46 protein-coding genes and 1 tRNA gene (2 of these 47 only partly in view) are annotated in these 57,671 nt (G+C 57.3%); 24 read left to right on the top strand and 23 right to left on the bottom strand.

Going from position 1 to position 57,671, the window contains the following annotated elements; translation table 11 throughout:
* The 6 genes from EUU25_RS13430 to EUU25_RS13405 form a co-directional block, all read left to right on the top strand.
* Positions 1-1,193: the 3' portion of an O-antigen ligase family protein gene (locus EUU25_RS13430; protein WP_158901768.1), read on the top strand. 166 nt of this gene lie to the left of the window's left edge; the window shows 1,193 of its 1,359 coding nt (coding positions 167-1,359); its start codon lies beyond the left edge, outside the window; the stop codon is at positions 1,191-1,193.
* Positions 1,190-2,557, top strand: a complete 1,368-nt coding sequence (locus EUU25_RS13425; protein ID WP_158901766.1) for a lipopolysaccharide biosynthesis protein — start codon at positions 1,190-1,192, stop codon at positions 2,555-2,557. Before EUU25_RS13430 ends, EUU25_RS13425 begins: the two co-directional genes overlap by 4 nt.
* Positions 2,554-3,681 carry a glycosyltransferase family 4 protein gene (locus EUU25_RS13420; RefSeq protein WP_158901764.1) on the top strand — a complete coding sequence of 376 codons (1,128 nt, stop codon included), beginning with the start codon at positions 2,554-2,556 and terminating at the stop codon, positions 3,679-3,681. Before EUU25_RS13425 ends, EUU25_RS13420 begins: the two co-directional genes overlap by 4 nt.
* Before the next feature lie 20 nt (positions 3,682-3,701).
* Positions 3,702-4,559, top strand: coding sequence for a sulfotransferase domain-containing protein (locus EUU25_RS13415; protein WP_246162736.1), 858 nt, complete (start codon positions 3,702-3,704; stop codon positions 4,557-4,559).
* 17 nt (positions 4,560-4,576) lie between these two features.
* Positions 4,577-5,668, top strand: a complete 1,092-nt coding sequence (locus tag EUU25_RS13410; RefSeq protein WP_158901761.1) for a glycosyltransferase — start codon at positions 4,577-4,579, stop codon at positions 5,666-5,668.
* Between the two features lie 240 nt (positions 5,669-5,908).
* Positions 5,909-7,384 carry a pectate lyase gene (locus EUU25_RS13405; RefSeq protein ID WP_158901759.1) on the top strand — a complete coding sequence of 492 codons (1,476 nt, stop codon included), beginning with the start codon at positions 5,909-5,911 and terminating at the stop codon, positions 7,382-7,384.
* A 116-nt stretch (positions 7,385-7,500) separates the two neighbouring features.
* On the opposite strand, the gene EUU25_RS13400 is transcribed toward EUU25_RS13405, so the two are convergent.
* A complete protein-coding gene (locus EUU25_RS13400) occupies positions 7,501-15,846 on the bottom strand; it encodes a beta strand repeat-containing protein (RefSeq protein WP_158901757.1) in 8,346 nt (2,781 codons plus the stop codon).
* Positions 15,847-16,439: 593 nt separating this feature from the next.
* Between EUU25_RS13400 and EUU25_RS13395 the strand changes: the two genes are divergently transcribed.
* Positions 16,440-16,673: a hypothetical protein gene (locus EUU25_RS13395; protein ID WP_158901755.1), complete on the top strand. Its 234-nt coding sequence runs from the start codon at positions 16,440-16,442 to the stop codon at positions 16,671-16,673.
* Complete coding sequence (locus tag EUU25_RS13390; protein WP_158901753.1) at positions 16,670-16,906, top strand: hypothetical protein; 237 nt, start codon at positions 16,670-16,672, stop codon at positions 16,904-16,906. Before EUU25_RS13395 ends, EUU25_RS13390 begins: the two co-directional genes overlap by 4 nt.
* 193 nt (positions 16,907-17,099) lie before the next feature.
* On the opposite strand, the gene EUU25_RS13385 is transcribed toward EUU25_RS13390, so the two are convergent.
* From EUU25_RS13385 to EUU25_RS13350, 8 genes are all read right to left on the bottom strand, one after another.
* Positions 17,100-17,966, bottom strand: a complete 867-nt coding sequence (locus EUU25_RS13385; RefSeq protein ID WP_158901751.1) for a CPBP family intramembrane glutamic endopeptidase — start codon at positions 17,964-17,966, stop codon at positions 17,100-17,102.
* A gap of 81 nt (positions 17,967-18,047) precedes the next feature.
* The gene (locus EUU25_RS13380; protein ID WP_222848794.1) at positions 18,048-20,051 is read right to left on the bottom strand and encodes a M1 family metallopeptidase; all 2,004 of its coding nucleotides are present in this window, start codon (positions 20,049-20,051) and stop codon (positions 18,048-18,050) included.
* A 48-nt stretch (positions 20,052-20,099) separates the two neighbouring features.
* The gene (locus EUU25_RS13375) at positions 20,100-22,154 is read right to left on the bottom strand and encodes a M13 family metallopeptidase (RefSeq protein WP_158901747.1); all 2,055 of its coding nucleotides are present in this window, start codon (positions 22,152-22,154) and stop codon (positions 20,100-20,102) included.
* 175 nt (positions 22,155-22,329) lie between these two features.
* Positions 22,330-23,130, bottom strand: coding sequence for a hypothetical protein (locus EUU25_RS13370; RefSeq protein WP_158901745.1), 801 nt, complete (start codon positions 23,128-23,130; stop codon positions 22,330-22,332).
* A 120-nt stretch (positions 23,131-23,250) separates the two neighbouring features.
* Positions 23,251-23,673: a hypothetical protein gene (locus EUU25_RS13365; protein WP_222848793.1), complete on the bottom strand. Its 423-nt coding sequence runs from the start codon at positions 23,671-23,673 to the stop codon at positions 23,251-23,253.
* Positions 23,670-24,482: a CPBP family intramembrane glutamic endopeptidase gene (locus tag EUU25_RS13360; RefSeq protein WP_158901743.1), complete on the bottom strand. Its 813-nt coding sequence runs from the start codon at positions 24,480-24,482 to the stop codon at positions 23,670-23,672. Before EUU25_RS13360 ends, EUU25_RS13365 begins: the two co-directional genes overlap by 4 nt.
* Before the next feature lie 18 nt (positions 24,483-24,500).
* The gene (locus EUU25_RS13355) at positions 24,501-25,172 is read right to left on the bottom strand and encodes a hypothetical protein (RefSeq protein WP_158901741.1); all 672 of its coding nucleotides are present in this window, start codon (positions 25,170-25,172) and stop codon (positions 24,501-24,503) included.
* A gap of 44 nt (positions 25,173-25,216) precedes the next feature.
* Positions 25,217-25,897, bottom strand: a complete 681-nt coding sequence (locus EUU25_RS13350; protein WP_158901739.1) for a hypothetical protein — start codon at positions 25,895-25,897, stop codon at positions 25,217-25,219.
* A gap of 254 nt (positions 25,898-26,151) precedes the next feature.
* Between EUU25_RS13350 and EUU25_RS13345 the strand changes: the two genes are divergently transcribed.
* Complete coding sequence (locus tag EUU25_RS13345; protein WP_158901737.1) at positions 26,152-27,285, top strand: helix-turn-helix transcriptional regulator; 1,134 nt, start codon at positions 26,152-26,154, stop codon at positions 27,283-27,285.
* On the top strand, positions 27,282-28,631 hold the full coding sequence (locus EUU25_RS13340; protein WP_158901735.1) for a POT-type proton-dependent oligopeptide transporter: 1,350 nt from the start codon (positions 27,282-27,284) through the stop codon (positions 28,629-28,631). The genes EUU25_RS13345 and EUU25_RS13340 overlap by 4 nt, the downstream gene beginning before the upstream one ends.
* A gap of 25 nt (positions 28,632-28,656) precedes the next feature.
* Here EUU25_RS13340 and EUU25_RS13335 read toward each other — a convergent pair whose 3' ends face one another.
* The 3 genes from EUU25_RS13335 to EUU25_RS13325 form a co-directional block, all read right to left on the bottom strand.
* Positions 28,657-29,250, bottom strand: coding sequence for a lysozyme inhibitor LprI family protein (locus EUU25_RS13335; RefSeq protein WP_158901733.1), 594 nt, complete (start codon positions 29,248-29,250; stop codon positions 28,657-28,659).
* A gap of 92 nt (positions 29,251-29,342) precedes the next feature.
* The gene (locus EUU25_RS13330; protein WP_158901731.1) at positions 29,343-29,639 is read right to left on the bottom strand and encodes a hypothetical protein; all 297 of its coding nucleotides are present in this window, start codon (positions 29,637-29,639) and stop codon (positions 29,343-29,345) included.
* A 221-nt stretch (positions 29,640-29,860) separates the two neighbouring features.
* The gene (locus EUU25_RS13325) at positions 29,861-31,843 is read right to left on the bottom strand and encodes an alpha/beta hydrolase family protein (RefSeq protein ID WP_158901729.1); all 1,983 of its coding nucleotides are present in this window, start codon (positions 31,841-31,843) and stop codon (positions 29,861-29,863) included.
* Positions 31,844-32,078: 235 nt separating this feature from the next.
* Between EUU25_RS13325 and EUU25_RS13320 the strand changes: the two genes are divergently transcribed.
* Positions 32,079-33,329, top strand: coding sequence for an MFS transporter (locus EUU25_RS13320; RefSeq protein ID WP_158903421.1), 1,251 nt, complete (start codon positions 32,079-32,081; stop codon positions 33,327-33,329).
* A 48-nt stretch (positions 33,330-33,377) separates the two neighbouring features.
* Here EUU25_RS13320 and EUU25_RS13315 read toward each other — a convergent pair.
* A tRNA-Cys gene (locus EUU25_RS13315) sits at positions 33,378-33,451 on the bottom strand.
* A 273-nt stretch (positions 33,452-33,724) separates the two neighbouring features.
* Between EUU25_RS13315 and EUU25_RS13310 the strand changes: the two genes are divergently transcribed.
* The 9 genes from EUU25_RS13310 to EUU25_RS13270 all read left to right on the top strand — a co-directional run bounded on the left by EUU25_RS13310 (position 33,725) and on the right by EUU25_RS13270 (position 47,316).
* Complete coding sequence (locus EUU25_RS13310; RefSeq protein WP_158901727.1) at positions 33,725-34,309, top strand: protein-L-isoaspartate O-methyltransferase family protein; 585 nt, start codon at positions 33,725-33,727, stop codon at positions 34,307-34,309.
* Positions 34,306-35,769, top strand: coding sequence for a TolC family outer membrane protein (locus tag EUU25_RS13305; protein WP_158901725.1), 1,464 nt, complete (start codon positions 34,306-34,308; stop codon positions 35,767-35,769). The genes EUU25_RS13310 and EUU25_RS13305 overlap by 4 nt, the downstream gene beginning before the upstream one ends.
* Positions 35,770-35,796: 27 nt before the next feature.
* A complete protein-coding gene (locus tag EUU25_RS13300) occupies positions 35,797-36,225 on the top strand; it encodes a DUF2497 domain-containing protein (protein ID WP_158901723.1) in 429 nt (142 codons plus the stop codon).
* Positions 36,225-37,562: a metal-dependent hydrolase family protein gene (locus tag EUU25_RS13295; protein ID WP_158901721.1), complete on the top strand. Its 1,338-nt coding sequence runs from the start codon at positions 36,225-36,227 to the stop codon at positions 37,560-37,562. Before EUU25_RS13300 ends, EUU25_RS13295 begins: the two co-directional genes overlap by 1 nt.
* 376 nt (positions 37,563-37,938) lie before the next feature.
* Positions 37,939-39,990 (top strand): alpha/beta hydrolase family protein, encoded by a 2,052-nt coding sequence (locus EUU25_RS13290; protein ID WP_158901719.1) that lies wholly within the window; start codon positions 37,939-37,941, stop codon positions 39,988-39,990.
* Positions 39,991-40,192: 202 nt separating this feature from the next.
* Entirely contained in the window at positions 40,193-42,850 is a 2,658-nt protein-coding gene (locus EUU25_RS13285) for a valine--tRNA ligase (RefSeq protein ID WP_158901717.1), read from the top strand.
* Positions 42,847-43,704, top strand: coding sequence for a DUF2262 domain-containing protein (locus EUU25_RS13280; protein WP_158901715.1), 858 nt, complete (start codon positions 42,847-42,849; stop codon positions 43,702-43,704). The genes EUU25_RS13285 and EUU25_RS13280 overlap by 4 nt, the downstream gene beginning before the upstream one ends.
* Positions 43,705-43,762: 58 nt before the next feature.
* Positions 43,763-45,169, top strand: coding sequence for an MATE family efflux transporter (locus EUU25_RS13275; protein ID WP_158901713.1), 1,407 nt, complete (start codon positions 43,763-43,765; stop codon positions 45,167-45,169).
* Between the two features lie 41 nt (positions 45,170-45,210).
* Positions 45,211-47,316 carry a protein-disulfide reductase DsbD family protein gene (locus EUU25_RS13270; RefSeq protein WP_158901711.1) on the top strand — a complete coding sequence of 702 codons (2,106 nt, stop codon included), beginning with the start codon at positions 45,211-45,213 and terminating at the stop codon, positions 47,314-47,316.
* Between the two features lie 72 nt (positions 47,317-47,388).
* Here the strand turns inward: EUU25_RS13270 and EUU25_RS13265 are convergent, their stop codons facing one another.
* On the bottom strand, positions 47,389-47,748 hold the full coding sequence (locus EUU25_RS13265; protein WP_158901709.1) for a hypothetical protein: 360 nt from the start codon (positions 47,746-47,748) through the stop codon (positions 47,389-47,391).
* A 421-nt stretch (positions 47,749-48,169) separates the two neighbouring features.
* Here EUU25_RS13265 and infC point away from each other — a divergent pair, with 421 nt between their 5' ends.
* Positions 48,170-48,688 carry a translation initiation factor IF-3 gene (infC, locus tag EUU25_RS13260; protein WP_158901707.1) on the top strand — a complete coding sequence of 173 codons (519 nt, stop codon included), beginning with the start codon at positions 48,170-48,172 and terminating at the stop codon, positions 48,686-48,688.
* 12 nt (positions 48,689-48,700) lie between these two features.
* On the opposite strand, the gene EUU25_RS13255 is transcribed toward infC, so the two are convergent.
* From EUU25_RS13255 to coxB, 9 genes are all read right to left on the bottom strand, one after another.
* Complete coding sequence (locus EUU25_RS13255; RefSeq protein ID WP_158901705.1) at positions 48,701-49,456, bottom strand: sulfite exporter TauE/SafE family protein; 756 nt, start codon at positions 49,454-49,456, stop codon at positions 48,701-48,703.
* Entirely contained in the window at positions 49,453-50,031 is a 579-nt protein-coding gene (locus tag EUU25_RS13250; protein WP_158901703.1) for an SURF1 family cytochrome oxidase biogenesis protein, read from the bottom strand. The genes EUU25_RS13255 and EUU25_RS13250 overlap by 4 nt, the downstream gene beginning before the upstream one ends.
* Complete coding sequence (locus EUU25_RS13245) at positions 50,028-50,414, bottom strand: DUF983 domain-containing protein (RefSeq protein ID WP_158901701.1); 387 nt, start codon at positions 50,412-50,414, stop codon at positions 50,028-50,030. Before EUU25_RS13245 ends, EUU25_RS13250 begins: the two co-directional genes overlap by 4 nt.
* Before the next feature lie 9 nt (positions 50,415-50,423).
* The gene (locus tag EUU25_RS13240; protein ID WP_158901699.1) at positions 50,424-51,311 is read right to left on the bottom strand and encodes a cytochrome c oxidase subunit 3; all 888 of its coding nucleotides are present in this window, start codon (positions 51,309-51,311) and stop codon (positions 50,424-50,426) included.
* A gap of 37 nt (positions 51,312-51,348) precedes the next feature.
* Complete coding sequence (locus tag EUU25_RS13235; protein WP_246162734.1) at positions 51,349-51,915, bottom strand: cytochrome c oxidase assembly protein; 567 nt, start codon at positions 51,913-51,915, stop codon at positions 51,349-51,351.
* Positions 51,915-52,070 (bottom strand): hypothetical protein, encoded by a 156-nt coding sequence (locus EUU25_RS16500; protein WP_187351274.1) that lies wholly within the window; start codon positions 52,068-52,070, stop codon positions 51,915-51,917. Before EUU25_RS16500 ends, EUU25_RS13235 begins: the two co-directional genes overlap by 1 nt.
* Entirely contained in the window at positions 52,067-52,972 is a 906-nt protein-coding gene (locus EUU25_RS13230) for a heme o synthase (RefSeq protein WP_158901695.1), read from the bottom strand. The genes EUU25_RS16500 and EUU25_RS13230 overlap by 4 nt, the downstream gene beginning before the upstream one ends.
* A gap of 62 nt (positions 52,973-53,034) precedes the next feature.
* Entirely contained in the window at positions 53,035-54,702 is a 1,668-nt protein-coding gene (ctaD, locus tag EUU25_RS13225; RefSeq protein ID WP_158901693.1) for a cytochrome c oxidase subunit I, read from the bottom strand.
* Between the two features lie 12 nt (positions 54,703-54,714).
* Positions 54,715-55,812, bottom strand: a complete 1,098-nt coding sequence (gene coxB, locus EUU25_RS13220; RefSeq protein ID WP_158901691.1) for a cytochrome c oxidase subunit II — start codon at positions 55,810-55,812, stop codon at positions 54,715-54,717.
* A 229-nt stretch (positions 55,813-56,041) separates the two neighbouring features.
* Between coxB and pyrE the strand changes: the two genes are divergently transcribed.
* The 3 genes in view from pyrE to acpS are tightly spaced (each overlapping or abutting the next) and all read left to right on the top strand, a layout consistent with a single transcriptional unit that may run on beyond the window.
* The gene (gene pyrE, locus EUU25_RS13215) at positions 56,042-56,626 is read left to right on the top strand and encodes an orotate phosphoribosyltransferase (RefSeq protein WP_158901689.1); all 585 of its coding nucleotides are present in this window, start codon (positions 56,042-56,044) and stop codon (positions 56,624-56,626) included.
* Positions 56,623-57,363 carry a pyridoxine 5'-phosphate synthase gene (locus EUU25_RS13210; protein WP_158901687.1) on the top strand — a complete coding sequence of 247 codons (741 nt, stop codon included), beginning with the start codon at positions 56,623-56,625 and terminating at the stop codon, positions 57,361-57,363. The genes pyrE and EUU25_RS13210 overlap by 4 nt, the downstream gene beginning before the upstream one ends.
* Positions 57,360-57,671: the 5' portion of a holo-ACP synthase gene (gene acpS / locus EUU25_RS13205; RefSeq protein ID WP_158901685.1), read on the top strand. Its footprint extends 99 nt past the window's final position; 312 of the gene's 411 nt are visible here — the first part of the coding sequence; its start codon is at positions 57,360-57,362; the stop codon falls past the right edge of the window. Before EUU25_RS13210 ends, acpS begins: the two co-directional genes overlap by 4 nt.

Genomic DNA, 57,671 nt, shown 5'->3' with positions numbered 1-57,671 from the left:
CCGATTTTCTGTTCCTGATATGCTTCCTGATTTTCCTGGCGCGCCAGAATCTGAACATGATGGCGTTGAACTCGATGACGGCCCATTGGTGTACGGCGTTGGCTATGATGCTCGGCGGTCTTTTGATCGGGTCGGTTTTCAATGGCGATCCATTGCGATGGGCCAATATTGCCAGCCAATATCTGTTCGGATTTTTGCTCCTCCCGATGGTACTGATGAGCGAGGATCGGATGTGGATCCGAAAATGCTTGCTCTACTTTGTATTGGGCGTGGCGGCTTCGCAGATCGTCGCCTTGTCGATGGCAAATTTTTTCAGCTTTGAACAATCCAAGGAATTGCTTGGACCCAGCGTGGTTGCGGGCAACGGTCGTATTGGTGGCTTGGTCTCCGACGCCAACCTTAACGGTGCGGTTATTGCCTTTTCGATTATTGCTCTGTTCAACGCGCATCACCACGGCTTGATCCGCCACTTCTTTGCACTTTGCGTCGGTGCGGTCCTGTTCTGGGCGTTGCTGTCCACAGCAAGCTTTACCGCCTTTGCATCCACCGCAATTGCTACCTGCATCTATTTCACTTTGTCCAACCTTGGACGTTTTTTGAAAGTCGGTTTGCCCCTCATGGCATTTGTGGTCGCCTATATAGTATTGGGCGGGCCACTTCCCGAGGCTTTCAGCGAACGGGTTCTGGGTGCTGTAACAACGGGAGATATGTCGCAAGCGGGTACCTTCACACACCGGTCGGCGCTGATCGCCGAAGCTTGGGAGATGAGCAAAGATACCCTCTTCGTCGGCCTCGGCGTTGATCGCTTCCGGGTCGAGAGTATCCACGGGATGCCGGTGCACCAATTCTGGATGCTCTTGCTGACCGAGGGCGGCCTGATTTCCTTCACCGGATTAGTTCTGATGTTCGGCGTCTTGGGGATGATGGGTCTACGCGCGATCCAGTCACACCGCGAAGACGGCGCGATGGTGCTCGCCATCCTTGCCATCCTGTTTATCTTTTCAACGTCGATCCCGCATATGTACAACCGCTTGTGGATCACGCCGTTGATGCTTGCACTCGCCGCTACTTTTGGGCGGACGACCCAGGTCTATTTCATTCCGGAAGAAGAACCGGAAGCCGACGAATTCGATAATGTTTTCGAAGTTGATGGCACCCCCACCGTGTTGGCTCTGAAAGGTCAAAACCCATGACGCAGGCCACACCTCAAGTGGAAACGCCTCAAGACGATACAACGGCGTCCTGGCATAAAAAGGGCTTTGAAAAAGGCTGGCTGAAAAGCATTTTGCACCTCGTTTCGGGAAGTTCCGGAAATGCCGTGTTGATGCTTGTGAGCACAACCATTGCCGCGCGGTCACTCGGCCCCGCAGCTTATGGTGTTCTCGCGCTGGTGCTCACGGTCGGCCGGTTGAGCGAGCGCCTGTTGCGCTTTGAATCCTGGCAACCATTGATCCGTTTTGCAGCCTCTGAAGAAGTCGCCAACGACAAGAAGAGGATGTCGGAGCTGTATCTTTATGGCCTGTTTCTCGACATCGGCACGGCGTTACTCGCGGCAGTTCTCACAATCATTGTCGGCTACGCGTTAATGAGTGTGATTGGCCTGAAGCCTGAGCACATGCCTTTGATTGCCATTTATGCGATCGCGATTGCGGTAAACATTCGCGGTGTTCCTACCGCTGCATTGCGCTTCGATGGCAAGTTCCGGACGCTGGCCTATATTCAGATGCTGTCTTCGATCTTGCGTTTGATCCTCGCGGCCATTGGTCTGTATCTTGGCTTCTCCCTTCTTGAATTCGTCATCATCTGGACGGTCTGCCAAGCACTTGATGCCTTGCTGTTCCTGTGGTTGGGAATGCGCGTGATACGTAAGAAGGGAATTCCAAATCCCCTGCGCGCCAATCCTTTCGGTTTGAAGGACCGCTTTCCCGGCTTCATGTCGTTTGCCTGGTCGACCAATGTGTCCGGTACGTTGCGTACATTAACCCAGGAAGCCGACACATTATTGGTCAGCGCATTCGCGGGTACTGCCTGGGCAGGTTTTTACCACATCGCAAAGCGCATCGCGAAAGTTGCCCAGCAGGTGGGCTCAATGATGCAAGCTGTTGTCTATCCAGACATGGCACGCATGTGGGCGCAAAAAGACTTCAGGATCTTTGGCAAGATGATCAAGCGCATACAACTTGTTCTCGGCCTGGTCGGCGTTAGCTTTCTTGCAGCATTCTGGTTGGTAGGCGACTGGGTCATGCATACCCTTTTCGGCCCTGAATTTGTGCAAGCTTATCCTTTGCTCGTCGCGCAGTTACTGGCCGTTGTCCTCATCATGCACGCCGCCCCGTCGCGCTCTGCCTTGCTGGCGATGAACCGTCCGGGATTTGTACTCTGGGTCGCCATAGCCTCAACCGCGCTGTTCTTTCTCACCGCGTGGCTCACCATGCCCATCTATGGCGCGCTGGGTGCAAACTTTGCGCATATCGCATTTGCCGCTCTAACCGCGATCGCCATGGACATCGCGATGTGGCGCCAGATCGGCCAGACCGTGAAAGAGACGCAGGAATGACAGCCGACACATCCCATCCAGCCCGCATCAAATTCATTCTCCCCGGTCTTTCCGCGGGCGGGTCCGAACATGTCGTCAGCTTCGTGGCCAACCGGCTGGCGCGCTCGGGTTTTGACGTCAGCATCCTGTCATTCGAAATGAGCGGCAGCACACCTTATTATAAAACCGACGAGCGGATCCGGATCGATTATCTGGACGTGCCCGTCGGGAAGCGCGGACCGCTGGGCGTGATTTCGGATATCGTGCGGCGCGTGAAGCGGCTGCGCGCCATATATCAGGAACAGCGGCCCGATATGGTCGTCAGCCTGCTAACGCGGTCCAATGTGATTGCGGTATTGGCCGCAACGGGTCTCGACATTCCGGTGATCGTTTCGGAACGCAACAATCCGCTTCGACAAAAGCCGGGCATCGTCTGGCAAGCCTTGCGCCGTTACACATATGCCCGTGCCTTTGGCCTGATCACTATGACGCGCGGCGCGCTTGAATGCTTTCCGCCCGTCATGCGTCCGCGCAGCTGGGTCATCCCCAACATGGCGGACTATCAGGATTTCAAACCCAAATTCACAAATGAACGCAAGGTCATGACCGCCGTTGGACGTTTGGTCGACCAGAAGGGCTTTGATCTTCTCATAAAGGCATGGGCCAAGATTGCCGACCGCCATAGTGACTGGTGCCTGCGCATCTGGGGCGAAGGACCCGACCGTGCGATGCTGGAAGCCTTGGCGGCAGAGCAGGGCGTTGCCAACAGCGTCCAAATGCCCGGCGTAAGTTCCGCCCCCGGCCGCTGGATCGAAGAAGCCGATGCCTTTGTCCTGAGTTCGCGTTTCGAAGGTTGGGGCCTTGTTCTGGGCGAAGCGATGGCCGCGGGTCTACCCTGCATTTCCTTCGATTGCCCCTTTGGCCCGGCCGATATGATTACTCATGGTCATGATGGTTTGTTGATCGAAGAAGGCAATATCGATGCGATGGCGAATGCCCTGTCGCGATTGATGGGGGATTCAGCCTTGCGCGATCGCTTGGGCGCCCAAGCAAAATCGGCAGCGGATCGCTTCGCGCCGGAAGCTATCGGCGCGATTTGGGAAAATACCATTCGCGGTGCACTTGCAACCGCGCGCGGACAATGAAGGGTCTAGGAGTAATGAACATGGCACCTGAATTTCTGAAAAATGCCTATCGCCGGGTCCGGCGGATGCGGAACCTGATGCTGCTCGAAAAAGCAGCGCCTTCGGTCGACGCCTTTTTGGTATCCTATCCGAAAAGCGGCCGGACGTGGCTACGCTATCTTTTGTCCTGCTATTTTGCGCAAGTTTCCAATTTGGGCTTTGAACCCGATCTGCGCACGACCTTTCGTGTCCTGCCCAATTTCGATCGCGACGCCGAGCGCGGCTTGCCGGTGTTTGTGGGGCGGTCCGATAATGTATCGGTACCGCTGATCGCTGTGAGCCACCGCCAGTTTACAGGCCAGCTTTTCGCAGGTCGGCCCGTCATCATCCTGGTCCGCGACCCCCGCGACGTGTGCGTGTCCGCCTATTTTCACGAGACGAAGCACAAACACCGTTTTTCGGGAAGCATCGCCGAATTCATCGAAGATGACACCTACGGCATTCCGGCCATCGTCCGGTACCATAATGGTTGGGCCAAAGGCATGGAGGGCAGCCGCTCGCTGGTGATAAGCTACGAAGAAATGAGCAGCAATACCGACACGACCGTTCGCCAGATCCTTGAATTTTTGGGCCAGCCTGTCGACGACGCCGCTCTCACAAAAGCGATCGAGCAGGCGCGGTTCAGCAAGATGCAAAAAACCGAAAAGAAAACCGGCATCCCGGGCCATGAATATGACCGTTCGGACGAAGACAGCCTGCGCGTCCGCAAAGGCAAGGTCGGCGGTTTCTCTGACACGTTAAGCGAAGCGGAAGCCGAGCGCATCATCCAGATTTGCCGCGACACCATGGTACCCGAGGCAAAGGCACTCATGCAGCGTAGCGGTATTTCTCTCGATTAAAATCAGGCGCGCTAGCTATGCATATCGTTTCCATCCTTACCAGCCTGACATCGGGCGGCGCTGAAATGCTTGTTGTCAATTTGAACAAGGAATATGCGGCCGCCGGACATCACAGCACGGTTGTCACCTTGGCTGACGCGCATAGTGTCGGGAACTCTGCTGAAATGGAATCGGTACTGCGGCAGCGGATTATCGATGAAGGCGGCGAATATATCTCGCTGCAGCTCGGCACGTCGCGCAACCCGCTGAACGGTTGGCGCAAGATGCGGGCCCTTATCCGGCGGCTCAATCCCGATATCATCCATGCCCATACGGCACGGGCGTTGCTCATGCTGTTGGCGCATCCGGGAAATGCACCGGTGGTTTTGACCCATCACAATAGCAAGCTCAGCTTCCCTACCGGTATGTTCAAATTGTTCGACCGCATCGCCGCTGCCTATGTGGCGATCAGCAAAGAGACGGAGGTCCTGTTCGCGCAGCATGTCCACCGGCCGATTGCCTATATCCCGAACGCCGCGAGCAAGAGTTTTTCCGCTTCGGCGCCTCGCGCTCGGGCAAGCGATGCCCGAAAGATTCTGAGCGTGGGGACGATTTCTGAGCAGAAGCATTATGACCTTCTGGTGGATGTCGCTCTTGTTCTGAAGAATAGATTGAGCCCGGCGGCGATGCCCCTTTTCCAGATCGCCGGAAATGGCGTCGATCTCGAAAAAATGCGTATCCTAGCCCGGGAAAAGGGCGTTGCAGACCATGTCCATTTTCTTGGCGAGCGGTCAGACATTGCGGATTTGATGGCTACATCCGATCTGTATCTCAACACGTCGCGTTATGAAGGTATGCCGGTCGCCCTGTTGGAAGCAATGGCCTGTGGCTTACCAATCGTAGCGACGCATGTGGCCGGTAATACCGAACTGGTAACCGATGGAGAAAATGGCCTGTTGCGCCCGTTGGATGATGCCGATGCACTGGCCGATGCGATCATGCACCTGCTGGAGAATGGCGAGATCTACCAGCAATGTTCCGAGGCTGCGATAGCCCGGTCAAAGTCGTTTTCGATTGAAAATACCTGCGCAAACCATCTCGCTCTTTTCCAAAGATTGAGCACGTCCTGACTTCAGGAATAGCCTAAAAGATCTAAATCTTTTTACATAGATTATGTTGGGCACCGCAGATGGAAAAGCATATTTTAACCATTCAAAGCCCTGAAAAAAAAGCACATTGACCCAAATTTGAGACTGCACGCAAGTCACTGACTTAACTGCATTTTTTGGGCACGCCCTTAACTTATCTCCTTCATTTCGCATTTCACACATTTCGTATGTGCGGGTTCGTCAAATGCATCGGAGATTAAGATGAAAAGATATTTGGGGGCATTGCTTGTGACAGCATCGCTTGTCGCATGGCCATCAGCTAACCACGCAACTTCCTCGTCCATCTATAACACGTCAAAGCTGCCCGGCGGACAGCAGCGGTCGTTCCCAACCGCGGAAGGATTTGGTGCTGCGTCGGTCGGCGGTCGGGGCGGTCGCGTCATACCCGTGACGACGCTAGCCGACTCCGGTGCCGGATCGCTGCGCGCATGCATGATGGCAACAGGACCACGGACATGCGTTTTCCGCGTCGGCGGCACAATCGAATTGCTTACCCAGATCAAACCGACATCGGGTTATCTAACCGTCGCAGGGCAGACTGCACCGGGCGATGGCATAGCGATCAAGAATCATCCATCCAACCTGACGGGATCGCCGCTCTATTTGAACGCGCCCCATATCATCATTCGGCATTTGCGCGTTCGTCCGGGACCAACCGGAGGCACTAAGCAGGATACGACAGACAGCATCACGGTCGATAGCCGCGCGATCAATACCATATTGGACCACGTGTCGCTCTCTTGGGCAACCGATGAGCCGTTCAATACGACCAAGAACGCATCCAATGTCACCATCCAATGGTCGATGGTTTACGAAGGGCTGAGCAAGTCGACCCACAAATCTGGCGAGCATTCCAAAGGCATGTTCCTAGAGGGCCACAATATCACCGCGCATCATGTGTTCATGGCACATGCGACGGATCGCATGCCCAATGCAGGTGTTGGTACCCGCGCGGATTTCGTGAACCTGATTTCCTACAATATGCGGGAAAAGGCGCATCAATATTTCTCGATGCAGCAAAAGCAAAGCCTGGCAACAAGCGGACTAAAGCGCCAAGTCAATGTCGTTGGAAACTGGGTTTCGATGGGACCAAGTTCGCTTCGTGGGTCATCGATTTTTGGTGGCAATTATGACGAGCAATATTCGACAAATCCCGGAATGGCCGAATTCTATCTTTACCAGAATGTAGATGGTCGCCGCCGGTCCTACACCTCGGATGACCGACTGTTTATGGACCCGATGGATTGGAAATATGTGCGTCAGCAGCCGATTGGCAACCTCAGCGTTCAGTTGTTCAGTTCTGCCGACCAAGGTGTGCGGGACGTTGTCGCCTTTGCTGGCGCCTTCCCCCGCGACGCATCGGACCGCCGCGTATTGCAGACATTTTTGAGCTGCAGCGGTAGCATCATAAACAGTCCGGCAGACGTGGGCGGATGGCCCGCTTTGCAGTCGGGCGTTGCCTATACCGACAATGACGGTGACGGCATGGATGACAATTGGGAACAGCGCCAGAATATCACCAGCGGAAACGCTGATGCGGACGGCGATGGCTATACCAATTTGGAAGAATTTCTGAACGAGCTCGCGGGTGATCAGGATAGCTTCGGCAATCTGATCAACCGCGTGGGTGCCGGCACAGGGGCCGTCCCAGCGCCCAATTGCGGCATCACCGTTTAAGTCAACTCCGACCGCCTTGTTCGAAGGGGGGAGGACGCTTATGGCGCCCTCCCCCTTTTTTGTGTACGGGACGGGGGTACCCCGCGCCGATACTTAGAGGCCCGGCATCGCTCCCTTTACCAGCCGAAGCTGACGCCCACCCGGCCACCGGTCGAGCGTTTTACAGTCGACCCGCCGATGCCACCACTGATCCACACATTTTCGCGAACGCGGGCCACAACCGAACCGGAGAAGCCCTGTTCACCCCGATAGGTGGCAAGGTTGAACGACACCGAGACCGAAGTGTCGGGAAGCAACATCGTACCCCCCAGCGCCATGGCCGCCGCTATCCCGCCATCGGCTTGCCGCGCCCGCTGACCGAGCCCATCGATCTTTGTGTTTATGTTCGAAAACTCGCTTGTCAGATCCCCAACAGACTTCTGAAGATTGGCGATATCAGCCGTGGTGAATGTGGAATAAGCAAGATTGCCGACGGAATCCCCTGTCACCAATCTTGTCGTTCCTGTCTGAGCCGCCGTACTTGCCGCCGAACCCAGCCCCGCCATGGTGTAGGTGGTTGAGGTTGAACCGAGCACAACCTGGTTTTCTCTGGTGGTTGTTGCGCCTTGACCGATTGCCACGCTGCCAGCCTTCGCTGCTGTCGCACCGTTGCCGATCGCGACGGTGAGCGACCCGTCCGCGCTTGCCCCATTGCCCATGGCAATCGCGCCTGCGCCATTAGACTTTGCACCTGTACCGATGGCGAGTGCGGCAACACCTGTGGCATTTGCGTTCACACCGACCGCCAATGCATCCTTGGAATTGGCACTGCTATTTTCACCCAAAGCGATTGCGTCTTCACCCGTCGCCTTCGGTTTCGCACCCGTGCTGTTCACCTCCAGATATTGCGTACGCGCCAGCGCGGTGTTCGCCGTGGTGGTGACTTGCGTCACATTACCGCTCACTTGCGAGATCGTCGTCATCGCCTGATTGGCGACCGTCAGGGCATTGTCTGCCACGGTCTTCACCGCAGCCAATTGCCCACCATTGACCGCTTCCTTGCTGCCCAGTTCTACGCGGCCATCGGCCACATTGACGATCTTGCGCTCCGCTCCCGCCGCGCCGACCGACACGCTGTTCGACTGGGTGGCCGTCACGACCGAGCCTGCGCCCAGTGCAACACTGTTCTGGGCCGCTGCATCAACCGTCGCCCCTTGCCCCAGCGCAACCGCCTTTTCACCGGTGGCAAAGCTGTCCTTGCCAATGGCGACGGCATCCGCACCTGTTGCGGTCGATCCGCCGCCCGTGCTGTTTACCGTGACAAAGGGATTTACCGACTGCGTAATCGCCCGGTTCACCTCGGCCAACAATTGTGAGCCATTGACGGCTTCTTTGCTGCCCAGTTCCACACGGCCATCGGCCACGTTGATGATCTTGCGTTCGGCCCCTGCAGCACCAACCGACACCACGCCATCCGCGTCAGCAATCGATCCTGTGCCGAGCGCAACGCTGTTGTTCCCATTGGTCGTCGCATCTTTGCCCACGGCGATCGAATCCACGCCGTTGACCGTGGCCTTACCCGCCGTACTGCTGGTGATGAAGAACGGATTGACGCCTGCGATAATGCTCTGGACCGTTTGGGTTAGCTGGGCGACATTGACCGCGTCATTTGCGTTCACACCCGTTGCCACATTTACGATCTTGCGCTCGGCACCGACCGCGCCGATCGACAGGACATTCGCTTCATTTGCGACCGACCCGTTACCCAGCGCAATGCTGTTGGCACCCAAAGCCCCGACCGTGGCACCTTTGCCCAAAGCCATGGCATTCGCAACGCTGACGGTGGCGCCGGAACCGATGGCAATATTGTCGAGGTTAGTCGCCGATGCAGTGTCGCCAATGGCAATGTTACCCGCGCCCAAGGGCACCCCAGCCCCATCAACAGCGCCCGCCGTTGCACGGTCCCCTAGGGCGATGGCTGATTTGCCAAGGGCCTTGTTCAGATTGCCTAGAGCCAATGCTCCGTCGCCAATGGCCTGGTTTTCATCGCCGCCCGCAAAGGCGCCGGTACCGCTCGCGACATTGGGGTCACCGATAGCCACAGCGCCCTTGCCGGTCGCCCTGTTGCCTTTACCGATGGAGACAGAAGCATCGCCTTCGGCAATTGCGCCATTGCCGATCGCTACCGTATCATTTCCGCGTGCCTGGCTCTCCTTGCCTAAAGCGATTGCATCTTCGCCAGACGCGACCGCAACGCCGTCATCCCCCTCGACGCTCTTGATGGAGGTCCAAGGCGTTGCCTTGGCAGCTGCCTGGACGGTCGTCGTGATGTTGGTGATCTGATCGCCAATTTTGCCGTCAAAATTTACAATCTTGCGCTCAACATCATCGAGCTGCGCCCTGTTGACCGCATCGGTCGCCTGGATCCCGTCGGCAACATTGATCAATTGGCGTTTGAGCGTATCTGACCCGATCGAAACCGCATTGCCCCGGTTGGCGACCGAATTTGCGCCGAGTGCGACACTATCTGTTCCCGCCGCAGATGCGCTTGCACCCAAGGCGATTCCCTTGCTGCCTATAACATTGGCGCTGACGCCCAATGCCAAACTTTGACCTACTTCGGCCCTGGCAAATTTGCCAAGTGCGACCGCGTCACCACCGGCAGCAAATGCGCCTTCAGCGGCAAATGATCCATCGGGGGCCAAAGCAACACGGCTATCAACAGCAAGAAACGGATTTGCCGTTCCAGCAATTGCCGCATCCAACTGCCCCTTGTTCACCGCGTCGGTTGCCTGCGTACCGGCGGCAACATTGACCAACTGACGCTGACCTCCTGCTGCTGCCGTCCCGAAGGACACCGTTCCTACCGTCCCTGCCACAGGTACGCGGTCCGCAATCGACCCTGCACCGATCGCGACGCTGTTTAGCGCAGCGGCGTTCACCTTGGCATTATTGCCCAGCGCAACACCGCCGGTCACACCCGCCGCCACAGACGATCCGCCGCCCACCGCAATCGAGTCCACACCCGTCGCCGCCGCGTCTGCACCCGTGCTGTTCACCGCGAGATATTTGATCTTCTCGTTGATCGTGGTGTTGGTGGTGTCGTTGATTGTCGTCTGAATTTCGGTGATGTCAGTGGCAATGTCGGACCGCACATCGGCAATCTCAGTATCCAACTGGCCCTTGTTCACCGCGTCGGTTGCCTGCGTACCGGCGGCGACATTGACCAACTGACGCTCCGCATCTTTCGCACCGAACGACACCGTGCCAACCACGGTCGCAGGAAGTCCCAGCCCAGCAAGATTTCGATCCGCGACCGAGTTTGCACCAATCGCGACGCTGTTGGCCGCGCTCGCATTTGCGTTTGCACCCAGTGCAACCGCATCCGCGCCCGTCGCACTCGCCGCCGTCGCTGTAGCAAGGCTGCCAACCGCCAAGAACTTCGTGTCCGCCGCGATGTTGGTGATATCGGTGGTGATGCCGATGATATCGCCTTCGACAATATCAAGGCGCGAGTCCACCGATGTATCAAGGTCAAACAGCTGGTCCGCATTCACAGCATCCGTGCTGCCGTCGGCCAATGTCCCTGCAGCAACGTTGATGATCTTGCGCTGCAATGTCGCTGAACCCACAGATACTACATTACTTTCAGTCGTAGCCACAATCGAGCCTGCACCCAGCGCCACGCTGTTGCCACCCTCCGCACTCGCCAAAGCCCCGAGCGCCAGCGAATCCTTACCCGTCGCCGTGGGTCTGCCTGTCAAATCCTTGCTTTGCGACACGAAGAAGGGGCTTGCATTTGCAGCGACCTCATTCAATTGCCGCAGGTTCACGGCATCCGTGGCTTGCGTACCATCGGCAACGTTGATGAGCTGGCGTTGGAATACAGGGTTGGTTGCAGGATTATTGTCACCATCATCCACAGCATTGCCGAACGATATGGCGTTTCCGCGATCCACAAATGAATCTGCGCCTATCGCCACGCTATTTTCGGTATTCGCTCTTGCGTTATACCCGAGCGCCAAAGCGCCTTTCAGCTCTGCAACTGATTGTGTGCCGATGGCCATGCTACCTTCGGAAAAGGCCGAAGCCAAAAAGCCCAACGCAATGGTATTGTCGCCGTCTGTATTCGCGAGTGCACCAACGGCGAGCGAATTGAGGCCTAGTGCGGTTGAAGAGGCTCCAAGTGCCGTTGCTTGTGCATCCATAGCCGCAGCGCCCACGCCCAAGGCCGTTGACGAAAATGCGTCCGCAAGCGTTTCCAGACCAATCGCAACTGCACCCGTTCCGCGCGCGCCAAAGCGTCTTTCGTCGGGATCGATTACCCCATTATTATTGGCGTCGATGCCGCCATCCAGATTTACGGCCACTGTCGTGCCCCCGATAGAAATCGCACCATCTTCCGAACTGTAACTTTGGGTGCCGATGGCAATAGATTGGGCACCCAGTGTTTGACTGGCGGTGCCGAAGGCCAAAGACTGTATCGCACCTGCTAGGGCATTTTCACCTAGGGCGATCGCAGCAGAGCTATTGGTTTTTGCCAAATTGCCGATGGCGATCGACTTGGTGGATTCTGCCTTTGCTCCGGCACCAAAAGCAATCGTACCATCACGTTCTGCCTTTGCATCACGCCCAATAGCGATAGCATCGGTTTCTTGCGCAAGTGCACTGGTGCCTATGGCTATCGCATCGGTCGGCAAAAATGTGGTCACCGTAGCGGTTGGACCGGTGCCATTGATACGCGTCTCCACCTTTGCGCCTTTGCCCAGGGCGATGGCTCCGGTGGCGGTGTTGTCGATATTCGCGCCTTCGCCCAAGGCGAGTGTGCTATTGGCATTGGCCTTGGCCTGAAAGCCCAAGGCAATGGCGTTTACGCCACTTGCAATCGCCTCATCCCCTGCAAGAGCCACCGTGCTGTTGACGGCGAGGAAGGGGTTGGTGAGGTCATCGCGTAGCGCAGTCAATTGCCTGAAGTTCACGGCATCCGTGGCTTGCGTACCATCGGCAACGTTGATGAGCTGGCGTTGGAACACAGGGTTGGTGGCAGGATCGCCGTCTCCGTCGATATCAACGACATCATTACCGAAAGACACCGCATTACCGCGATTGGCCACCGAGCCGGAACCAAGAGCGACGCCATTGTCGGTTTGCGCGATCGCGCCTGCGCCCAGGGCGGTTGAAAGCGCACCATCGGCTAATGCCGCGCCCACCGCGACAGAGTCATTGCCAGTGGCGTTGGCGAATACCCCGAGGGCAGTTGAACCAATGCCGGTGGCGACGGAAGCGTTACCGATTGCAGTGGCGAAATCGACGTCAGCCGAAGAATTTTCGCCAAGAGCAACCGAGCTAAGCCCAAGAGATCTTGACGCATTACCGATGGACACCGACCCATCGCCATGGGCACCTAAACTGTTGCCGTCGTCCGGCAGAGGAAGACCGGTCACTGGATCTATCCCGGGAACCTTTCGCGCCCCAAAACCGATACCGATTGCTATCGAATTAACCCCATTAGCAAAGCTGTCAGCGCCGATGGAAAGGGAGCGCTGCCCCAATGACCGCGCGCCAATGCCAAAGGCAAGTGATGCTAGTCCGGTTGATTCTGTGCGTTCGCCCATGGCGATGGCAGCCGCTCCGGTAGCGGACGCCTGACGCCCCAAAGCGATTGTATCATTGCGGCTCGCCGTAGCCTCACGACCTATCGCAATCGCGTCTTGTTCCTCCACCAATGAATTACGACCAATGGCAATGGCATCAGTTGGCTTGCGCGTTGTAATGTCCGTTGGAAGCGGTCCAATGACGCGAGCTGCAATTGTTGCCCCTTGACCCAGCGCGATCGCGCCGGTTGCCGTCTCGTCAATTGATGTGTTCGATCCCAGCGCCACAGCGCCATTGGCGATCACATTCGACCCATTACCGATCGCAACAGTGTTGGTACCGACCGCCGTCGAAACGGGGCCAAGCGCGATGGCGTTGGTGCCGGTGGCCGATGCGACGCCAAGCGTGCTGTTGACGGAGAGATATTTGGTTTTACCGTCCAATTGCGCGAGGTTGACCGCATCTGTCGCAACAGTGCCTGCGGCGAGGTTGGTGATCTTGCGTTCACTACCGGCTTTGCCAACCGATACGGTATTGGAATCACTCGCCACCGACCCCGCGCCCAGCGCGACGCTGTTGGTCACATCGGCGTTGATCGTGGCATCTTTACCAAGCGCGACGCCATTGGTCGCATTTGCATTCACATTTGCGTTCGAACCTAGGGCCACCCCGTCCGCACCTGTAGCGGTCGCCGCGGGGGCGGTGGTGCCGCTGTTTACGGAAAGGAATCGGGATTCCTCTTGCAATGCGCCAACCTCATCGTCGACCACAGTCAATTGCCCGAAATTCACCGCATCGGTAAGTGCCTGCCCGTCGGCGAGGTTGACGATCTTGCGCTGGCCGCCTGGCCCGGCCTTGCCGACCGATACGGTGTCGCTTGCGTCTGCGACCGATCCCGCGCCCAAGGCGACGCTGTTGGTGATACCCGCGTTGACCACCGCGTTTTTACCGAGCGCAACCCCATCGGTTGCAGTGGCATTGACGTTTGTTCCGACCCCAATTGCGACCGAGCTAGCAGCGGCAGCACTGCCGCGCAGGGCAAGGGCATCTGCACCCGCCGCAATTGCGCCAAGCCCCACGGCCACAGCGTTCGATCCAGCCGCGTTCCCGCGCAGCGCAATCGCATCCACGCCCGCAACATTGGCCCCTTTACCCAAGGCAAGGCCACTGGTGCCAGTGGCCGTTACCGTCGCACCGTCGCCCAAAGCAACGCCTGAATCCTTGAATACCTTGGCACCTGCACCAATTGCCACGCCCTTGGTCGCAGTAGCCCCGAGGGCCGGTCCTTTGGACACTTCAGCGCCATTACCAAGTGCGATCGCATCGGCGGAACCGAGCCCAACCTTGGCGTTAATGCCCAAGGCGGTGCCGTTTATGCTATCAATAACGGCATCGGCGCCAAATGCCGACGCCCCGTCGACATTTGCCTGGCTGCCCTCACCCACCGCAGTTGACGAAGCGCCGAGAGCGGAAGCCACCGCGCCGAACGCGGCCGCATTTTTGCCCTTGGCCTCCGTCTTTTCCCCGATGCCGATCGCGCTTTCGCCGGTGGATGTTGTTCCCGAACCAATGGCAATGCTCTTGATTGCTTCTGCATGCGCCGTGGCACCGAGGGCGACCGAAGCGGTACCCTCTGCCTTGGCGCTCGCGCCAACGGCCGTTGCGCCTGTTGTGGTAAGGACCACGTTTCCACCAGCATCTTTCACAACAATACCGGCAACGGCACCCGCGCCCAAGGCGGTGCTACCCAACGTCGGGGCCTTGGCGAGTTTGCCGAGTGCGGTGGAATCGGCGGCTAGCGCATCGGCGTCAAAGCCGATTGCGGTGGCACCGATGAGGTTAGAACCACCGGCAAACAATGGGTCGCCAGCATTGGAGAACCCGCCAATACTAATCGTTCCGCCTCCGCGCGATGTTGCAGATGCACCCAACGCTACGCCTGGATTTATTATCGGACCGTCGTCACCGGAGATAACTGTTGCGACGCCGCCAATTGCGACATTGCCTCCGCCGTTCGCTTGGCTAAGAACCCCAAGCGCGATGGTACTATCACCTGATGCAAAAGGTTTATTGGTTGCCGTCACCAAACCGCTAATTTTTAGAAGCGGGTTCGCATTGAGAATAGCTAGGTCGACCCTAGATTCCAGATCCGACAACTGTTTGAAATTGACTGCGTCATTGTCGAGCGTTCCCGCCTTTACATTTACAATGCGTCGTTGGAAGGTGGCGTTACCTACCGAAACAACATCATTCTCCGCCGCGATTGAGCCCGAACCCAATGCAACGGCATTTGTTACGGTGATGAGGGTTTCTGCATTGGATCCCAAGGCCAAAGAAGCCGCACCGCGCGCTTTTGCGCCAAAGCCCAAGGCCACAGCATTTAAGGCGAGCAAATCATTACCCAACGTGATTGCATCCCCGCCCGCCTCTGCACCGGCACCAAATGCCAAAGAGCCTGACGAAAACGCCTTGGCCTTCGCGCCGAAGGCGGCCGAATTGGCTTGCTGGGCCGCTGCTTGAAAACCGAATGCCGAGGATTCCAAACCATCTGCCGCAGCGCCCATGCCATTTGCCGTCGATCCAGCACCAGAAGCGCGGGAGCTGGCGCCTGTTGTTGTCGAATTATCGCCTGTCGCGCCGGCCCCTTGGCCGATCGCGGTCGAACTGGTCCCTGTTGCCTGAACCGAGTTGCCTACCGCAGTGGAATTGGGTTTGCTTGCCAATGACCCCGCGCCACATTCTGTCGCATTTACAGCGCCAATAACAGTACTGGCATTACATTCCGGCGTCGCATCCGCCCACAGCGGAGAGGCGGCCCCGGTTACGCCTCCGAGGGCCAACGCGATTGTCGATGCGCGAAACAACAGCGTATGTTTAGAGGTGCCCATCGGTAATACTCCCTGTCATGCCCCGGCCCCATCCACGAGGCCTTGTGCGAAAGCGGCGCAGCTGATGTGAATCAGAAACACAGCTTTTTCAGAATGAAGCTGCCAAACATCGTGTCGCTATGTCAAGTATACATTGCGTTACTATTTATATTTGGCTAAGGCGTCGCATATCGGCATCGCTGCCGCCGTGCAGGATCAACGGTTGCGGCGGGCGTTCTGCCGCAAAGGAGGACCATTTGGACAGAATCGGGGTAGGACGCGCAAATAATCGCTTGACGAATCATTAATCAACCAAATGAGTAGAGAATACATAGAGCGGACAACCGAGTCCGGACGGACCGCTCCATACCAGATTTCGGACCGCGGCTTTTGATCAGGATGCAGCTTGCTTCCGCGTTACCAACAGCTAAAGCGCGCGACGCTCAGGCGACCTCGCCAACTATCGTGTTCCTCTCTTCCAACGATGAGGTGACGACGATGCGTATGAACAATTATTTGTAATTTCCGATCCCGATCGAATACGCTGCGCCTTGCGCGCGTAGAGCCGCCCCTGAACCGGGCATCATACTAAATACGGAATTTACGAGACTTCCATGTTTAAAATTAACACAACAGACCTATCGGAGCTGGACAATTATCCGGCATCGCTGCGCCATTCGGCGTTGGCGCTTTGGGGAGCTGTTCCAGAATCACGATCAACTGTGCCCGAGGCCGGGAACAATCCTGCGCCCGAGTCCATTTTTCTCTCCGACAAAATCGAACAGCGGCGTTTTTGGCAGCGCCCGTTTTTTAACCGCCACTCCGACGTAGCAAAGGAAGCAGCATGAGCAATATGACCCTTAACCGCCGTGTTGTCGCCTGTGTGGCCGCGTGTAACGGCATCTCTTCCGAAGCGTTGGAGTCTGGCGCAATTGAACGCTTGCAGAAATCCGCATCGGTCGCCCTACGCAAGCTGCAAGAGCTTCATCCGCGTATCGAAAGCGGCAGTGAACATGCCGATATTGGCGCGTGCATCGTGCGGTTGCAGGCGGCGCTCAACAAGCTTGAAGATGCCATCTGAACGGATTCGACTGTGCAAAGGGGCCGGGCAATGCTTGGCGCCCTCGCCCCCAAAAAATAGTCGAAGCTAAAGCCCTTCGCCGCCGACCCAGTGGCAATTGCCGATCCGGCGGGCGAGGCTGCTGCGTGTCACGATGAAAGCCTGCGTTCGCCGGAACAACGAACAGTCTTTCCGGTTATGGGTCGAAGGTGGCTTAGTTCTTCTGCTTCCAGAATGGCGGCACGATGTGGCCGCGCCGATGCGCCTTGACGAGCAGGATCACGCCCGCGGTCGTGCATAAAGTGAACGCGGTCAGCGAAGCTTCCAGTCCAAATTTTCCTCCGGTCAGCAAATCGGACCCGTTAATGATCGGCTTGATGAGTCCCGGCTCTGCAACGCCGCCGGACACAACCCCGCCAAACACGGCCGATTGCGTGTAATTCCATGCCATATGGAAGCCGATGCTCATCCATAACCGGCGGGTCAGCATATAGGCCGCGGCGAGCAGAAGGCCTGCCTCGACGCTGATGAACAACGCGCCGGTCATCGTCGCATCGGGGTTGGCGAGATGGGTCAGGCCAAATACGGCGGACGATACGATGATCGAAACCCAGCTCCCCAACCATTCTTCAACGATGCGAAACAGGGCGCCGCGAAACAGCAATTCTTCAAGAAAGCCGGAGCTGATCGCCAGGGCAATCGCCGGCAGCATGATGGACACAGGGTTAAATCCGTCAATGCGGAAAATCCCCAGCACGTACAAAATGATCATGCATCCGGTATAGAGGCCGGCCCCTATCAATAGCCCGATGCCCAACTCCCTTGGCATAGCGGATAGTTCAAACTCGGTGACTTCGCGGCGCTCGATCCAGCGGACAAAGCCGACGTAAATGCACATGGCCAATGACACCATCGCAGTGGCCGCGACGATAGCTGCAACAGCGTTGCCCTTGTTTTCTTCCATGAATGTATTGCTGAAGGCGATGCCCCCAAATAGCGGCACGCCAAGCAGAACCAAGCGGATAAGCGGGAACTGCAATATTCGCAGCCATGTTGGCGGTGGCGATGTTACTTCACTCATATTCATTTCCCTTCCCCGTTAATTGCTGTCCCGCCGAGTTGGTTCGGACCGACGAGATGTTTTCAAATGTCAGTTTCTTTTTCACTGTTTCCAGCTGTTATCCTTCGGATTGAAGTCCACAAAAATCCCGGTGTCGAGTGTAACGGCGCTGAGTGTCTTGCCGTTTGAAACGGTAACGTCGGTTGCGCCGCCATCCGATTGCCATGCTGCAGGCGTGCGATGCACACGCTCGCTGGTGCCGTCGGCATAGTTGAGGATGAGGTCGAACGGCATCGCCATGCCTCCTGGATTGTGCACCTTTACAATATGCGATCCCCCGTCCGTACGCACCTCACCGACGGCAAGGTCCATATAGTTATAGCCAAAGAACCAGTTTTTGAAGAACCAGCTATGATCGCCGACGCCTGCATTATTGAAGCTGTTGAACATATCCCAAGGCAAGGGACGCTTGCCGTGCCAACGCTCCATGAAGGTGTGCAGGCCCTTTTTGAACGCCTCATCTCCCATCAGGTCCTTGAGCGCCAGATAGCCGAGCGCGGCTTTCCCATATTGGTTGAATGCAAATACCGACGCTTGGCCAAACAGCGAATCATGCGGCGTAATCACCGGAATTTCATTACCTGAAGCAGCTTCCGGCCAGCCGACCTTGACCACCCGGAAATCCTTGAACAGGGCATCCGCTTTTTCGACGCCAAGCACCTCGCGGTTGCGGAGATATTCGAACGCGGTTGTCCAGCCTTCGTCCATGAAGGGATAACGTTTCTCGTTGATACCCATGTAAAAGGGGAACCAGCTGTGCAGGATTTCATGCGTCGCAACAAAGCCGGTGAAGGCATTTTCAGGCAGGCTTGCGGCTTCCGGGCTGCCGATATTTGATCCGTCATTGACCATCATCGGATATTCCTCATCCGCGCCGCCCAATATGATTGTCGTTTTGGGGTACGGATAGGGAACTCCCGGATATTTGGTGGAGGCAAATTGCAACGCCTGTCGGCCATATTCGACCATCGGTTTGAAGTCGGTCGCGCTGTCGGCATAGGCCGCCTGTACACCCACGCGGCGGCCCGTCGAAGGCGCCACTACTACACTCGATGCCTGCCATCGGTAGTGGTTGCTGAGTGCCAGTGCAAAATCAGGCACATGCTTTGCCCGCCATTTCCAGCTCAGCATTGCCGCACGGGCCGTTACCTTACCGCCCTTGATGTCGGCGGCTTCAGCGATCGTTGCAACCTGATCGCTTTTCTCGCTGGCCTTCAGGCGGGCGACGATCTCAGGTTGCAGAACGTCGGCCGGGTTTTGGAGTTCGCCGGTTGCCCACACCACATAGTCGCGCGGCGAAACAACCTCGACATCGAAATCGGCAAAGTCGTTGTTAAACTCCCGTCCCATGGTGAATAATCGCGTGTCCCAGCCGCTGTCGTCGCTGTAGTTGGTGACGCGCGGAAAGAAATAGGCGAGGAAGAAAGTGCTGTCATCAATCGCGCCTTCTTTCCAGCCCTTGTCGCGCACTAGATCATAGTTCCAGCGCATCTTGATCGACACGCTTCCTTTCGGAGGAATCGGTTTGGGCAACAGGATGGTATGCGTCGTACTGCCGGGAAAGTTCATTCCTGCCACGGGACTCTTGGGATCGTCCCATAGCATCACCGCACCGTCGACGCTGAACTCTTCGACCGTAATGCCCGAAGTCATGAAATCGCGCGACGTGGGATATTCACGGAGCGCTTCCGGCTTGTGCGCATCCATGTACATGCGGAAAACCAGAGCAGGAAGCGGATCGGGGCTGTTGTTGGTGTAGATGATTACCTGTTCGCCGCGAACCTTCTTATCAGGGGGAGCGACGGTGACCTTTATCTTATGGGTCGCATGATTCTGCCAATAGTTCGGCCCCGGTTTCCCGTCGCGGCTGCGCGTCCCTTTTTCATAGGCTTTCTGGATATGGCGTGGCTCGTAAAGCCCGGCATCGGCCTGACCGTTGGAAATCACCCATGGGGATTCGTTCGCCCACGAGATGGAAGGAGAAAGGAGACTGGCCAATGCAAGTGCGCAAAAGGCGGCGATACGAATTTGAATATGCTTTTCCAATTCCGACCTCCATTGGACATTTTTGATGCGCATGTTTCTGCTTTCAGCTCACCAAATCCGGACGCGCTGTTCGGGCGGCAGGTAGAGTTTGTCGCCCGGCTTTATATTGAACGCTGTGTACCAGGCGTCGACATTTCGGACGACGCCATTGACGCGAAATTCTCCGGGGCTGTGGTTGTCGGAAAGGATGCGCCGCCGGGTTTCACCCTCCGTCATGACATTGCGCCACAGTTGCGCCCAGGACAGAAAGAAGCGCTGGTCGCCGGTGAAGCCGCCAATGACGGGGGCCTTTGCGCCCTGCTTTTCCTTCACAAAACGCTGATAGGCCGCATAGGCCACGGACAGACCACCGAGATCGCCAATATTTTCGCCCAGATTTTGACGGCCATTAATTGTCAGACCCGGCAAAGCCTCATATCGGTTATACTGGTCGACCAGTCCGGCCGTGCGCTTGTCGAACTCGCTGCGGGCCGCCTTTGTCCACCAGTCGCGCAACTTCCCGTCGCCGTCGGAGCGGCTTCCCTGATCGTCAAAGCCATGACCGAATTCATGGCCAATCACCGCCGCGATCGAACCGAAATTGACCGCAGGATCAGCATTCGGATCGAAGAAGGGCGGCTGCAATATTCCGGCCGGAAAGGTGATCGAGTTTTGCGACTGGCTGTAACCGGCGTTGACCTCTTGCGGGGTGTAGGGAAATTCCCACCGCCGCGTTTCTTCGGACAGTCTTTTCAGGCTATCGGCCCGCGCCCAGTCCGATAGCCTGTTCTGGTTGCCCACAAGATCGTCGGCCGCGATACGCACATTCGAACGGTCGTGCCACCGTTCGGGATAGCCGATATAGCGTGTGACCTTTGCCAGTTTGTTGAGCGCTTCCGCGCGGGTCGCTTCATCCATCCATTCGAGCTTCTCGATACGCTCGCGATATGTGTCGCGGAGATAACCCACCATCTCGTCCACCTTGGCCCGGTCGGATGCGCCGAAATATTTTCCGACATATAGACGGCCCACTTCCTCACCGAAGGCGGCGTTGACGGCGGCGATACTTTCAAGTTCGGCAGGACGCCGCTCCGGCGTATCCTGAAGCCGTTTGACATGAAAATCGAAGTGCGCCTGAACCCATGGCTCGGATAGCGAATCCGCCCAGGCATCCAGCGTTTTGAATGCCAAGAAAGACTGCAAGTCGGGGACCGGAGTGTCGGCGAATAATTTCGCAATGTCCTGGACGGCAGTATCCGTCAGAACTTTGATACGCGCCTGCTTGTCAAACTTCATCTCGGCCAAAAAGGCGTCCCAGGGGAAGCCCGGCGCATAGGCTTTCAACTGCGCCGGGCTCATGACATTGTTCAAGGCCACAACATCGCGCCGTTGTGCGGTAGTCCACTGCCGCTTTGCGATTTCGGTTTCGAGCGCCATGACTTTGGCGGCGCGCGCATCGGCGTCCGCAATGCCGGCACGGCGAAATGTCGATGCGATATAGTCCAGCAGCGCCTTGCGGTGCCCGATATAGGGTTCAGCGTCGGCCAGATAATAGTCGCGCGATGGCATCGTCAGGCCGCCAACCCCTACGGCCGCAATCTGCCGCTTGGGGTCATCGGCATCGGTCACAACCCCGGCACCAACCAGACCGTCGATCCAGGGCATCGCCATGATTTTTGCCATGTCCATGCGGTCGGTGGTGCCCGCGACAATCGACAAGGTGCTGGCAATAGGGGTGAGGCCAAGCGCGTTGCGCCGTTCCATATTGGAATGGGATCGGTGAAAATCACCAATTAATTGTTCCGGACTTCCCGGATCCCCTGTCTTTTGCCGCGTCTCGGCGATGAGACCGCCAATCCGCTTTTCCGTCGACAGATACACATCGACCGAGGCATCGATATAAGGGATACCCGCGGGCGGCTTGGCCGTCTTGAGCCAGCCTTCATTGACATAGCGATAGAAATCATCGCCGGGCCGAACCGTCGTCGACATGTTGCGCGTTTCGACACCCCATTCGCCAAGCTGCGGTTTAGCCGTGCCTGCTTCGGCGGGGGCCGCCAGTAAGGCATTTGGCTGCGCTATGAACATCAACGCGGCTACGCTTGCAAAAAATGATGTTTTCATATCGATCGCCTTTTCAACAAAAGGGTGCCGACCCCAAAAGGGCCGGAACAACCTGTTTTGCAAAGTGCAGACGGGCGCGACCCAACCATCGGCAAAAAAAACGGGGCTGACAGAGGGAAATCCGTCAGCCCCGCCCACGCATCAACCTGGTGTTGGTTGAAAGAAATGTACCCGATTACCAGTCACGGCACGTCCGCTTGGAAACATTTTCGATCGAGTTCACATATCCGTTGCTCGACGTCATCACGACGCATTGTTCGGCGCCTTCGTTCCAGAATGTGAAGTAGCGGCCTTCGTCGGTTTTCTTGTTGTCCCGCACGACGAAGCCCCGGCTCATAAGCTGCGAAACCGCATAGGATCGCGATTGCCCGCGAAGATCACCAACATAAGAATGCGCGGAATAGCCGCCGCCATAATGGTTGTTGGAACGGTAGGAGGTTTCGTGCCCACGTTGCTCGGTACCGCGCGAATAGCCGTCCGAATAGGCATTTGACCGGCCGTAATTGTGGTAACTTTGATTATAGAGCCCATCACGATAGCCGCGCTCATATTCGGCTGTATTGGTTTGGTCCGAATATTTGTCGCCGCGATCATGCGACTTGCTCGCCAAAGCCGCAACGCCAAGAAGCGCGGCGACGCCGGCAATGGCGACGGCGGTTTTGTCGCCGTTGCCGCCCTTTTGGTTGCAATCGGAATTTTTCGCCAAGTCGATGGCGTCGAACTTGCCGTCATAGGTATCGACCTTGACGCATTCCTTGGTGTTGGGATTCCACCAATAGGTCACTTTGCCACCATCCTTGGTCAAGCCATGGTGCATGGTGAAGCCGCGTTCTTCCAAAGTGGTTTCGCCACCGGCGGCGCGGGCACCGACCAGATCACGCACCGATCCGGGAGGGGCCGCCACCGCCACAGTGCCCTGTGCGAGTAAAGAGGTCGCTACCAATGTTGCTAACGTTGTTTTTCCAAATTTTTTCACAAAAACTCCCCTTTTTGCTGAGTCGCAATCCACCTTGCTGGCCGGAAGGATGCGCCTGCGGCCAGTGCACAACAATTTACAAATGATGACAGCCGATGGACATTTGCTGCCAAAATGCCCCTATTTTCCGGTCGCGCTTACCGTCAGGGTGTAGTTCGCTGTTTCATTCCGCCGGGCGGCATTGCGCATCAGATAGACATCGATGGTGTAATTTCCGGACGAGGGGACCACGCCCGAATAGCTGTTTCCTTCGGTCGATCCGATGAACAGTGCTTCCTGCGCTCCGGGAGCTGTAATGTTGAAATAGGACGAGCTGTTGCTCGTCACCAGTTTGACCTTGAGGGTCTGGCCCGCCTTGATATTGATCGTATACAGGCGCCCTTGGTCACCCCGGATGCTGCCTTTTATGACTTTGGAACTTGCACCTTTGGCAAATTGTATGGCCACAGGTTTCGATGCATCCTGCGCTTGAAGTGTCGCGGGCACAATATAGGCGCCGCTCAGAAGGGCAATGGCCAGAAACGGTTTTACCTTCATCATCATTCTCCTTTTTGGGGGGTTAAGAAGTCAGGGGAAGTGGTGCGATCATCTTGCCAGCCTTCGCGAACCTGCGCGTTCCGGATCAGATAGAAACCGTATAATGCCATCGGGCCGACTATGATCAATGCGCCCAAAAACTGTTCCAACGGTGCAGCGGCAGGCTCTGCCGGACCGGAGCGACCGGACAAGAGAATGAAGACCGACAAATCCCACAACCAATGCACAATCATTACGGGTAAGAGAGCATGGGTACGGATGCGAAGCGCAAGAAAGGCGGATCCACTCAGCATCGCGTTGAACGCCTGAACGCCTGCGGCGGCAAATTGACCGGTCAATAGCGCGTTCAAAACATGAACGATCCCGAACAGGAAAGTGACGAGGAAGAACGCGCCCCAAAAGGGAAGGGCCTTGCGCGCCGCGCCCCATAAAACACCGCGAAAGGCCAATTCCTCGCTGAAGCCTACAAACATGGTGTTGATCGTGACCGTCAGCAGGATCGCTTTCGGTACAGGCGCATGCAGAAAAACCGCTGCGGCAAAAAAGCCGGAGACGAACAGCATCGGGAACCAGATCAAGCGCCAGGACGATACCGGCCGAACGGCGTTGAATCCGACATCTTTCCACTTCATCGCCCACATGATCACGAGCAATAAGGCGGCAGCGGCGGGCGGCCCCCACACAATTTGCTGGGACACAAGCTGGTCAAGCGACGTGCCTTCCGCGACCTGAAGCAAAGCGAGCCCCATCGTCACCGCGACCCACAAGACAACGGCAAAAACCGATATAAGCAGCCTAATGGATGATGTGCCCATTGATCCTCCCAAGTCCCGTCACGTTAGATAGGGTGCAAATAAAACAGCTGCGGTAACCACGAGCAGCACCGATGTGATGAAGAACATCAAAATGGCCATGGCCCAGCTTCGGAGCGGTCCGACATGCAGTTTCGTCCGGAACCAGTGGGCTTGCTGCCGAAGATACCAGCTCAATGCCAGCAGCATGAGAATATTCGCAATGAGATGACTGTTCGGAACGGCCACCTGCCGCATCGATTGCGTAATCCCAAAGCACATCGCCAAGGGTGCGGTTACAAAACATTGGGCGTAAAAGGGGGCTCGCAAGGTTTCGCGATCGAGAGGTATCTTCAGACCATATAACAGGCGCAACGCCATCATCAGCGGAAAAACACTGAACACCAGAACGCGGAAAGCCAGCAGATTTTCGGTGCTGCTCAGAAAAGACGGTAATTCCAGCCCGCCGTTTTTCCCTAAGGTTGCGACCTCGATTGCGTGGCTGATGGCCAGACACATCATTAGGAAAAGCGGCGGGCTTAACGTGTCGATATATTGTTCGGACTGGACATCGCCCAACTCGGTATCGGCATAGTCCATCATCCGTTGCGGGTAACGAAAGGTCAGCCATAATGTCTTCGGATAGAAGACCAGCATGACCATGACTTCGTAGAGCAACTCCTCAAGCGATTTGAGGAGTTTCATAAAGTCCATATAATGTCCCCTTTTATGCAGCAGATGTTCCGGAAAATCCGGGATTAGTCACCCCGAACAAATACATCGGGAATTTCGTATCTCTCCTTTCCTAAAGTCGCGATGGTTGTGTCACCGTCCCGCGACGCGGTTGCCTTCATGGCGGCAGTGCCATCGGCTTCGGCGGTAGAAAAACTCAGGAAACTGCCATCCTTGTTGAAGAAGATCGTGCGGGTGGTTTTGTCCGGCAGGGTCACGTCAATATAAGAGCCAGCATCCGCGTTGCGGACGACGCCTGCATCACACATGCCTGCGGCGGCACCCTTATAGCCCGCGCATTTGATCTGCGCGGTTGCATTATAATTGGTACCGGCAACTTTCGCATCACCCGTGCCATCGCCATCACCCGGCGTGCCAGCCGCAGAGGCAGGTACCGATACCAGCGTTACGCCATCGACTGCCCCCACAATCTTGCCGCCCAATTTCTTCGCGTCGTCTTCGGTCAGGCATCCGGCAAGGGTGGCGCTGTCGTCCAGATAGTTCACGGTCTCGGCGCTTTCACCGATCTTGCGGCACGCATCGCCGGGGTTGGGAAATCCATCACCGACAAGGACCAGATTTTCTGGCCATTTTGCTGTTTGTGCCGCTGCAGTGGCGGCGTCTGGTGCATCGCCTGCCTTATCGCAGGCGGAAAGTGCAAGCGCCGATGCAAGCGCCAGAAATCCGATAGTTGGGATGTTTTTCATGCGCATATCCTCCAACCCGTTGAACGGCTTGCTTCTCTTTTGAAAGCTGGCACGAAAACTGCCCGAATGTAACAGAATAGGATATGGACAAATGCTGCCACCATTTGGACATTCACTGCCAAAACGCGCTGCAAAGCTTTGCAGGAAGGGATGTAAATCGACTTGTGGATTTAGTCTTTTGCGCTACAATTTGTAAAACGGGCGCATTCAGTGGTTTAATCTTTCACGTCAGGCGAGCAATCGCAGGAGAATGCATGGATCGCTATGAAAATCGTCATCGCGATATTGAGCTAAGTTGCGTCGAGTCCGCCGGGGCGGAGCAATGTGTCGACCCGACGCCCGGCGCCTCTGCCTTGCAGGACGCTCTTCACCTGATCCGGCAATTGGGACCCGACGCACAGCGCACGGTAGCAACCGCGGCGACCGCGCAATTTGGGGAATGGCTGGGCTGGCCAGCCTGGCTCACCGACGGCACCGCGCTACCCTCCGCCGAGCCATTGCCCAGCCGGGTCACATTGGCGGACGATTTGATTCTGATCGCCAATATTGTGGATCGGGGCGAAGCATCCGGAATCATCGCACGCTTGTTCGGCGAGTTCAAAATACCCGCCGCGCCTATCACGGTTCCGGCGCTCTACAATGCCCCGACCTTGCAGGACGCATTGCAATTTTTCATCCGGGCAGCTGCCTTCGGCACACCCTTTTTGAAGATTGATTTGCGCCACCATCAGGATGGCTTTTCGATTGTCGTGGATTCCGAACTGAACCCCGGCTCGCTTCGTGATTTTTGCGCCATCGCGATCCTCTCCACCGCATATCGCTTCGTCAGCTTTTTCGTTACAGGCGACGCCGCCGAGATCGATATAGATGTCGAGGTCATGGAAGGTTCGGCATTGGTCGCCCCGTTGCAGAAACTGCCTTGCGGGATAACCTGCGGCGCGCGGCACTATGCGATCCACGGCGCGGCCGAATGGTTGTCAATCAAGAATCTGCGTTCCGACGCGGCTTTTTGGAACTTCGCCCTAGAACGCATGGCTGTGGCCGAGCGGGAGGGAAGCCGGTCCGACATTGTCCGCAGGATCCGCACCGCCATCTGTGCCGCGATGGAAATTGATGCCCGCGTCCCGCGGCTGAAGCAAATTGCGGCCCTCGAAGGTGTGTCCGAGCGGACATTGGTGCGCACATTGGCGGCGCAGGGCATCAAGTTCCACCAGCTTGTGGAAGAAGAGCGCAGGATGAAAGCGGCGGAGCTGATCGGTAACAGCGCGATCAGCCTGACCGATATCGCGCGCCTCCTGGGCTTCACCGATATGTCGAGTTTCGGGCGTTCCTACCGGCAATGGTTCGGGGTTACGCCGGGTCAGGCACGAAGCCGAAGAAGCGCGTGACAGCGGCACTTCCCTTTCGGCGCATTAGATCGCTCCGAACGGGTCAGCCGGACGGTTTCGCAACAATCTGCCTCACCAAATTCTGGGAACGCGTCGCCTATTACGGGCTGCAGGCAATCCTGATCCTCTACCTGACCGAATATCTTCTGGTCACCCGAGCGGCCGACGAGATCTGGCTCGTTGCGTCGATCAGTACCCTCTTTGAGGTCAAAGGGCAGGCACTGGCCTCCAGCATTACGGGTGGCTTTTTGACGCTCATCTCGATCATTCCGATCGTGGGTGGCGTCATCACAGACCGGGTTCTGGGGCCAGCACGAGCCATATTGGTCGGTGGATCGATCATGGCCTTGGGTCATTTGGCGATGGCATATGAGCCCGCGCTTATTTTGGCGCTAACTTGCATAGCGCTCGGCATTGGGCTGTTTCGCGGCGCAATCGCCAGCCAGTTGGGGTCGCTCTACGACACCGACTCCCGACGCGTCGAAGGGTTCCAACTCTACTTTCTCGCAGTGAACCTCGCCGGTCTGGCGGGGCCTTTTGTGGTCGGCACGATCGGCGAGGAAGCCGGCTGGCATTGGGGGTTCGCAACCTCCGCTTTCGCCATGCTCGTCGCGCTCTCCATTTACGCCTTTGGCCATTTCGACCCTGCGAAAGCCCGGAAAGTCGAGGTGCCGGCATATGCCCCATCTTCCACCCTCTTGTCCGCTCGCAAATGGCCGTCGAACATCCTGCTGATCGCGGGCGTAGGGCTGCTCGCCATTCCCAACTTTCAATTGTTCAATGCCTATCTGCTGTGCGTGAAAAAGGACTTCGCCCTTATGCTCTTTGGTCAGCCGATACCTGTCAGCTGGCTGGTCGGAATGGATGCAGCGCTCAGCCTGTGCGTGCTCGTGGCGTCGGTCCCGGCCTGGCGGGCGCTGGAACGCCACATCGGTCCGGTATCCTCGCTGACCCGGGCAAGTTTCGGTGCGCTTTTTGTATGTGCTGGCACATGCATGCTGTTGGCAGCGGCGCTGATGGGCGGCGGGGGGAAGCTCACACTCCTATGGTGTGTGGCGTTCCAGTTTCTGAACGCCGCGGGCCTTGCGCAAATCCTGCCGGCTGCCCTCGCCGAACTTGGCAGCAAAGACAATGTGAAGGGTTCGGCCACGTCGATTTCGGGCTATTTTCTCGGCCTGTTCTTTGCAGGGCTGCTCAGCACAGTGCTGGCGGCGCGTTTTGAAGCCTTACCGATTACAACCTTCTGGTCGCTCCACCTCGGCTGCGCCGTTGCCGGTGCGGCCATGCTCCTGCTGGCAAAAAAGGCGGCCGACCATTTCGTGCGGGCGCAAGGGCAAATGGGTTAGGCGGGCATAGCAAAGGCGCCGCGCTTCAACGCTTTGTCTTGCACGAAATACGGCGGCCATCATGGCTTGTAAAGTCGATACGCGACCCGCGCACCGTCGCGGTCCATACCGGTTTCCAGACAGATTGTTCCGACACCGGCGCAGCAATGGCCCTTAGCGACTGGTCGTCGCGCGTCCGTACAAGCATATAGCCATTGGGCACCCGGTCGATCTCCACCTGACCCCAAATTGTGCAGCGTGCGCCCCATGTCCGTTCGCGCATCTGCGTCGCACTTTCCAGAAAGGCGAGCCGGTCGCGATAGGACTGCACCAGGCACGCGCGGTGATCGGTTTCAAAGGCGCAGCGGCTGCGTCGCTTAAACCACTGGTCATCACTTTCGATCAGCGCGATTCCGTTCGCAGCCGCCGGCATGTTCAAAATAGCGGCAAGCCGCGCGTCCAGCTGGCGCAATTCGGTATCCCCGCACACCAGTTGATCGGATGCATAGACCGGTCGCGCGCAATCGGCGGTTAATTGCGCCATCGGCGGCGGAACGGACATCTGCGCCAACGCCGGGGAGGACAAAGCCAGAAGCCCGAAAGAAGCCGCCAACACCGCGGAACGATGCGCTAAGTTCATCTCTCTAAATCCCGTGCACGACGATATTTGCCGACGGCAATCGTAACCGATGTCTCCACATTGGCAATGTAAAGCGTACAGCTTGGCCGGGATTATTGCCCGGAACCGCATCCCACGGCATTGCCGCAACATCCACCCGAGCAGATATTGCCTGATTCCACGATTGCACGGGCTGTTCGGTTTCCGTTGCTTTGAATGCGCTTCCATTCGCCTGCGGTTTTGCAGACCTTGCCCTTTTTCACGAGCGATCCGGTCACTTCAACCTTGCGGCACTTGATCACCAGATCAGGATCATTGGCACCTGTTGTCTGCGTCGCGTCATCCTTGGAAAAGGCAGGTGCGGCGATGAGTGACATGGCGAGTATGACTGTGGCTGCAAAACGACGCATAGCGATTTCCCCCTATCGACAACCTGATATGGAATAGCATGGAAGCAGCCCCCCTCACAATCTGCACCCATGTCGTTGGTCGAAAGCCACGCTGTCTGCCATCGAAAGATGCTGTGCCTTTTCGGGTTCCGAAGACGCCAAAGGCTGCTTGTCATCAACACTGAAATTCGTCAGGTTGCGGTATGGTCGAATTGGGCAGCAAAGCTCTAGATGACCCCGATTTATAAGGGGTCTGCAGGATTATGCGCATCCAGAAATGCCTCGAGCCGTTCCAGCCAATCCTTTTGATTGGCCGGTTCGTCCAGCCCATGGCCTTCATTTTCGTACACATGGCTCTCGGCGGCCTTGCCGGCCTTCTTTAAGGCCGCAACCATCATGTTGAACTGGCTGATGGGCACGACATTGTCATCATCGCCATGGGTCAGCAGAATGGGCCGGGTTAACTTGCCTGCATTTTTGGCGGGCGATACCGTGTCCAGCTTGAAATCCTCATCGCCGCGGACAATGTCTTGCCATTTGCGGGCATGGCGGCTTTCCATGCCCTTCTTGCTGTATTTCAATTGGGTCACAAAGTCGGTCACCCCGGCAAAGCTGGCGGCGCAACGATAGCGCTCCGGATTGCGAATGACACCCCAAAGGGCCGCATAGCCCCCATAGGATGAGCCAATGATGCACACCCGAGTGGCGTCGGCTATGCCTTCCTTCGCCAGCCAGTCCACGGCGTCGTCCAGGTCATCCTGCATGGCCCGGCCGATCTGGCCTTCGCCTTTTTTGTAATAGTCTTCGCCATAGCTGTCGGAGCCGCGGAAATTGGGTTGGATTACGGCATAGCCCCGATTGGCCAGAAACTGGACTTCGCGGTTATAATCCAAGGTGTCGCGCACGCCGTAAGGCCCGCCATGGGGCATCACGATGAGCGGAAGTTTGCCAGGCTGCCGCCCCACCGGCAACGTCAGATAGGCTGGAACCGAAAGTCCGTCACGCGCCGTGTAGCGTATATATTTCGTGACCGCCAACACCGCAGGATTGATGTGGTCGTTCAGGCCGGCAAACCGGTGAAGCCGCTTTGCGGACGGTTCAAAAATATAATAGCTGCCCGGATCGGTTGGCGACGTTGAAAACACGGTCATCCGTTTGCCGTCCGCACTGCGCGATTGTATCCACGCCTCCTGACCGGGCAAAGCTTTGTCGAGCAGGCGTTGGAGACTTTTGTAAGCCGGGTCGAACCAGACGATGCGGTCCCGGTCATCCGTGAGCGTCGCGGATTCGATGTCGGTGCCCGCGTCGTTCAGCGTAAAACCCGTGATGTCATTTTCGGGATGGTCGAGCAACTTCTCGCCAATTTCCCGGCTGGTGTAGCTGAACCGATAAAGCGCAAACCGTCCATTCTCTTTATTGGACAGCACATATCCCTCATCCTTACCCGCGACGATCTGGCTGACGTCGATCAAGCTTTCCGGCGCATTTTCTTCGTCCTTGCCCTTGCGGATCTTGTCCACGAGCGCGAACTTTTCCTCATTGCTCCGCCGGTAATAAATGCGGGTGGCTTGTTCTCCATAGGCTACCCCCATCCGCACGACGCCGCTGCCGTCGGCAATCCAGCTCCACACATTGTCCTGGGGCCGGACTATTTCGGTGAATGTGTTGCTGCCAATTTCGACCCGGTACACGCCCGGCGTTGAAAAGATGGATTTGGAAACGGCCATCAGCAAAAAGTTACCCGCGGGATCGACATAGAGCACATCGTCACCCACCAGCCCTTGGGATTTCAAACCCAGTTGCGTGGCCTTGCGGGTCGTTACGTCATAGGCGATCAGGCTGCTTACGGGCAGATCAATGCCGTAAAATATGCTTTTACGTGTGGCGCTGATCAACAATTTAGTATCGCCTGCCCAGCGATACCAATTCAAATCATAGCCTTCCGGAAAGGCGACCCGCGCGATTTCCTCGGTGTCAACGGGCCGAAAGCTGACATAGGTTCGTTCGCCGACACGTTCCCGGAAGGCAATTTTTTCGCCATTGGGGGAAATGATCGGCTGGACGAGACTGCCCGATTCCACGAACGCATCAACCGGAATTTCCGCGGGAGCCTCGGCGGACAAGACGGGCCGCGAAGCCAGAACTGAAATCAGCAGGAAAGCCCGCAGGATAAACTTCACGAACTTGCCCCCAATGTCATTCGCTACGGCAAAAGTACTGCGCATCGCACACCATAAAAATTTGCCTATCGCCGTCAACCGCAAATGGCGGCACCCGGTATCGGCCCTCTCTCAATTGAAACGCAAATCCGATCCCGGAAGCGGGAAAAGACTGGGTCAATATTAGCTTTCGGAAAAGGCTAAGGCGTCTTGTCACCTGTCCCGAAATTCGCCACGTTGCTGCGTGGTCGAAATTGTCAGCCAGACTGGGCAGGGTGCCTCTCCCTCTTCACGCGCACCGATGTCGCGGCGGTCGATGGCTCTCGCCGGTCTTTCGACAATTGTGGAATGGTATGATTTCACGCTTTACCTTTATTTTTCGACGGTGCTGGCGCGCGTCTTTTTCGGAACCGGTCCGCAGTCGCTGACCGAGACGCTCGGCGGCTTTGCGATTGCCTATTTGATGCGCCCGGTCGGGGCGCTTGTTTTCGGGCACTTTGGGGACCGCTTTGGCCGACGGATGACCATGCTGGGTTCAATGGCTTTGATGACCGGGGCAATGCTCGCAACCGCCATGCTGCCGACCTACGCGCAAATCGGCCCGCTTGCCGGTGTGCTGCTGATTATGCTGCGCTGCCTGATGTCCTTTTCGGTTGGTGGCGAATATACCGGTGTCGTCGCCTACCTTATGGAAGGTGCGAAGGACAAACGGCGCGGATTGATCACCAGTTGCGCATCGGCGGCAAGCGAGATTGGCGCGCTGCTGGCGGCCGCTGCAGCGGCGCTGGTGGTATGGGCTGTACCCGAAGAATCGCTCGTCACATGGGGATGGCGTCTGCCATTCCTGTTCGGCGCAGCGCTCGCTGGCCTGGTTCTCATTACGCGCGCAACGCTTGAGGAGACTCCGGAATTCCTGCGCCAACGCGTAGCAGGCACTGTGCCGGACAACCCCATAAAGCAGACGCTGACCCGGCACCGCAGCGCCATTGCACGCGGCTTTGCAATTTCGGCGCTGGGGTCGATCACCTATTATGTCGGCATTACCTATGTCCCGGCGTTTCTGGATGCCACCGGAACCATGCCGGAGACACGGGCGCTTTCGATTTCGGTCCTTGCTGCGCTTACGGTCATTCTGGTGACCCCGGTCATCGGGCTCGCATCGGACCGATATGGCCGCCGCCCCATCCTGCTGGCGCTTGCGCTTGGCGGGATATTTCTACCCACGGGCATGTTCGCCTTCATGGCAGGCGGTGGCGCCGCGACCTGGGTGGGCGCCATTACACTGGCGGCACTTGGTGGAGCGGTGAGCGCGGTTGGCGCCGTCACCACGGCCGAACAATTCCCCGGCGAGGGAAGATTGAGCGGCCTTGCATTGGGCGCGACAACGGCCACCGCCATTTTCGGTGGTCTCACGCCTTTGGTTGCGCATCTGTTGGTGACGAACAGCAAATGGGATGCCGCACCCGGCGCAATGATTGCCCTTGTCGCCGCTTGTGTGATCTTCGTTTTCTGGCGCATGCCCGAAACAGCACCCATGCGCGCCAAAATGTAATAGACTTTTTGAGTGCAGCAGTGGCCGGAGATTTCGCACCAATATGCTTGGAGGCCCGAGCCGGAATCGAACCGGCGTGCAAGGATTTGCAGTCCTCTGCGTCACCACTCCGCCATCGGGCCTCGATAAGCAAAACGCTTGATACAGCATTGCTGTATGTGGTGGAGGCGCGCGTCTAGCGGGTTGGTTTCATCAAATCAACCGGCAATCTGGCATGTTGTGCCCTGACCGCCACAAGTGACGGGAAAAAAATGCCATTTGCGGGTTCAGGTTGCGCGTTTGTCTGAATCCGGCTTGGCGATTGGACCTATGCTGGCTAGAACCAGAATCAAAGACTGTATTGTGTTTGCAATACAGTTGTGGCACATGGCCCGGAAAATGATGGAAATATCCTGATGGAATCTGTGAGTTTTGAAGATATGCGGCGGGCGATGGTGGATTCCCAGCTTCGCACCAATGGTGTGACGGAGGCGTGGATCCTTGGCGCAATGGGCAGTTTGCCGCGCGAAGACCATGTCCCTGCATCGCATCGCGCGACATCCTATATGGACCGCGCCATAGCGCTGGACGATGGTTCGGTTTTGAACCCGCCCTTGTCGACGGCCCTGCTGCTGCAAGCGGCCGAGGTAAAGACGACCGACAAAACGCTGTTGATCGGCAATCCCGGCGGCTATGTGGCCGAACTGCTCAAAGGGCATGTAACGCACCTGACCTGTGCCGCGCCTGCCGACTGGGCGTCGGCGAAAGACAATGCACCTTATAATCTGATCGTGATTGACGGCGCGGTCGAGGAACTTCCCGATGCATTTCTCGGTTTGGCCGGCGAAGGGGCCCGGATCGTCAGCGGAATTGCCGAAGGGCCCGTGACGCGCCTGGCAAACGGGGTGGTTCATGCGGGCAAAGTTGCCCTCAAACCCTTTATCGACAGCGAGATTGCACCTTTGGCCGCATTCGCGCGTAAAGCGGAATTTGTATTTTGAGCCCGCGCCGCCTTCTTGTTGCGACCCTGCTCGGGTCCACCTTGTTCAGTGCCTCTGCCTCGGCGGACACGCTTCGCGACGCTCTGGTTTCGGCTTATGAGACCAACCCCAGCCTGACCGCGGCCCGCGAAGGGCAAAAGGCGACCAATGAAGGCGTGCCGTTGGCCAAGGCCAATGGCCGGCCCGACGTCACGGTCCAGCCCACCTATTTTGAAAATATCATGCAGGATGGCGGATCGTCGGTCACGCAGGCCCGCGGTGTAAATATCAACGGTACGGTTTCGGCCCCGCTCTATGCAGGCGGCGGAATCCGCAACGCGATCCGTGCTGCCGAGAACCGGGTCGAAGCGGGATTTGCAAATCTGCGCGGCACCGAGAGCGCAATTTTCTCGGCTGTCGTGGGCGCTTATATGGATGTCATCCGTGACGAATCCATTGTCGAGCTGAACCGTGCGCAGGTCGGCGTCTTGTCGGTCAATCTGGAAGCAACGCGCGACCGGTTTGAAATTGGCGATCTGACCCGTACCGACGTTGCCCAGTCCGAAGCGCGTCTTGCGCTCGCGACCAGCAGCCTCGAATCGGCACGCGCCAATCTGATCCGGTCCAAGGAAATCTACATCCAGCTCGTCGGGCGCGAACCCGGCCGGTTGGAAGCTCCGCCACCTTTGCCCAATTTGCCGGAAACGCCCGACACTGCGGTCAATGTTGCGCTGGAGAATAATCCCGATCTGATTTCGGCACGCGAAGGTCGCGAAGCAGCCGGTTTTGACCGCCGTGCCGCCAATGCGTCGCGGTTGCCGACGGTGAGCGTGTTTACCTCACCTTCCTACAGCAATGCGCTGAACTCGGTATCGTCCAACATCCCCGGTTTTCAGGCGGATAACAGCTCGTTTACCGCGCAAGCCGGTGTCCGTGCGACCATTCCCTTGTATCAGGGTGGCCAGCCCGCCGCACAAATCCGGCAGGCACAAGCCCGGCTTGGACAAGCGCAGGAACTGGAAATCGCCGCCGAGCGTGAGGTGATTGCCCAGACCCGTGCCTCCTATGCCAGTTGGAAAGCTGCGCAGGATGTGATTCGTGCGTCGGAACGTGCCGTATCGGCGAATGAACTGTCGCTCGAAGGCACACGGGCGGAAAATAGCGTCGGCAACCGCACGATTCTCGACATTCTGAATGCCGAACAGGAATTGCTGAACAGCAAAGTGCAATTGGTGACCGCACGGCGCAATGCCTATGTCGCCGGCTTCACATTGCTCGCCGCCATGGGCCGCGCCGAAGCGCGCGATCTGGGTCTTGAAGGTGGCGTTTTGTACGATCCGGTGGCGGAATATGAAAAGGTCGACAATGCGTGGAACGATTGGGCTTCGCAGCCCGATCCAACGACCAAATCGACACGCACCGTTGACACGCCTGCGCAAAAAGCAGAAATAGAGCCGATTCCGAGCCAGTTGCGGAAGTAATCTAATCAAGCTGTGGGGAGCTGAAACATGGCGGAAGGCCGGAACGAACCATCTATGGACGAAATTCTCTCCTCGATTAAGCGAATCATTGCGGACGATGACCGCAGCCGTCCGGCCGCCAAGCGCGCGCCCAAGGCAGCCGAACCTGTCGAACAGGAAGATGAGATTCTCGAATTGACCGAAACCGCGGCGGCCGAGACCGAAATGGACGAGGTTGAGGAAGTACTTCTGGACGATAACAAGGCCCGCAGCCTGCGGCACAGCTTCTCCGCACTGCAAACACTTTCCGAACCCGGCGTTGCGCCGCAGATCGTACGCTCGGGCGAAACCTCGCTTGAAGGGCTGACCCGTGACCTGTTGCGGCCGATGCTGAAAGATTGGCTCGACACCAACCTGCCCCCGATCGTCGAAGCGATGGTCGAGCGCGAGATCAACCGCATCACCAAAAAGGGCTGATGCGCGGCGCACGGCTTCTGGCGCTTTCCCTGGCGCTTAGTCCTGCGCCGGTCCTTGCCGAACAACTTTATATCGAAGCCGGTCGGCTAATCGATGTGACCGCCGGAACTGTCCGTACAGGCCAATGTATCCATATTGTGCGTCACTGGATCGAATCCGTCGCCCCGTGCGGAGAGACGCCCAAGGATGCACGGCGGATCGACTGGTCCGACCTGACTGTCCTGCCGGGCCTGATGGACCTGCACACGCATTTGGCCGATGCGGGGCAGAATTCCGATATTGCCTTGCCGCTCAACACATCGCGTGAGGAAACCGCGCTGATCGGTGCGCACAATGCGCGACTCACGCTGGAGGCTGGCTTTACGACCGTGCGCGATGTGGGCACCTATCGCGGCCTGACCGATGTCGTGCTGCGCAACGCGATTAACACCGGACTCGTGCCGGGGCCGCGTATGTTCGTGGCCGGGGCCTATATCACCATCCCCAAGGGCGGGGGGGAGTTGAACGGCGTTATTCCCAATGAAAAGCTTCCCGAAGATATGCGGCTGGGCGTAGCGAGCACGCCAGAGGAAGCCAAGGCGAAGACCGAGTTTCTGATCGCGAATGGCGCGGACTTTATCAAGACCATTGCAACCGGCGCGGTGCTGGCCATGGGGACGGAACCGGGCGAGCCCGAAATGACCGAAGAGCAGCTGCGCGCCGTGGTTGAGGCGGGCAAGGGCAAGGGGCCGTCAGGGCCGATGCGCAATGCGCCTGCCGGTGCGCTGATCGTGCCGGTGCTGCCCACCGACATCTTCGTCACCGCCCACGCCCATGGTGCCATCGGCATCAAAAATGCGATCCGCGCCGGTGTCCGCTCCATCGAGCATGCCAGCCTGATCGACGACGAAGCGCTGGTCATGGCGAAGAAGGCGGGGACCTGGCTGGTCATGGACATCTATAATGGCGATTATATCAACGATATCGGCACCAAAGAGCGCTGGCCCGAGGAATATCTCCGCAAGAATCGCGAGACCACCGATATCCAGCGCGAAGGTTTTTCCAAGGCGGTGAAGATGGGCGTCAAGATCGCCTATGGCACCGACAGCGGTGTTTATCCCCACGGCCTGAACGGACGGCAGTTTGCCTATATGGTCCGCTATGGCATGACCCCGATGCAGGCCATCCAGTCGGCTACCATCCGCGCCGCCGAATTGCTGGGCAAAGAGGATCATCTGGGCAGCATTGCCCCCGCCTTCACCGCCGATCTGGTCGCGGTGAAGGGCGACCCGCTGACCGACATCCGCGTACTTGAAAATGTGGCGCATGTTGTAAAGGACGGGGTGCAGGTCAAATAGGCCGAGCGCCGCGCTCCCCTGCCGCCCATAAACAAAAGGGCAGGGAAAGCCCCCGCCCGTCTGTCTTTTTCAGATCTGTTTTCCGGTTACACCATGGTGACCGAGAAAAGCAGGCCGCTCAGCGCAACGGCGCCGATAAAGCTAGCCAGTTTCTGCATGTTTCATTCCTTCTCATGTGCCGCACAGCCGCCAAAAGGGGCCGGGTCGTCCGTTCGAAGGCATCCTTTATGTTTTTGTTATGCCGCCCAAATAGGGCGCAAAGGTTAAAACTCAATTGATATAGTAGACAAAGTAGTTGCATTTATGTAAACATAGCATCGCTATGGGCAAGGTAATTTTCTTGCGCGCGCCCATCGTGTTGACTAGCTTGGCGTCCATGAAAAAACCCCTTCTGATCGCCGCCCTAATCGGCGCCACCGCCCTTTCCGCCCCCGCCTTCGCCCGTCCGATGACGGAGACCGATCTCGCCACGATGAAGCGGCTTTCAGGAGCCGCCGCATCGCCCGACGGCACCATGATCGCCTATCAGGTGCGCGAAACCGATCTGGACGCGAACAAGGGGCGGACCGACCTGTATCTGATCAAGCTCGGCACCCCCAATGCGCAGCCCGTTCTGTTCGCTTCCAAGCCCGACAAGAACGAGCATGACCCCGCCTTTGCCCCCGACGGCAAGAGCATTTTCTACATCAGCAACGAGGGCGGGTCGGACCAGATCTGGCGCTATGACCTCGCCAGCGGCACATCCACCCAGGCGAGCAATTTCAAGACCGATGTCAGCGGTTTCAAGATTTCGCCCGACGGCAAGAAATTCGCGGTCTGGGGCGATATCGCGCGCGATTGCATGGAATTTGGCTGCGAACAGGATGGCGACACATCGAAGCCAGGCCCCGGCACCGGCCGCGAATATGACCAGCTGATGGTCCGCCACTGGGACGCATGGGAAACCCCGGGCAATTACAGCCGCATCTTCACCGTGGTGCTGGGCGCAGATAACAAGCTTGGCACGTTGGGTGAGGCCATGGACGGCGATCTTGTCGGCGACGCGCCGTCCAAACCTTTTGGCGGCGCGGAAGAAGTCAGTTGGGCCGCCGACAGCAGCGGCATTGCCTTCGCGTTGCGCAAAGCCGACGCCAATGAGGCCAAATCCACCAATCTCGATATTTACGGCGCATCGCTGAAATCGAAGGAAGTGGTCAACCTGACCGCCGACAATGCCGGAACCGACACCACCCCTGCCGCATCGCCCGATGGCAAATGGCTGGCATGGACATCGATGGCCCGTGCCACCTATGAAGCCGACCGGCTGGTCATCAAGCTGATGGACCTTAAAAGCGGCAAGGTCACCGCGCTGACCGATGCATGGGACCGCTCCGTCGGCTCGCTCGCATGGGCCGCCGACAGCAAGAGTCTGCTTGTCACCGCGCAGGACACGCTCGAAACCCCGCTCTATCGTGTCGACCTAAAGGGCAAAGTCACACGCTTGACCGAGCGGGGCAATATCGCCGAGGTCGTGCCGCTGAAAAATGGCGGCGTGGTCTATGCGATCAACAGCATCGCCGGACCATCCGACCTTGTCCTGATGGACGCAAAGGGCAAGACGACACGGCTGACCAACGTCAATGCGCAGGCCCTCGCCGCGCTGGATCCGGTCAATTACCAGAAGTTCGATTTTGCCGGGGCCAATGGCGAACAGGTGTTCGGCCAGATCGTCAAACCGCAAAATGCGACCGGAAAGCTTCCCGTGCTGCTGCTCGTCCATGGCGGCCCGCAAGGGACGTTCAACAATAGCTGGTCCTACCGCTGGAACCCCGCCGTCATGGCGTCACAGGGCTATGCCGTGGTCACGATCGATTTCCACGGGAGCACCGGATACGGCCAGAAATTCACCGACAGCATCAACAAGAATTGGGGCGGCTGGCCGCTAGAGGATTTGCAGAAGGGCATGGCCGCAGTGGGCAAGATCGACAGCCAGCTTGACACCGCCAATGCCTGCGCGCTCGGCGGGTCCTATGGCGGCTATATGATGAACTGGATTGCGGGCAACTGGCCCGACCGGTTCAAATGCCTCGTCACCCATGCGGGCATTTTCGACTTGCGCGCCATGGCCTATGAAACCGAAGAACTATGGTTCGACCAGTGGGACAATGGCGGACCTTGGACGACGCGGACCGATGCCGAGAAGTGGAATCCGGTCAACCATGTCGCCAAATGGAAAACCCCGACGCTCGTGATCCATGGCGAAAAGGATTACCGCATCCCCTATTCGCAAAGCCTCGCCGCGTTCACGGCGCTGCAGCAGCAGGGCGTGGAATCCAAATTGCTGGTCTTTCCGGACGAGAACCACTGGATCCTGAAACCCAAAAATTCGATCCAGTGGCACCAGACCGTGTTCAAATGGGTGGGGGAATATCTGAAACCTGCGAAGTAAGGGCGAGAGCCGCAGGCTTTTTCATCTCACACGAAGACACAAAGGCACGAAGAAGATTGAAGGAATGAGGGAGGGACTTTTCTCCTTCACCTTTGTGCCTTTGTGCCTTTGTGTGAGACCCCAATAAAGCACCGCGCTTGAGTTGGCCGCTTCGCATCTGAAAACCTTGCCCAAATGCCCGCGCGCTGGCAAAGGCAGCGGCATGACTATCGACAAGACGTTTGACCCCGCCGCGATTGAGGCGAAATGGTATGCCCATTGGGAATCGACCGGCGCGTTCCGCCCTGAACGCCCGAATGCGGAGCCTTATACGATCGTCAACCCGCCACCCAATGTGACGGGCAGCCTGCATATCGGCCATGCGCTCGACAACACCTTGCAGGATATCTTGATCCGCCATGCCCGTCTGCAGGGCAAGGATGCCTTATGGGTCGTGGGCACCGACCATGCCGGCATCGCCACCCAGATGGTGGTTGAACGCCAGATGGCGCAAAAGCAGCAGAAACGCACCGATTTCACCCGCGACGAATTTGTCGCCAAGGTCTGGGAATGGAAAGAGGAAAGCGGCGGCGAGATTACCGGCCAGCTGCGCCGCCTCGGCTGTTCGATGGACTGGGAAAATGAACGCTTCACCATGGACGAAGGCTTCAGCAAGGCCGTCATCAAGGTGTTTGTCGACCTCTATAATCAGGGCCTGCTCTACCGCGACAAGCGGCTCGTGAACTGGGACCCCGGTCTAAAAACGGCGATCTCCGACCTTGAGGTCGAGACGCGCGAGATCAACGGCAAATTCTGGCACTTCAAATATCCGCTCGAGGACGGCAGCGGCTCTATCTCGGTCGCCACCACGCGCCCCGAAACAATGCTGGCCGATATGGCCGTCGCCGTAAACCCGTCAGACGAACGCTACGCGCATCTGGTCGGCAAGAATGTGCGGCTGCCCATTACCGGCCGCCTGATCCCGATTGTCACCGATGAACATGCCGACCCTGAACTGGGTTCCGGCGCGGTGAAGATTACCCCGGGACATGATTTCAACGATTTCGAAGTTGGCAAGCGCGCCGGATTCAAGGCGAGCCAGATGCTCAACATGCTCGATGCGGAAGCACGGGTGGTGCAGACCGCCGACGGGCTGATCCCCGCCGACTATCTCGGCATGGACCGGTTCGACGCCCGCAAGAAAGTGGTCGAAGCGATCGAGGCGGCTGGCCTGCTCGAACGGATCGAAGACCGCATCATCCAGACCCCCTTTGGCGACCGCAGCGCGCAGGTAATAGAACCCTGGCTGACCGATCAATGGTATGTCGACGCCGAAACACTCGCCAAGCCCGCCATCGAGGCGGTGCGCAGCGGGGCCATCGATATCGTCCCCAAATCATGGGAAAAAACCTATTTCAACTGGATGGAAAATATCCAGCCATGGTGCGTCTCGCGCCAGCTTTGGTGGGGGCACCAGATACCGGCATGGTTTGACGGCGACGGCAAATGCTATGTCGCCGAAGATGAAGCAGGGGCACAGGCGCTTGCGGGTGAAGGCGTGGCCCTGACCCGCGACCCCGACGTGCTCGACACATGGTTCTCCTCTGCGCTCTGGCCGTTCGGCACCTTGGGCTGGCCGGACCAGACCAACGAGCTCGACCGCCATTACCCCAATGACGTTCTCGTCTCCGGCTTTGACATCCTGTTTTTCTGGGATGCGCGGATGGCGATGCAGGGCATCCACTTCATGAAAGAAGTGCCGTGGAAGACGCTCTATCTCCACGGACTCGTCCGCGCCGCCGACGGCAGCAAGATGTCGAAGTCGAAAGGCAACACCGTCGATCCGCTGGGTCTGATTGACCAATATGGTGCCGATGCGCTGCGCTTCTTCATGGCGGCAATGGAAAGCCAGGGCCGCGACATCAAGATGGATGAAAGCCGCGTTGCCGGTTACCGCAATTTTGCAACCAAGCTGTGGAACGCCGCCCGCTTTGCGCAATCCAACGGTATTGGCGGATCACACAGCATCAGCGCGCCCAAGGCGGAGCTTGCCGTCAACCGCTGGATTATCGGCGAAGTCGTCGAAACCGTCGAAAAGCTGAACAAGGCCTTTGCCGAATTCCGTTTCGACGGCATGGCCGACGCCATCTACCATTTTGTCTGGGACCAGTTTTGCGACTGGTATCTGGAGCTTATCAAGCCTGCGTTCGTTGATGGCGAAAAGCAGGATATGGACGCAGAATCGCAAATGGTCGCAGGTTGGGTGCTCGACCAGATATTGGTGATGCTGCATCCCTTCATGCCCTTTGTGACCGAGGAATTATGGCACGCGCTGGCCGATCCTGCAGCGCCGCGCGCCTATGACCTGATCCACGCCAAATGGCCGGAGCCCAAAGCCGAAGTCGATGCCGAAGCCAAGGCGGAGGTCGAATGGCTGATCCGTCTGGTTGGCGAAGTGCGGACCGCGAAGAACGAGCTGGGCATTGCGCCGGGCGCGAAGATGGATGCCTTTGTCCGTGACGCGTCCCCGGCAACAGAGCAACGCATTACCCGTCAACAGTCCGCACTGGCGCGATTGGCGCGGCTCGATTCGGTGACCACAGGCGACGCGCCGGAAGGTGGATCGGTCCAGCTGGTCGTGGATGAGGCAACCTTTGTCCTGCCCCTGGCCGGTGTCATCGATCTCGACGCCGAGCGTGCGCGCATCAGCAAGGCGATCGAAGCGGCCACCAAAGAGGCGGCTTCACTCGCCGGACGGCTGTCGAACGCGGCCTTCGTCGAAAAGGCCAAGCCCGAAGCGGTCGAAAAGGCACGCGCCGACCATGCCGAAAAAACCGCCGAGGCCGAGCGCCTGACGGCGGCGCTGGCGCGTCTGGGGTGAAGAAACTGGCGGTCCTTTTCGCTGCGCTGGGTTCGCTTCTGTCCCCTTCCGCCGCAGCCGAAAATGACCGCTCCTCGATTGTGACCGGAGTGGTGGATGCCATGGGGCCTTCCGCCATAGGGCCTTTGACCAGCCAAGCTGGTCCGAACGCCAGATGGATTGGTGCCGTAACACTGGTGGCGTGGCGGTCGGACGATGGCCCTGTCGAAGTATCGCCCCTTCGGATCGAACATCCGCTGGGCCACGGCTTACCATCCTCGGATCCATGGATGGCGTCGTTCCGGCCGCGCATGGTGGTAAAGATCCGGATCGCCGGTGAAATCGGGAAGAAGGGTCTTTGGCCTTTTGCCAAATTCGCGGAATATCTGGGGGAAGCCGACGACGCGGAGTTGATGAAGGCCGCCGACCCTATCCTTAATCCCCCGGACTTTGTGGATGCGGATCTGGGACGCTTTGTAGCCGACCGCCATTTACCCGACAGTTTCAACGGGACGGCAACGTGGCTGGGCAAACCTGTTGACCTGACGCTTAGCGCGGAATCACGTGATGCACTTCCCGACTGTGCGGCGACGGCTCAAATTCTCTTGAAGGATGCGCTGCGGTGGCAAGCCGAGGCTGAAAAGAAGATCGTCGAAAATCTGTACCAGCTTTGGGTGGACGAATGGCGCCCGGAAGGAACACCGATCTTATCGCAAGCCGCCTTTCGCGCACGGCTGACCATGCCCGCGATCACCATCTACGAAGGCGGCGCATTCGAAATGGAATTTGGCGACGGCGATCTGTTCGCAGGGCATTGGATATTGGTGCCGGGCTCCCTCGAGGAAGGCATTGAGGACGCCGGTCTGGCAGGCTAGTCCGCGTTCCGGCAATTTGCGGCTATCCTGATCGCTCCGGCTTTGCCATGAACGCATCATGACTGCCCCCGCCCATCAACGCGACCTGACCGTTGGCCCCGTCGCCAAGACATTGTTCCTGTTCGCGTTACCGTCGCTGGGCGTCAACATATTGCAGTCGCTGAACAATTCGGTCAATTCGATCTGGATCGGCCAGTTTCTGGGCGAAGAAGCCCTCGCCGCGTCGGCCAATGCAGGGCTGATCATGTTCCTGATGTTCTCCGCACTGTTTGGCTTTTCCATGGCGACCACCATTTTGATCGGGCAGAATATGGGCCGGCGCGATGTGGAATCGGTTCGCCGTGTCATGGGAACGGCCACGGGCATCTTCTTTGTATCCGGCGCGGTAACTGCGGCTTTGGGCTGGATTTTTGCTCCACAGATGCTGCGGCTGATGGCAACGCCGGAGGGGGCCTATCCCTTCGCGCTTGCCTATTTGCGCGTCATGTTCCTGTCGATGCCGACGTCCTTTGTCATGATACTGATCTCCTCCTCTTTACGCGGCGTCGGGGATTCGGTGACGCCCTTCTGGAACACCGTGCTCAATGTCGGGCTCGACATCGTGCTGAACCCGGTTTTCATTCTCGGGCTGGGGCCTATTCCGGCGATGGGCATTGCCGGTTCCGCGCTTGCCACATTGATCGCCAGCATCATCAGCCTCGCGCTGCTGATCCGCAAAATCTACGCGAAGGATTTGACCATCCGTCTGCGCGGGGCGGAGCTGAAATGGGTGCGTCCAGACCCGCGCTTTTTGAAACCTATTGCGCGCATGGGCCTGCCCATGGGGCTGTCGATGATCATCATGTCGGGATCAGCCCTTGTCATGATCGGCCTCGTCAACCGCGAAGGGGTCGACACAACGGCGGCCTTTGGCGTGATGAACCAGCTGTGGAGCTATGTGCAAATGCCTGCGGTCGCGGTGGGCAGCGCGGTCAGCGCGATGGTCGCACAGAATATCGGGGCGAATAACTGGGCGCGAGTCGACCGTGCCGTATGGTCGGGCATTGTCATCAACCTCATCATGTCGGGCATATTGGTTTTGCTGACCACGGTCTTTGCCGCGCCCTTGCTTGGCCTGTTCCTGCCCGACGGCAGTCCGGCCATTGCCATTGCCATTGCCATCCACATCAACCACATCATCGGATGGAGCTTTATCCTGATGGGCGTGTCGGTCGTCGTCACCTTTGCCGTCCGCGCGAACGGGGCGGTGCTGGCGCCGCTGCTGATCCTGATTTTTGCGGCTATAGTGGTGCGCTTTCTCGTGGGCTTTGGCCTGCTTGACCGGTTCGGGGCGGACGCGATCTGGGCGGCTTTTATCGCCACTTCCATCGCGTCGGGTATCTTGTCCATTGCCTATTATCTGCACGGCGGCTGGCGCAAGGCGAAGGCCATGCCCTTTGCCTCTGCGGCTGCGGCAGCCGAATAATATGCTGTCCACCCGCGCCGCTTGATGGCAAAGAGGCGCCTATGACGGGTACGCATTTTCAGGGTAATGGACGCGCAATACTGGCGGCCTTTTGGATAGGGGCGCTCGGCCTGTTCCTGCTCGCCCTTTCGGCTGCGTTTCACCCGGCCAGCGCCCAAATTCCCGGCGCCCCCCAAAATGTGCGCGCCACGGTGGAGGCGGAAACGGCAGTTCCCGCACCGGGGGACACGGTCACAATCGCCATCATCATGGACCCGAAACCGGGCTGGCACGACTATTGGCTAAACCCCGGCGATGCCGGAACGCCCCTCGAACTGGAATGGACCCTGCCCGAGGGCGTCACCCCCGGCCCGATCCGCGCTCCGGTCCCGGAAACCCTGGTTGTCAGCGGGTTTATGAACCATATCTACAAGGCCAAACACGCCTTTCTGGTCGACCTTCAGATAGCGCCGAAGCGTCAGCCGGGTAAAAAACTCGACATCAAAGTGAACGCCAGATGGTCCGCCTGCTCCGATCTGGTTTGCGTTCCGGAAAGCGGAAGCTTCACCATCCCGCTGACGGTCGGTGACGGAACCATCACTGTTGAGCAGCGCACTCGCTTCGACCAATGGCGCGCCGCATTGCCGGTACCGCTGGACAGGCAGGCAAGCTACGCCATCAACGGCAGCGCCATTTCGATCGCCATTCCCTTCCCGGAAGGAGCTGCTGCCGATAAAGTCTGGTTCTTCCCGCAAACCCAGAATGTCTTCCGCTACGCCGCGCCGCAGACAGCACGGCGCACCGGCAATTGGCTTATTCTGACAGGCGGTGTCGACAAAGCTTTTGACGGACAAATTGACGGCCTGCTGCGGTTTGGCGATGGTCAGGGAATAGAATTGCGGGCCGTTCCAGGATCGGTGCCCAGCGGTGGCGAAGTGGTGTCGGTGCTGGGCGCCGACAGTGCAACCCCGCCATCCGGTAATCCCACGAGCTTTGCACTGATATTGGCGCTCTCTATTCTCGGCGGTCTTCTTCTGAACTTGATGCCTTGCGTCTTTCCGATCTTGGGGCTGAAAGCGATCGCAATCGCAAAGGCCGGTGGTGACGAACGCACGGCGCGCCGCGATGCCTGGGCATATACCGCAGGAATCCTGCTCAGCTGCCTTGCACTCGGCGCGATCATGCTGGGCCTGCGCGCGGCGGGACAAGAAGTCGGCTGGGCCTTCCAGCTTCAGGACCCTTTCATTGTATTCGTGCTGTTGCTGTTGATGGTCGCAGTCACCGCAAATCTTGTCGGCCTGTTTGAAATAGGCGGCATCGGCGCGGGCGATCGTCTTACACGCCAAGGCGGTGCAGCAGGATCTTTCTGGACGGGCGTGCTTGCGGCTGTTGTAGCCACGCCCTGCACCGGTCCGTTCATGGCAGCGGCAATAGGCGCGGCCCTTTTACTGCCTGCGGCGCAGGCTTTGCTGATATTTGCAGGGCTGGGCCTGGGCCTCGCCCTGCCGTTTCTGGCCATTGCCTATATTCCGGCGTTACGCGCGCGTATGCCCCGACCGGGTCCTTGGATGGTGACATTCCGAAAATGGATGGCGCTCCCCATGGCGCTGACGGCGTTGGCGTTGGTGTGGCTGCTCGGTCAATTGGTGGGTGGCGCGGGTTGGGTGTTGGGGGCAATAGCCGCAGCAGCCATGCTCCTTGGCATTATAATCATCAAACGACAGCAGGCGCCCGTCAGTTTGATATTGGGACTGGGTAGCACCCTCATGATCATGGGCTTTTTGGCATTGGACCGGTTGCCAAATTCTGCGGTAACACAACCTTCCGTCGCGGAACTGGGCGGGGAAGCTTTTTCGGAAGAAAAGCTTGCGCAGCTTCGAAAAGGAGGGAAGCCCGTTTTCCTCTACTTCACCGCTGACTGGTGTGTGACGTGCAAAGTCAACGAGGCTGCGGCGATTGACCGAGATGAAACCAAAAAGGCTTTTGAGAAAGCTGCTATTGTGACGATGGTGGGCGACTATACGCGCCGCGATCCTGTGATAACACGGTTTCTTGCCAAGCACGGACGGTCCGGCGTTCCGCTTTATCTCTATTATCCACCTCAGGGCGAGGCGAAGATTCTTCCCCAGATCCTGAGCGTTTCGGATCTAACGGGGTTAGCGAACTAAGAGGGGAAGCAAAGTACGGGGACAGACAATGAAATTGCCTGCCCCCGACCTTACCGGCAAGTTGCGACCCTCTCAGGACTCACCGGCAATGTCGATCCGCTTCACCTGATTGGCACCAATAACGGTAATCCCCCGATTTCCCGTAATGCCCGTCAGAGGGATCGATCGCTCGAAAATATGTAATAGTTCGGTGTCGCCCGATTGATCAGGGGCGTGTGCCTGCACAACCGCCACCTCAATCCCCCAATAGTCGGGTCTGTTCTGATATATTCGGGGGGCCAGTCTAGCTTCGAAACCTGCTCCCGGGAGGGTCCCCTTTACCCAGAGATACAGGCTGTCCTGAAAGGGCAGCTTGCGCAATTCTGCTGTTTCGAAGTCAATGATCCGCCCATTTGGTACGCTGGAAAGCGAACCACTGGAGGAGCTGTTCATTTCAATTCCTAATCTTTCGCAATTTTATATCACAAAAGAGTTTTATTGATTGTCAATTGTGACACTATATTTCGGAGCCATACAGTGTTTTACCTGCACGTAAAGTGAACAGACGGGCATTTCATCGCATGCCTGAGTATCGCGTTGAAAGCGTTCCTGAAAAATTTTGGCCGGTATTTGTCCGCATTCGTATGCGTGAATCAAACGACCTCGCGATGCGCGGTTCTATCGAGCGAATCACGCGATCGTCGTGACGCGAACACCTCCGTCAACTCTTACATCGTGGCGCTGAAGTCACTATATGCGACAATATTGCACACCCTATGCCTAAGGCCTTTATTTGCGTGGCAAATGGCTGTATTGGCGCACCATAACAATTTCAGGAGTATCGACTATCGCAACCCCGCCGACCCGGCGCGCTATGACCCCACCTGTTAAAAGTGGACCGCGCTACAACAATTTAATCACCGCCGAAAAAGTCCGTGTCATTGATGATGACGGTGAAAATCTGGGGGTGTTATATACCCGCGAAGCGATAGCTCAAGCTGCTGAAGTAGGACTGGATCTGGTGGAGGTTTCTCCAAATGCTGATCCCCCAGTCTGCAAATTTCTCGACATCGGCAAGTTTAAATATGAGGCCCAGAAAAAGGCCAACCTGGCCCGTAAGAGCCAGAAGACGCAGGAGATCAAAGAGATCAAGATGCGTCCGAACATCGATGACCATGATTATATGGTGAAGATGAAGAAGGTTGCCGAGTTCATTGAAGAGGGTGACAAGGTCAAGATCACGCTTCGTTTCCGTGGCCGCGAGTTGGCCCACCAACAGCTGGGAATGCAGCTGTTGCAGCGCGTCCAGGCCGATACAGCCGAAACCGCAAAGATTGAAGCCCATCCCCGGATGGAAGGTCGCCAGATGCTGATGGTGCTTTCACCGAAATAAGCATTAGCGCCATCACCAGATGGCTTGCCGGATAAGTTCGAGACCAACGCCGATCATCAATAGGTTGATGATCGCGTTGAACCGGACAGGCGACACTCTTTTTACCAACCAGACCCCGGCAAAGGTACTTGCGAGTGCCAGTGGCATGAATACGGCCGTCAACGTCATATTCTGACTGTTGAATTGCCCCAGGGCGGCATATGCCGGGACCTTCATCCAGTTGATGATCCCGAAGAATATCGAAGATGTCCCGACAAATACCAAATGGGGAAAGTTGCGGGATAATGCCCAAATCTGAAAAGGAGGCCCGCCGGCATGCGCGATCTGGCTCGTAAATCCGGATACTCCACCCATAAGTGTACCGACCCATTCAGGCGCAGGGCCTTTCATTTGTGCAAGTCCACTTATCTTCGGGGATAGCCTGTACGTGCCGAAGGCGAGCGCGATGACTCCGACAAGTCCTCGCACCGCGTCCGCATTCACAACCGCGGCAAACCACCAGCCTAGAAAAATACCGCAGACTGCCCCTGGCAAGGTAAGTTTCAAAGTGCGGCTGTCAAAGCTTCGCCGAAAAGCCCATACGCTGACAATATCTTGCGCCATCAATATGGGGAGCAACATGCCCGCTGCGGATACGGGATCCATGACAAGAGCCAGCAGAGGGATCGCCGCAGCACCCAAGCCGGCAAATCCACCTTTCGCCAGACCCACCAAGATGACTGCGGCGGAGGCGACAAGGTAGAAAGTAACGTCTGCCGGGAGGCTCAAGCCGATTGCATGCGCTTACGCAGCGCTAACACATAAATGACCGCGGCAGCAGTCGCGAAGATAAACCACTGGATGGCGTAAAGCAGATGGTTGTTGGGGATCTGCTGCGGCGAGGGTAAAGACAGCTGGTCGAGACCTTCTACTTTATCCGTGACGACGAGTTTGATCAGTTGCACATTATCCGGCGCAACAATGCCGTTTACCAATCCACCAGCCCATTTGGGAGACTCCGGCCGCTCTGACCACCCAATGGCCACCTTTGCGCCAGGCCCCTCCGCGCCGCCGGTCGAGCAGGACGCTATATGCGCAAAGCCGGCCTTCCCTTCGCGGTTACTTCCGGACACCGATTCAATGCGCACAACCTTGATACACATCAACGTGGATTTTCGAAACAATGGGAGGTTCGCCTTATCCGGAACTGCCGGCCATGTGACGGGATCCAAATCGGCGGCGGCTTCATAGCGTGCAAGGAGCAACTCTTTCTGCTCTTTACGTTGAAGTTGCCAGATCCCCAATCCGATCATGGTGGCTACCGCGACAGAGACCAAAATTGTCGGAAGCACCGGCCATTTCATAGAACGTCATCCCGCCCTGCTTCATGCGCCCGGTTATAATGTTCGGCCGCCAACAGAGCAGCTTTCGACACGCGCAACGCATACACGGTCATGGCAATTGTTACGGGAACCCAGATCACCACATGCACCCAAAAAGGTGGGCGCACAGCGGAATCCAATATGAGGGCAAATATGATGATCAGCGCGCCAATGACCAGCGTCAAAAGTGCTGCGGGGCCATCACCAACGTTAAAGGCCGAAAAATCCAGACCACAGGAAGAGCAGCGTTCCGAAAAACGCGCAGGGCCGGCGAATAAGGTCTTAGCACCGCATTGCGGGCAGAGACCAAAAAGGGCAGCCTTGGCGATGCCCGGCTGCCCTTCCTGTTTTTGTATGTCTGGCACCAAAATGCCTTATGCGTGGACGGGTGCGCCCCATCCTCCCCAGATGTAGATGGCGATGAACAGGAACAGCCACACGACGTCCACAAAATGCCAATACCAGGCCGCAGCTTCAAAACCGAAATGTTGTTGGGGCGTGAAATGTCCTTTGTACGACCGCACGAGGCATACGATCAGGAAAATCGTACCAACGATGACGTGGAAACCATGGAAACCAGTCGCCATGTAAAAGGCGGTGCCGTAGTTCAGTCCACCGAACGGGAACGGAGCGACCGAATATTCATAGGCCTGAATGGCGCTGAACAAAAGGCCGAGGAGGATCGTGAGCCACAAGCCCTTCTTCAACCCTTCGCGATCGCCATGGATCAAGGAGTGATGAGCCCAAGTCACCGTTGTACCCGAGCACAGCAGTATCAGCGTATTCAGCAAAGGCAGCTTCATCGCGTCCAATACTTCCAGACCCTTTGGCGGCCACTGCATCAAAGCTGCGGCGCCTTCTTGGCCAATCAGATTGGAAACCGTGAACGCATGCGTTTCTGCGTCTTTCACCAATTCCAGCGGGGCAGGGAACAAGGAGAAATCGAACCATGCCCAGAACCAGCCCACGAAGAACATGACTTCTGACGCAATGAACATGATCATTCCGTAGCGCAGATGCAATTGCACCACAGGCGTATGATCACCAGCATGCGCTTCATGCACAACATCTGACCACCAGGTGTAGAAGGTGTAGAGCACGCCGATCAGGCCGAGGCCGAACACGAGACTGCCATAGCCGAATTGCTCGGGATGCATCCACATCACGAGGCCAAAGAACATCGTCAGCGCCGAGAATGAGCCAAGAATTGGCGTAATGCTCGGCGGCAAAATATGATAATCGTGATTTTTGGCACCAGCCATGATCAATTCCCTGTAGTCTAACGCGTTATCTTGGCTCTTAGCTTCCCTCGCCCGTCGGGTCTACCGTCTTTGGGTTCTCCACGGGATAGAAAGTATAGCTAAGAGTGATTTCCTCAATGTCTTTGGTTTCCGGATCCGACATAATCTTCGGGTCTACATAATAGAGCACCGGCATGCGCACCTGTTGACCTGGCTGAAGCGTCTGTTCGGTAAAACAGAAACATTGGATCTTGTTGAAATATTTGCCGGCAAGCTCCGGTGTCACATTGAACGTTGCCGTTCCTGTTACCGGTTCATTGGACAGGTTCTTTGCGATGAAGATCGACATGTCTTTTGCACCGATGCTGACGGTATCCGTCGGGCGTTCGGGCTTGAATTCCCATGGCAGGCCGTCGCGCTGATTTGCATCGAAACGAATGACAATTGGTTTTTGTGTCGCAACGACAGTCGCGGCTTGCGCTGCATCAACCCGCATCGTTGTGCCGCCGAAGCCTGTTACCTGACAAAATATCCGATAGAGGGGAACGGCCGCAAAGCCCACGCCCACCATAGACACCGCGATTGCGGCGGCCATCAAGCCCACCTTGGCATTTGAACGTGCCATCAGCCCCATACTCCGATTTTCACGACGGTAATCAGGAAGAACAAGACGCATAACGCAACGAGGATAATGCCCATAATCCGCGATCGGGCAGCTTGCCGCGCGCGAATGATGCGTGTCTCCTCTGCTGTAAAGCCGCTTTGCTCAGGCTGTGTCATGCGAACAAGATCCGATCAATGGCGAAGAGGGCAAAGAGCAGGAATAGATAGAGGATCGAAAAAGCAAAAAGCTGCTTTTCGGGCTTCATATCCTTGGCTTCATTTGCTTCGTTGCGCCAAACCTTGAACGCAAGCGCCAAAAATACGACGTTCAAAAGTGCGGACGTTACCCCATAAAGCCAGCCACTCTCACCCAAGGCAAAAGGCGCAATGGCTACTGCGGCCATCGGGAAGCTATAGGCAAATATCTGGTTGCGGGTGACACGTTGGCCGGAAACATTAGGCAACATCGGGATCCCGGCTGCGCCATAATCCGTTTTCATAAAGAGCGCCAAAGCCCAGAAATGTGGCGGCGTCCAAAGGAAGATGATGGAGAAGAGCAATATTGGCACAAGCGTTACATCGCCTGTGACGGCGGCCCAGCCGATGACGGGCGGAAATGCGCCGGCAGCACCACCAATAACGATATTTTGCGGCGTGTTCGGCTTGAGCCAGATCGTATAGACCACGGCATAGAAGAAGATTGAAAAGGCAAGAAGACCTGCCGAGATCCAGTTTACCGCGACCCCCATGATGCCAACGGAAAAAGCAGCCAGACCGATACCGAAGTGCAAGGCTGCTTCACGATCCATCCGGCCAGCGGGCAGGGGGCGCTTTGATGTACGGGCCATCTTGGCATCGACATCGGCTTCATACCATTGATTCAGCGCACCGCAGGCTCCAGCGCCCAATGCAATGCACAATATGGCGGTAAAACCGATCACCGGATGAATATGGCCGGGGGCTGCCAAAAGGCCGCATAATGCGGTGAAGACAACAAGCGACATCACCCGGGGCTTGGTCAACGCCCAGAAATCACGCCATTCCGCTGGCAGGGAGATGTTTCGCGTAGCCGTTGTCATAATCTAGTTCCTGTCCTGCCCCGTTGATATTCAACGAGGCAGGAGTGGAGGATGCATTCCGGTTACTTGATGACCGGAAGTGTTTCGAACTGGTGATAAGGCGGCGGGCTCGAAAGCGTCCATTCGAGCGTGGTCGCACCTTCACCCCAATAATTTTCTTCCGCACGACGTCCGGCGGCCAAAGACCAGAAGACGTTGATGAAGAAGATCAGCACACCGACAGCCATGATGGCATAGCCTGTCGACGCGACGCCATTCCAGTAAGCAAAAGCTTCCGGATAGTCAGGGTAACGACGCGGCATGCCGGAGTTTCCGAGGAAGTGCATCGGGAAGAACAGGACGTTCACGCCGATGAAGAACACCCAGAAGTGCAGGTGACCCAAAAACTCGTTGAGGTGGCGGCCGGACATCTTGCCAAACCAGTAGTAGAAACCGGCAAACAAAGAGAACACCGCACCCAGCGAGAGCACATAATGGAAGTGTGCGACAACATAATAAGTATCATGCAGGTTATCGTCCAAGCCACCATTTGCGAGCACAACACCGGTCACGCCACCAACGGTGAACATAAAGATGAAGCCCATGGCCCAGACCATCGGGGTCTTGAAGCTAACCGAACCGCCCCACATCGTTGCGATCCAGCTGAAGATCTTGATCCCGGTTGGAACGGCAATGACCATGGTTGCTGCGGTGAAGTACATCTTCATATCGACGCTCATGCCCGTGGTGAACATGTGGTGCGCCCAAACAACGAAGCCGACAACGCCGATGGCGACCATTGCGTAGGCCATGCCGAGATAACCGAAGACCGGCTTGCGGCTGAAGGTTGCAACGATCTGGCTGATGATGCCGAAGCCCGGCAAAATCATGATGTACACTTCGGGATGACCGAAGAACCAGAAGAGATGCTGATAAAGCACTGGATCGCCACCTGCCGATGCATCGAAGAATGCACCGCCAAAGTTACGGTCGACGAGCAACATGGTGATGGCTGCTGCGAGCACAGGCAGAGCAAGCAACAACAGGAACGCCGTTACCAGCACAGACCATACGAACAGCGGCATTTTGTGCAGGGTCATGCCCGGCGCACGCATGTTGAAGATCGTCGTGATAAAGTTGATTGCACCCAGAATAGATGCAGCACCTGCAAGGTGGAGCGAGAAAATCGCCATATCGACAGCCGGGCCAACCGAGCCCGACGTCGAAAGCGGTGCATATACCGTCCAGCCTGTTCCGGCCCCGAGACCTGTACCACCCGGCACGAAGCTCGAACCCAGGAGCATGATGAATGCCACAACGGTCAGCCAGAAGCTGATGTTGTTCATACGCGGGAACGCCATGTCCGGCGCACCAATCATCAAGGGTACGAACCAGTTACCGAAACCGCCGATAATCGCGGGCATAACCATGAAGAACACCATGATCAGGCCGTGCGCGGTAATCAACACGTTCCACATATGATAGGCCTCATCCATCGAGGCGTCTTTGCCGGCCATCATTGATGCCCAGCTTTGCAGATATTGGATACCCGGCTCAGCCAGCTCCATGCGCATCAGACCCGAAATCGCGCCGCCGACAATACCGGCAAAAATCGCGAAAATCAGGTAAAGCGTTCCAATATCCTTATGGTTTGTGGACATGAACCAGCGGGCGAAAAAGCCCGGCTTATGATCCGCATCATGATGGTCATGTGCGTGAAGGTCGGCGCCCGTAGCAGCAATGGTTGTCATCAGTCTGGCCTTTTACTTGGTTACGGCTGCGGCAGGCGCAGCGCTTGGAGTGGTTGCAGCGGCAGCGGGTGTTGCTGCGGCAGCAGGTGCAGGTGACGCGGCAGCTGCCGCGGCTTCACCGGGCATTTGCCCGCCTTGTGCCTTTACCCATGCTGCGAATTTTTCAGGAGGCAGAGCCTCCACAGCGATCGGCATGAAACCATGACGCGCGCCGCAAAGCTCCGAACATTGCCCGAAATAAACACCTGGCTTTGTAATTGTGAGTGACTTTTCGTTCAGGCGACCGGGGACCGCGTCCAGTTTGAACCAAAGCGATGGCACCGCAAAGGCGTGAATAACATCAGCCGCAGTTGTCTGAATACGAAGCGGTACGCCGGCAGGAACTACCATACGATTATCTACAGCCAACTGGCCCGGACCGTCATTTTCAGTGCGGAAACGCTCGCCAGGCGCGACGTCGCCTTTTTCCTTCAGCATATTGGATACGACTTCGAACCCACCATGATCCGGATAGGAATAGCCCCAATACCACTGATAACCGGTCACCTTGATGGTAACGGCATCTGCCGGCGCAGGCTTGAACTGCTTTGCCAGGAGATCAAGTGATGGATAGGCAATTCCCAACAGAATCAAAACGGGGACGAGTGTCCACACGATTTCAATGAACGTGTTATGCGTCGTTTTCGACGGTACCGGGTTGGCACGGCGGTTGAACCGGATGATTACCCAGAGCAAAAGCCCCAATACAAAGAGCGAGATGACGGTGATGATCGGCAGCAAGATGCTGTTGTTGATCCATTTGGCATATTGGCCATTTTCGCTGAACTGTTCCTGAAAATCGATTTCTTTAGGTTTTGGCATGCCAATACCTTCGGTCGGTTTCATCGGGGTGTAGCCCGGCAAAGAACCGTCCATGGATTTTGGAGCAGCAGCCTCGGCAGACGCAGCAGGTGCTGCGGTTTCGGGTACTGCAGCAGCAGGCGTTGCCACAACGGGTGCGGCAATTTCCTTGGTCACAGGCGCAGGGGCGGGATTCGCCGTTTGCGCCATGGCCAATGACGGCATCGTCATTGCAGCAAGGACAATCAGGATTTTCTTCAACATATTCATCAACTTGGCCCCGTATTCTTGGTGCGGCGCAGGAACATTGCGCAGTTCCGACCAAACCTCAGTCTGCCGGACTCGCGCGACCTATAGGCGCGCTTTTCCGAAGCCTCAAGCGGTCGATTAAAGATTTTTAGCATTTATTTGCTTAGCTTTTCCACCTATTTGCCGATGCAATCAAACACGCCAGACTTGCATAAATTGGCAATCACTCAAAAGGGACGTTCCCATTTCCATGACCGAAGATGAAATCCTGTCCGAATTTCGTAATGCCGAAGCCCTTCTGGAGGGGCATTTTCTCCTCTCCTCAGGGCGCCACAGTGCGCATTATCTGCAATGTGCGCGGTTGCTGATGAATCCAGATCGTGCCGCACGCATAGCGCTTGCGATCACGCAGAAAATGCCACGCGAAGTCCGCAGCGAAATTCAGGCAGTGATCTCACCTGCCATGGGCGGGATTATCATAGGCCATGAAATGGGCCGCGCATTGGGCGTTGACGCGATGTTCGTTGAACGCCCTGACGGTGTATTCGGGCTGCGCCGGGGCTTTTCGATTGCTCCCGGGGCGAAGATATTGATGATGGAAGATGTCGTCACCACCGGCCTCTCGTCTCGCGAAGCGATCAAGGCCATTGAAGAGGCCGGGGGCGAAGTAATCGCCGCAGGTGCAGTGGTGGACCGTTCCGCAGGGACAGCCGATCTGGGCGTGCCCTTCTATCCCCTGATCCAGCTGAATTTTCCGACATACGCCGCAGATGAGGTGCCTTCCGATCTCGCCAGCATCCCGGCCGTAAAGCCCGGCAGCCGGATGGCAGCGTGACGGCCCCGCTGCGCCTCGGGGTCAATATCGACCATGTCGCCACCATCCGCAACGCGCGGGGAGGCGACCATCCTGACCCCGTCCGCGCGGCCGAAATTATCGCTCATGTTGGCGGCGACGGTATCACAGCGCATTTACGCGAGGACCGACGTCATATTCGCGATGCCGATATTGAACGGATCATGGCGGCGACGAGCCTGCCGCTGAACCTCGAAATGGCCGCAACCGAAGAAATGCTCGCCATTGCCTTGCGCCACAGGCCGCACGCCGCGTGCATCGTGCCCGAAAAGCGCGAGGAGCGCACAACAGAAGGCGGGCTGGATGCGGCCGGTCTGCATAATCAGCTGGCGCCGATGGTGACCCGGTTACGCGAAGCCAACATCCGCGTCAGCCTGTTCATCGAACCCGACACCCGGCAAATTGATGCTGCGATCCAGCTCAAAGCCCCCGTTGTCGAATTCCACACAGGTAAATATGCCCATCTGCTGCTCGATGGCGATCGCGAAGGGGCCGAGGCCGAACTGCGCCGGATTGCAGATGCGGCCGCGCTTGCGGCAAAAAATGGCATCGAATCCCATGCAGGTCATGGTTTGACCTTCGACAATGTCCAGCCCATCGCCGCGATCCCGCAGATCGCCGAACTCAACATTGGTCATTATCTGATCGGTGAAGCCATCTTTATCGGTCTTGAAGAAAGTGTCCGCAAAATGCGTATGCTGATGGATATGGCACGTTGATAATCGGCCTGGGATCCGATCTGTGCAATATTGAGCGTATCGCCAATTCGCTTGAGCGGTTCGGTGAACGATTTGAAAAACGGGTCTTTACCGACGTCGAACGCGCCAAGGCGGCAAAGCGTCCGTTCACCAAGCCCGGCACCTACGCCAAGCGCTTCGCGGCCAAAGAGGCTTTTTCCAAAGCCGTGGGCACAGGGTTCAAACGCGGCGTGTTCATGAAAGACATCGGCGTTGTCAATGCACCATCGGGCGCACCAACTTTGGCGCTTTCGGGTGGAGCAAAAGCGCGGCTCGACGCAATGATTCCA

The organism is Sphingorhabdus lacus, assembly GCF_009768975.1.
Lineage (GTDB): Bacteria > Pseudomonadota > Alphaproteobacteria > Sphingomonadales > Sphingomonadaceae > Sphingorhabdus_B > Sphingorhabdus_B lacus.
This window is presented reverse-complemented; position numbering and strand designations above follow the sequence as displayed.

Coding starts and splice junctions, on each gene's coding strand:
- EUU25_RS13240 (WP_158901699.1), bottom strand. CDS start 51,311: ATGGCTGGTGCCAAAAATCACGATTATCATATTTTGCCGCCGAGCATT.
- EUU25_RS13310 (WP_158901727.1), top strand. CDS start 33,725: ATGGAATCTGTGAGTTTTGAAGATATGCGGCGGGCGATGGTGGATTCC.
- EUU25_RS13275 (WP_158901713.1), top strand. CDS start 43,763: ATGACTGCCCCCGCCCATCAACGCGACCTGACCGTTGGCCCCGTCGCC.
- EUU25_RS13335 (WP_158901733.1), bottom strand. CDS start 29,250: ATGAACTTAGCGCATCGTTCCGCGGTGTTGGCGGCTTCTTTCGGGCTT.
- infC (WP_158901707.1), top strand. CDS start 48,170: ATGACCCCACCTGTTAAAAGTGGACCGCGCTACAACAATTTAATCACC.
- EUU25_RS13235 (WP_246162734.1), bottom strand. CDS start 51,915: ATGGCACGTTCAAATGCCAAGGTGGGCTTGATGGCCGCCGCAATCGCG.
- EUU25_RS13300 (WP_158901723.1), top strand. CDS start 35,797: ATGGCGGAAGGCCGGAACGAACCATCTATGGACGAAATTCTCTCCTCG.
- EUU25_RS13395 (WP_158901755.1), top strand. CDS start 16,440: ATGTTTAAAATTAACACAACAGACCTATCGGAGCTGGACAATTATCCG.
- pyrE (WP_158901689.1), top strand. CDS start 56,042: ATGACCGAAGATGAAATCCTGTCCGAATTTCGTAATGCCGAAGCCCTT.
- EUU25_RS13285 (WP_158901717.1), top strand. CDS start 40,193: ATGACTATCGACAAGACGTTTGACCCCGCCGCGATTGAGGCGAAATGG.
- EUU25_RS13230 (WP_158901695.1), bottom strand. CDS start 52,972: ATGACAACGGCTACGCGAAACATCTCCCTGCCAGCGGAATGGCGTGAT.
- EUU25_RS13270 (WP_158901711.1), top strand. CDS start 45,211: ATGACGGGTACGCATTTTCAGGGTAATGGACGCGCAATACTGGCGGCC.
- EUU25_RS13385 (WP_158901751.1), bottom strand. CDS start 17,966: ATGAGTGAAGTAACATCGCCACCGCCAACATGGCTGCGAATATTGCAG.
- EUU25_RS13320 (WP_158903421.1), top strand. CDS start 32,079: ATGTCGCGGCGGTCGATGGCTCTCGCCGGTCTTTCGACAATTGTGGAA.
- EUU25_RS13420 (WP_158901764.1), top strand. CDS start 2,554: ATGACAGCCGACACATCCCATCCAGCCCGCATCAAATTCATTCTCCCC.
- EUU25_RS13325 (WP_158901729.1), bottom strand. CDS start 31,843: ATGCGCAGTACTTTTGCCGTAGCGAATGACATTGGGGGCAAGTTCGTG.
- EUU25_RS13375 (WP_158901747.1), bottom strand. CDS start 22,154: ATGAAAACATCATTTTTTGCAAGCGTAGCCGCGTTGATGTTCATAGCG.
- EUU25_RS13405 (WP_158901759.1), top strand. CDS start 5,909: ATGAAAAGATATTTGGGGGCATTGCTTGTGACAGCATCGCTTGTCGCA.
- EUU25_RS13410 (WP_158901761.1), top strand. CDS start 4,577: ATGCATATCGTTTCCATCCTTACCAGCCTGACATCGGGCGGCGCTGAA.
- EUU25_RS13350 (WP_158901739.1), bottom strand. CDS start 25,897: ATGAAAAACATCCCAACTATCGGATTTCTGGCGCTTGCATCGGCGCTT.
- EUU25_RS13295 (WP_158901721.1), top strand. CDS start 36,225: ATGCGCGGCGCACGGCTTCTGGCGCTTTCCCTGGCGCTTAGTCCTGCG.
- EUU25_RS16500 (WP_187351274.1), bottom strand. CDS start 52,070: ATGACACAGCCTGAGCAAAGCGGCTTTACAGCAGAGGAGACACGCATC.
- EUU25_RS13330 (WP_158901731.1), bottom strand. CDS start 29,639: ATGCGTCGTTTTGCAGCCACAGTCATACTCGCCATGTCACTCATCGCC.
- EUU25_RS13415 (WP_246162736.1), top strand. CDS start 3,702: ATGGCACCTGAATTTCTGAAAAATGCCTATCGCCGGGTCCGGCGGATG.
- ctaD (WP_158901693.1), bottom strand. CDS start 54,702: ATGACAACCATTGCTGCTACGGGCGCCGACCTTCACGCACATGACCAT.
- EUU25_RS13355 (WP_158901741.1), bottom strand. CDS start 25,172: ATGGACTTTATGAAACTCCTCAAATCGCTTGAGGAGTTGCTCTACGAA.
- EUU25_RS13250 (WP_158901703.1), bottom strand. CDS start 50,031: ATGAAATGGCCGGTGCTTCCGACAATTTTGGTCTCTGTCGCGGTAGCC.
- EUU25_RS13360 (WP_158901743.1), bottom strand. CDS start 24,482: ATGGGCACATCATCCATTAGGCTGCTTATATCGGTTTTTGCCGTTGTC.
- EUU25_RS13265 (WP_158901709.1), bottom strand. CDS start 47,748: ATGAACAGCTCCTCCAGTGGTTCGCTTTCCAGCGTACCAAATGGGCGG.
- EUU25_RS13390 (WP_158901753.1), top strand. CDS start 16,670: ATGAGCAATATGACCCTTAACCGCCGTGTTGTCGCCTGTGTGGCCGCG.
- EUU25_RS13345 (WP_158901737.1), top strand. CDS start 26,152: ATGGATCGCTATGAAAATCGTCATCGCGATATTGAGCTAAGTTGCGTC.
- EUU25_RS13400 (WP_158901757.1), bottom strand. CDS start 15,846: ATGGGCACCTCTAAACATACGCTGTTGTTTCGCGCATCGACAATCGCG.
- EUU25_RS13365 (WP_222848793.1), bottom strand. CDS start 23,673: ATGATGATGAAGGTAAAACCGTTTCTGGCCATTGCCCTTCTGAGCGGC.
- EUU25_RS13290 (WP_158901719.1), top strand. CDS start 37,939: ATGAAAAAACCCCTTCTGATCGCCGCCCTAATCGGCGCCACCGCCCTT.
- coxB (WP_158901691.1), bottom strand. CDS start 55,812: ATGAATATGTTGAAGAAAATCCTGATTGTCCTTGCTGCAATGACGATG.
- EUU25_RS13425 (WP_158901766.1), top strand. CDS start 1,190: ATGACGCAGGCCACACCTCAAGTGGAAACGCCTCAAGACGATACAACG.